Origin of the sequence: Cupriavidus sp. UBA2010 (genome assembly GCF_002335265.1) — a bacterium.
Lineage (GTDB): Bacteria > Pseudomonadota > Gammaproteobacteria > Burkholderiales > Burkholderiaceae > Cupriavidus > Cupriavidus metallidurans.
On sequence record NZ_DDCI01000032.1, the window covers coordinates 57672 to 113197 of the forward strand.

At 62.8% G+C, this 55526-nt stretch carries 57 protein-coding genes (1 of these 57 only partly in view); 35 read left to right on the forward strand and 22 right to left on the reverse strand.

Annotation, left to right across the window (positions count from 1 at the left end; all coding sequences use genetic code 11):
- The first annotated feature begins 92 nt into the window (after positions 1–92).
- Both B2246_RS22725 and B2246_RS22730 read left to right on the forward strand, forming a co-directional pair.
- Complete coding sequence (locus B2246_RS22725; protein WP_008641079.1) at positions 93–809, forward strand: RNA polymerase sigma factor FliA; 717 nt, start codon at positions 93–95, stop codon at positions 807–809.
- On the forward strand, positions 809–1255 hold the full coding sequence (locus tag B2246_RS22730; RefSeq protein WP_008641080.1) for a flagellar protein FlhE: 447 nt from the start codon (positions 809–811) through the stop codon (positions 1253–1255). Before B2246_RS22725 ends, B2246_RS22730 begins: the two co-directional genes overlap by 1 nt.
- 179 nt (positions 1256–1434) lie before the next feature.
- On the opposite strand, the gene B2246_RS22735 is transcribed toward B2246_RS22730, so the two are convergent.
- The 3 genes from B2246_RS22735 to B2246_RS22745 all read right to left on the reverse strand — a co-directional run bounded on the left by B2246_RS22735 (position 1435) and on the right by B2246_RS22745 (position 4760).
- On the reverse strand, positions 1435–2526 hold the full coding sequence (locus B2246_RS22735; RefSeq protein WP_008641081.1) for a porin: 1092 nt from the start codon (positions 2524–2526) through the stop codon (positions 1435–1437).
- Positions 2527–2589: 63 nt separating this feature from the next.
- Positions 2590–3615 (reverse strand): amidohydrolase family protein, encoded by a 1026-nt coding sequence (locus B2246_RS22740; RefSeq protein WP_008641082.1) that lies wholly within the window; start codon positions 3613–3615, stop codon positions 2590–2592.
- A complete protein-coding gene (locus B2246_RS22745) occupies positions 3612–4760 on the reverse strand; it encodes a 4-oxalomesaconate tautomerase (RefSeq protein ID WP_040010809.1) in 1149 nt (382 codons plus the stop codon). Before B2246_RS22745 ends, B2246_RS22740 begins: the two co-directional genes overlap by 4 nt.
- Positions 4761–4931: 171 nt before the next feature.
- On the opposite strand from B2246_RS22745, the gene B2246_RS22750 reads away from it, so the two are divergent.
- The 5 genes from B2246_RS22750 (at position 4932) to B2246_RS22770 (ending at position 10348) form a co-directional block, all read left to right on the forward strand.
- The gene (locus B2246_RS22750) at positions 4932–6152 is read left to right on the forward strand and encodes a LysR family transcriptional regulator (protein ID WP_008641100.1); all 1221 of its coding nucleotides are present in this window, start codon (positions 4932–4934) and stop codon (positions 6150–6152) included.
- Between the two features lie 169 nt (positions 6153–6321).
- Positions 6322–7647 (forward strand): MFS transporter, encoded by a 1326-nt coding sequence (locus tag B2246_RS22755; RefSeq protein WP_035880732.1) that lies wholly within the window; start codon positions 6322–6324, stop codon positions 7645–7647.
- Positions 7648–7656: 9 nt separating this feature from the next.
- Entirely contained in the window at positions 7657–8949 is a 1293-nt protein-coding gene (locus B2246_RS22760; RefSeq protein ID WP_286881208.1) for a gallate dioxygenase, read from the forward strand.
- Positions 8950–9038: 89 nt separating this feature from the next.
- On the forward strand, positions 9039–9470 hold the full coding sequence (locus tag B2246_RS22765) for a rubredoxin (protein WP_008641105.1): 432 nt from the start codon (positions 9039–9041) through the stop codon (positions 9468–9470).
- Between the two features lie 290 nt (positions 9471–9760).
- Entirely contained in the window at positions 9761–10348 is a 588-nt protein-coding gene (locus B2246_RS22770) for a GNAT family N-acetyltransferase (protein WP_008641107.1), read from the forward strand.
- A gap of 34 nt (positions 10349–10382) precedes the next feature.
- Here the strand turns inward: B2246_RS22770 and B2246_RS22775 are convergent, their stop codons facing one another.
- The gene (locus B2246_RS22775; protein WP_008641108.1) at positions 10383–10859 is read right to left on the reverse strand and encodes an aromatic-ring-hydroxylating dioxygenase subunit beta; all 477 of its coding nucleotides are present in this window, start codon (positions 10857–10859) and stop codon (positions 10383–10385) included.
- A 336-nt stretch (positions 10860–11195) separates the two neighbouring features.
- On the opposite strand from B2246_RS22775, the gene B2246_RS22780 reads away from it, so the two are divergent.
- Entirely contained in the window at positions 11196–12158 is a 963-nt protein-coding gene (locus tag B2246_RS22780; RefSeq protein WP_008641110.1) for a LysR family transcriptional regulator, read from the forward strand.
- Here the strand turns inward: B2246_RS22780 and B2246_RS22785 are convergent.
- Both B2246_RS22785 and B2246_RS22790 read right to left on the reverse strand, forming a co-directional pair.
- Positions 12139–12339 carry a YgaP family membrane protein gene (locus B2246_RS22785; protein WP_008641111.1) on the reverse strand — a complete coding sequence of 67 codons (201 nt, stop codon included), beginning with the start codon at positions 12337–12339 and terminating at the stop codon, positions 12139–12141. The two genes, B2246_RS22780 and B2246_RS22785, sit on opposite strands and share 20 nt — an antisense overlap.
- A gap of 53 nt (positions 12340–12392) precedes the next feature.
- Positions 12393–12710, reverse strand: a complete 318-nt coding sequence (locus tag B2246_RS22790) for a hypothetical protein (RefSeq protein ID WP_286881203.1) — start codon at positions 12708–12710, stop codon at positions 12393–12395.
- Positions 12711–12864: 154 nt separating this feature from the next.
- Between B2246_RS22790 and B2246_RS22795 the strand changes: the two genes are divergently transcribed.
- Positions 12865–13395, forward strand: coding sequence for a flavodoxin family protein (locus B2246_RS22795; protein ID WP_008641113.1), 531 nt, complete (start codon positions 12865–12867; stop codon positions 13393–13395).
- A 102-nt stretch (positions 13396–13497) separates the two neighbouring features.
- On the opposite strand, the gene nfsB is transcribed toward B2246_RS22795, so the two are convergent.
- Positions 13498–14151 (reverse strand): oxygen-insensitive NAD(P)H nitroreductase, encoded by a 654-nt coding sequence (gene nfsB / locus B2246_RS22800; RefSeq protein ID WP_008641114.1) that lies wholly within the window; start codon positions 14149–14151, stop codon positions 13498–13500.
- Positions 14152–14211: 60 nt separating this feature from the next.
- A complete protein-coding gene (locus tag B2246_RS22805) occupies positions 14212–14676 on the reverse strand; it encodes a hypothetical protein (RefSeq protein ID WP_008641115.1) in 465 nt (154 codons plus the stop codon).
- A 134-nt stretch (positions 14677–14810) separates the two neighbouring features.
- Between B2246_RS22805 and B2246_RS22810 the strand changes: the two genes are divergently transcribed.
- Both B2246_RS22810 and B2246_RS22815 read left to right on the forward strand, forming a co-directional pair.
- Entirely contained in the window at positions 14811–15719 is a 909-nt protein-coding gene (locus B2246_RS22810; protein ID WP_008641118.1) for a LysR family transcriptional regulator, read from the forward strand.
- A gap of 82 nt (positions 15720–15801) precedes the next feature.
- The gene (locus tag B2246_RS22815) at positions 15802–17562 is read left to right on the forward strand and encodes a SulP family inorganic anion transporter (protein WP_286881200.1); all 1761 of its coding nucleotides are present in this window, start codon (positions 15802–15804) and stop codon (positions 17560–17562) included.
- A 108-nt stretch (positions 17563–17670) separates the two neighbouring features.
- Here the strand turns inward: B2246_RS22815 and B2246_RS22820 are convergent, their stop codons facing one another.
- On the reverse strand, positions 17671–18657 hold the full coding sequence (locus B2246_RS22820; RefSeq protein ID WP_008641121.1) for a Bug family tripartite tricarboxylate transporter substrate binding protein: 987 nt from the start codon (positions 18655–18657) through the stop codon (positions 17671–17673).
- A 237-nt stretch (positions 18658–18894) separates the two neighbouring features.
- On the opposite strand from B2246_RS22820, the gene B2246_RS22825 reads away from it, so the two are divergent.
- A complete protein-coding gene (locus B2246_RS22825; RefSeq protein WP_008641123.1) occupies positions 18895–19365 on the forward strand; it encodes a nucleoside deaminase in 471 nt (156 codons plus the stop codon).
- Here B2246_RS22825 and B2246_RS22830 read toward each other — a convergent pair whose 3' ends face one another.
- Positions 19366–21252: a methyl-accepting chemotaxis protein gene (locus B2246_RS22830; RefSeq protein ID WP_286881199.1), complete on the reverse strand. Its 1887-nt coding sequence runs from the start codon at positions 21250–21252 to the stop codon at positions 19366–19368.
- 317 nt (positions 21253–21569) lie between these two features.
- On the opposite strand from B2246_RS22830, the gene B2246_RS22835 reads away from it, so the two are divergent.
- Together B2246_RS22835 and B2246_RS22840 are read left to right on the forward strand one after the other, a co-directional pair.
- Entirely contained in the window at positions 21570–23108 is a 1539-nt protein-coding gene (locus B2246_RS22835) for an EAL domain-containing protein (RefSeq protein ID WP_286881198.1), read from the forward strand.
- Positions 23109–23176: 68 nt separating this feature from the next.
- Positions 23177–24514: a nucleobase:cation symporter-2 family protein gene (locus tag B2246_RS22840; RefSeq protein ID WP_008641134.1), complete on the forward strand. Its 1338-nt coding sequence runs from the start codon at positions 23177–23179 to the stop codon at positions 24512–24514.
- A gap of 81 nt (positions 24515–24595) precedes the next feature.
- On the opposite strand, the gene B2246_RS22845 is transcribed toward B2246_RS22840, so the two are convergent.
- Positions 24596–25081 (reverse strand): LEA type 2 family protein, encoded by a 486-nt coding sequence (locus B2246_RS22845; protein ID WP_008641139.1) that lies wholly within the window; start codon positions 25079–25081, stop codon positions 24596–24598.
- Positions 25082–25274: 193 nt separating this feature from the next.
- Here B2246_RS22845 and B2246_RS22850 point away from each other — a divergent pair, with 193 nt between their 5' ends.
- Positions 25275–26474, forward strand: coding sequence for an acyl-CoA dehydrogenase (locus B2246_RS22850; protein ID WP_008641140.1), 1200 nt, complete (start codon positions 25275–25277; stop codon positions 26472–26474).
- Between the two features lie 23 nt (positions 26475–26497).
- The gene (locus B2246_RS22855) at positions 26498–27643 is read left to right on the forward strand and encodes an acyl-CoA dehydrogenase family protein (RefSeq protein WP_186426737.1); all 1146 of its coding nucleotides are present in this window, start codon (positions 26498–26500) and stop codon (positions 27641–27643) included.
- 267 nt (positions 27644–27910) lie between these two features.
- Here B2246_RS22855 and B2246_RS22860 read toward each other — a convergent pair whose 3' ends face one another.
- From B2246_RS22860 to flgA, 5 genes are all read right to left on the reverse strand, one after another.
- Positions 27911–30154, reverse strand: a complete 2244-nt coding sequence (locus B2246_RS22860) for an NADP-dependent isocitrate dehydrogenase (RefSeq protein WP_008641142.1) — start codon at positions 30152–30154, stop codon at positions 27911–27913.
- A 367-nt stretch (positions 30155–30521) separates the two neighbouring features.
- Positions 30522–31553: an FUSC family protein gene (locus tag B2246_RS22865; protein ID WP_035880743.1), complete on the reverse strand. Its 1032-nt coding sequence runs from the start codon at positions 31551–31553 to the stop codon at positions 30522–30524.
- A 121-nt stretch (positions 31554–31674) separates the two neighbouring features.
- Positions 31675–32139 carry a flagellar protein FlgN gene (locus B2246_RS22870; protein WP_008641151.1) on the reverse strand — a complete coding sequence of 155 codons (465 nt, stop codon included), beginning with the start codon at positions 32137–32139 and terminating at the stop codon, positions 31675–31677.
- 7 nt (positions 32140–32146) lie between these two features.
- Complete coding sequence (gene flgM / locus B2246_RS22875; RefSeq protein WP_029309689.1) at positions 32147–32467, reverse strand: flagellar biosynthesis anti-sigma factor FlgM; 321 nt, start codon at positions 32465–32467, stop codon at positions 32147–32149.
- A 238-nt stretch (positions 32468–32705) separates the two neighbouring features.
- On the reverse strand, positions 32706–33443 hold the full coding sequence (gene flgA / locus B2246_RS22880) for a flagellar basal body P-ring formation chaperone FlgA (RefSeq protein ID WP_186426738.1): 738 nt from the start codon (positions 33441–33443) through the stop codon (positions 32706–32708).
- 274 nt (positions 33444–33717) lie between these two features.
- Here flgA and flgB point away from each other — a divergent pair, with 274 nt between their 5' ends.
- The 11 genes from flgB (at position 33718) to flgL (ending at position 44564) form a co-directional block, all read left to right on the forward strand.
- Entirely contained in the window at positions 33718–34125 is a 408-nt protein-coding gene (gene flgB / locus B2246_RS22885; RefSeq protein WP_035880745.1) for a flagellar basal body rod protein FlgB, read from the forward strand.
- An 11-nt stretch (positions 34126–34136) separates the two neighbouring features.
- A complete protein-coding gene (gene flgC, locus B2246_RS22890) occupies positions 34137–34544 on the forward strand; it encodes a flagellar basal body rod protein FlgC (RefSeq protein WP_008641155.1) in 408 nt (135 codons plus the stop codon).
- Between the two features lie 41 nt (positions 34545–34585).
- A complete protein-coding gene (locus tag B2246_RS22895; RefSeq protein WP_008641156.1) occupies positions 34586–35254 on the forward strand; it encodes a flagellar hook assembly protein FlgD in 669 nt (222 codons plus the stop codon).
- Positions 35255–35327: 73 nt separating this feature from the next.
- Complete coding sequence (gene flgE / locus B2246_RS22900; protein ID WP_008641157.1) at positions 35328–36575, forward strand: flagellar hook protein FlgE; 1248 nt, start codon at positions 35328–35330, stop codon at positions 36573–36575.
- A gap of 26 nt (positions 36576–36601) precedes the next feature.
- On the forward strand, positions 36602–37345 hold the full coding sequence (flgF, locus tag B2246_RS22905; protein WP_008641158.1) for a flagellar basal-body rod protein FlgF: 744 nt from the start codon (positions 36602–36604) through the stop codon (positions 37343–37345).
- A 48-nt stretch (positions 37346–37393) separates the two neighbouring features.
- Positions 37394–38179, forward strand: coding sequence for a flagellar basal-body rod protein FlgG (gene flgG / locus B2246_RS22910; protein WP_008641159.1), 786 nt, complete (start codon positions 37394–37396; stop codon positions 38177–38179).
- A 6-nt stretch (positions 38180–38185) separates the two neighbouring features.
- Positions 38186–38899 (forward strand): flagellar basal body L-ring protein FlgH, encoded by a 714-nt coding sequence (flgH, locus tag B2246_RS22915; RefSeq protein ID WP_008641166.1) that lies wholly within the window; start codon positions 38186–38188, stop codon positions 38897–38899.
- A gap of 7 nt (positions 38900–38906) precedes the next feature.
- Positions 38907–40091 (forward strand): flagellar basal body P-ring protein FlgI, encoded by a 1185-nt coding sequence (locus B2246_RS22920; protein WP_008641168.1) that lies wholly within the window; start codon positions 38907–38909, stop codon positions 40089–40091.
- The gene (gene flgJ, locus B2246_RS22925; RefSeq protein WP_008641169.1) at positions 40091–41113 is read left to right on the forward strand and encodes a flagellar assembly peptidoglycan hydrolase FlgJ; all 1023 of its coding nucleotides are present in this window, start codon (positions 40091–40093) and stop codon (positions 41111–41113) included. Before B2246_RS22920 ends, flgJ begins: the two co-directional genes overlap by 1 nt.
- Before the next feature lie 265 nt (positions 41114–41378).
- Positions 41379–43274 carry a flagellar hook-associated protein FlgK gene (gene flgK, locus B2246_RS22930; protein ID WP_008641171.1) on the forward strand — a complete coding sequence of 632 codons (1896 nt, stop codon included), beginning with the start codon at positions 41379–41381 and terminating at the stop codon, positions 43272–43274.
- 51 nt (positions 43275–43325) lie between these two features.
- On the forward strand, positions 43326–44564 hold the full coding sequence (flgL, locus tag B2246_RS22935) for a flagellar hook-associated protein FlgL (RefSeq protein ID WP_008641172.1): 1239 nt from the start codon (positions 43326–43328) through the stop codon (positions 44562–44564).
- Between the two features lie 313 nt (positions 44565–44877).
- On the opposite strand, the gene B2246_RS22940 is transcribed toward flgL, so the two are convergent.
- From B2246_RS22940 to B2246_RS22955, 4 genes are all read right to left on the reverse strand, one after another.
- Entirely contained in the window at positions 44878–45552 is a 675-nt protein-coding gene (locus B2246_RS22940) for a GGDEF domain-containing protein (RefSeq protein ID WP_234706902.1), read from the reverse strand.
- A 711-nt stretch (positions 45553–46263) separates the two neighbouring features.
- The gene (locus B2246_RS22945; RefSeq protein WP_234706903.1) at positions 46264–46593 is read right to left on the reverse strand and encodes a hypothetical protein; all 330 of its coding nucleotides are present in this window, start codon (positions 46591–46593) and stop codon (positions 46264–46266) included.
- A gap of 44 nt (positions 46594–46637) precedes the next feature.
- A complete protein-coding gene (locus B2246_RS22950) occupies positions 46638–46844 on the reverse strand; it encodes a hypothetical protein (protein WP_286881196.1) in 207 nt (68 codons plus the stop codon).
- Positions 46845–46882: 38 nt separating this feature from the next.
- Positions 46883–47962, reverse strand: coding sequence for a helix-turn-helix transcriptional regulator (locus B2246_RS22955; protein WP_008641180.1), 1080 nt, complete (start codon positions 47960–47962; stop codon positions 46883–46885).
- A gap of 324 nt (positions 47963–48286) precedes the next feature.
- On the opposite strand from B2246_RS22955, the gene B2246_RS22960 reads away from it, so the two are divergent.
- From B2246_RS22960 to B2246_RS22990, 7 genes are all read left to right on the forward strand, one after another.
- Positions 48287–48640 (forward strand): SHOCT domain-containing protein, encoded by a 354-nt coding sequence (locus tag B2246_RS22960; protein WP_234706908.1) that lies wholly within the window; start codon positions 48287–48289, stop codon positions 48638–48640.
- A 19-nt stretch (positions 48641–48659) separates the two neighbouring features.
- Positions 48660–49766, forward strand: coding sequence for a chemotaxis protein (locus B2246_RS22965; protein WP_286881195.1), 1107 nt, complete (start codon positions 48660–48662; stop codon positions 49764–49766).
- A gap of 58 nt (positions 49767–49824) precedes the next feature.
- Entirely contained in the window at positions 49825–51450 is a 1626-nt protein-coding gene (locus B2246_RS22970; protein ID WP_286881193.1) for a hypothetical protein, read from the forward strand.
- Positions 51426–51728, forward strand: a complete 303-nt coding sequence (locus tag B2246_RS22975; protein WP_080709612.1) for a YkgJ family cysteine cluster protein — start codon at positions 51426–51428, stop codon at positions 51726–51728. The genes B2246_RS22970 and B2246_RS22975 overlap by 25 nt, the downstream gene beginning before the upstream one ends.
- Before the next feature lie 589 nt (positions 51729–52317).
- Positions 52318–52620 carry a hypothetical protein gene (locus tag B2246_RS22980; RefSeq protein WP_035880780.1) on the forward strand — a complete coding sequence of 101 codons (303 nt, stop codon included), beginning with the start codon at positions 52318–52320 and terminating at the stop codon, positions 52618–52620.
- Positions 52621–52955: 335 nt separating this feature from the next.
- Complete coding sequence (locus tag B2246_RS22985) at positions 52956–53273, forward strand: hypothetical protein (protein WP_008641189.1); 318 nt, start codon at positions 52956–52958, stop codon at positions 53271–53273.
- A 69-nt stretch (positions 53274–53342) separates the two neighbouring features.
- Positions 53343–53594 carry a DUF1488 domain-containing protein gene (locus tag B2246_RS22990; RefSeq protein ID WP_008641190.1) on the forward strand — a complete coding sequence of 84 codons (252 nt, stop codon included), beginning with the start codon at positions 53343–53345 and terminating at the stop codon, positions 53592–53594.
- Between the two features lie 83 nt (positions 53595–53677).
- Here B2246_RS22990 and B2246_RS22995 read toward each other — a convergent pair whose 3' ends face one another.
- On the reverse strand, positions 53678–54094 hold the full coding sequence (locus B2246_RS22995) for a RidA family protein (protein WP_008641192.1): 417 nt from the start codon (positions 54092–54094) through the stop codon (positions 53678–53680).
- A gap of 3 nt (positions 54095–54097) precedes the next feature.
- Here B2246_RS22995 and B2246_RS23000 point away from each other — a divergent pair, with 3 nt between their 5' ends.
- The gene (locus tag B2246_RS23000) at positions 54098–54283 is read left to right on the forward strand and encodes a hypothetical protein (protein ID WP_286881190.1); all 186 of its coding nucleotides are present in this window, start codon (positions 54098–54100) and stop codon (positions 54281–54283) included.
- Between the two features lie 408 nt (positions 54284–54691).
- Here B2246_RS23000 and B2246_RS23005 read toward each other — a convergent pair whose 3' ends face one another.
- Positions 54692–55526, reverse strand: the 3' portion of a protein-coding gene (locus B2246_RS23005; RefSeq protein WP_035880785.1) for an acyl-CoA dehydrogenase family protein. It continues 164 nt past the right edge of the window; 835 of the gene's 999 nt are visible here — the last part of the coding sequence; its start codon lies beyond the right edge, outside the window; it ends in the stop codon at positions 54692–54694.

Below are 55526 nucleotides of genomic sequence, written 5' to 3' on the forward strand. Positions count from 1 at the left end.
TCGACAAGACCGGACACCGAGCCAGACAGTCAGCCGCGGCCATGCTTGCGCGGCGCTGGCACCGATAGAAAGCATTTACCGAGAGTTCCACCATGTACACGATTCAGGGAAAGCTCGAACAGGCAGACGTGGTCAAGTCGCACGCGCCGCTGGTGCGACGCATCGCGTTGCAGCTGGCGGCGAAGCTGCCGGCCAGCGTGCAGATCGACGACCTGATCCAGGCCGGCATGATCGGCCTGCTCGACGCCGCCAAGCGCTACGAGGACAACCATGGCGCGCGATTCGAGACCTATGCGAGCCAGCGCATTCGCGGCGCCATGCTCGACGAGGTGCGCGCCAACGATTGGCAATCGCGCAGTCTGCGCCAGTTCACACGCAAGATCGAACGCACGCAGCGCCAGCTCGAGCAGAAACTCGGCCGGAGCCCCATCGACTCGGAAGTGGCGAAGGAACTCGAAATGGGGCTGGAGGAGTATCAAGAACTGCTCAACGAAGTCCATGGCTGCCAGTTGCTGCACTATGAGGACTTCGAACGTTCCGGGGAAGAAGACTTCCTGGATCGGCACCTTGGGGTGACCGACGAAGCGAATCCGCTCACGGTGCTGATGGAATCCGGAATGCGTGATGCGCTGATCCGTGCCATCGAGAAGCTGCCCGAGCGCGAGAAGCTCGTGCTCTCGCTTTGCTACGACCAGGAGTTGAACCTGCGTGAGATCGGGGCCGTGCTGGAAGTGACCGAATCGCGCGTCTGCCAGATCCGCAGCCAGGCCATTACGCGGCTGCGCAACCAGCTTCGCGGCATGTTGTGATGCGTCATCTTCTGGCGTTCGCGTTGTGTCTTTGTCTGGCCCCCACATGGGTCGATGCGCAGACATACGTGCGCGCCACCTACGAGCTCAGTGGGTCGCGTTATGCCTGGACCAGCTCCGCGCAGGGACCGCTGATTGCCAGTCGCGGTCAGCGCACGATGTCGTCGCCGGTGTTGCCCCCAGGCACGATGCCTCAGGCAAGCGGCATCGTTACGTCGGTACGCTGGCGCTACAGCTTCGTCAGTACCCCGCCGATCGATCTGGAAGCATATCTGTGCAACGCGCGACGCTGCGTGCTGCTGTCTGGCGCGCAGGGCAAGACCGATGCGTTCGCGGGCGACGATGCGACTGGAGGGTTCGTGTTTGCCTACCGGGTTGCTGGCCGTGGGGGGCTGTCTCCCACCCTGCAAGGCCGCAGTAACGAGGTGACGGTGAGCTACCGATAGCGAGCCGGCCCGGCATTGAAACGGCCCGGGGACGGGTTCAATTTGCACGTATCTGCACGTCACCGACACTTCGGGTTGCTCGGTATAGGACTGCAGTCGCAAAAAAAGCCCGCTCCCAGCCAGTCATGACCAGAAGCGGGCAGGTGGAGCCCAGTCTCAAGCCGACGAATGAAGTGCCGTCAGAAGACGTGCTTCATGCCAAGCATTGCGCCGAACTGCGAGCCGCCAGGCGCGGGCGATGCGCCGGTGGAAGCGCTGTCCACGGACAGTGCCAGCTTGCCGCCGTTGTCGATATAGCCAAGCGTGGTGTAGACGGACGTGCGCTTAGAGAAGGCGTAGCTGGCACGTAACGCGCCCAGCCATGCCTTGTCGGCGCTGTTGTGGTACTTGAGGTAGAACGCCTCGCCGGAGAGCGTCACCGCAGGAGTGATGTCGTAGGCGACACCGGCATAGAACATGTCGCTGCGCGGCGTGGCGATGGCGCCGTTGCGACGCCCGATCCAGCCGGCGCCGATCTTGGCGCGGTCCACAAGCATGTAGCCACCGAGGGTGGCGCGATCATCCTTGAGCGAACTCGAAGTCAGGCCGCCGAATGCGCCGGGCCCGCCGCGCTGCGAGTCATAGGCGCCCAGGATGCCCCACCAGTTGGTTTCATACCCGAGCATGGCCGACCATTCGCGGCAGGCGGTCTTGTCGGCGGGGTTCTCGCCGCCGCAGTTGGTGCCGGAGGGGCTGGGACCGGCGTTGACGGTGTCGCGCCCGAAGCTGTAGGTAGCGCCAACGGTGAAGCCGCCGAACTTGCCCTTGTAGGCGATGGCGTTGTCGGCGCGGGCGTTGGGCAGGTAGTTGTCGAGCGAGCTCGAGCCGTAGGCGTTGGGGCCGAGGATGTCGGAGTCGAGCGTGGCCCAGAACAGCATGGTGTACTGGCGGCCGAGGCTGACCTGGCCCCAGTTGCCGGAGAGGCCGACCCATGCCTGGCGGCCGAAGAGGCGGCCGCCCTGGTTGGAGACGCCGCTGTCGGGGGCGAATCCGGATTCGAGCACGAAGTTGGCCTTCATGCCGCTGCCGAGGTCTTCGGTGCCGCGCAGGCCCCAGCGGGAGGGTACGGTGCCGCTGAGGTTGGCCATCTTGACGACGGAGTTGCTGGCGGTGCCGACGTGGTTGAGGTACTCGATGCCGGTGTCGATGACGCCGTAGAGCGTCACGGATTGGGCGTTGGCGATGGCGGGCAGGCCGAGCGCGGCCGCCAGCGCCAGGTGGCGCAGTTTCATCTTCTTCTCCTCCGTTAGATATTTTTCTGGAACAACGTTGATGCCTGGCTTCGATGGCGCTGCCTAGTGGCCACGTGCCTTGAGTCGCGCGTCAAGTCGGCTGTAGACGCGCCGCGCGTTGCCCTCGTAAATCTGGTGACGTTCCTCGTCCGAGAGCGCGGCCTGATCGATGTAGCGCCGCGTATCGTCGTAGTAGTGGCCGGTCTCGGGGTCTATGCCACGTACCGCGCCGATCATCTCCGAGGCGAACAGCACGTTCTTGACCGGTATCACGCGCGTCAGCAGGTCGATGCCAGGCTGGTGATAGACGCATGTATCGAAGAAGACGTTATTGAGCAGGTGTTCGCCAAGCGGCGGCAGCTTCATCTCCTGCGCCAGCCCACGGAACCGGCCCCAGTGGTAGGGCACCGCGCCGCCACCGTGCGGAATCACGAATTTCAGCGTCGGAAAGCGCTGAAACAGGTCGCTGGTCAGCACCTGCATGAATGCGGTGGTGTCGGCGTTCAGGTAGTGCGCGCCAGTGGTGTGGAAGCACGCGTTGCAACTCGTGCTGACGTGAATCATGGCCGGCACGTCGAGTTCGACAAGCTTCTCGTAGATCGGATACCAGTACGGATCGGATAGCGGTGGCGATGTCCAGTGTCCGCCAGACGGATCCGGATTCAGGTTCACGCCGACAAAGCCATACTCGCGCACGCAACGTTCGAGTTCGTCGATGCAGCTCTTGGTATCGACACCCGGCGATTGCGGCAGCATGGCGGCGCCGACGAACTGGTCGGGGAACAACTCGCTGACACGGTGGCAGAGCGTGTTGCAGATGGCGGCCCACGTGGCGCTGGTTTCAAAGCTGCCGATGTGGTGCGCCATGAACGACGCGCGCGGCGAGAAGATCGTCAGGTCCATCCCACGCTCGCGCATCAGGCGAAGCTGATTGCTGGCGATGGCGTCACGCAGTTCGTCGTCACTGATGCGCAGTTCACTGACGGAAGGCGCGAGCGCAGGGGTGTTCAGGCTGGCGATCTGGCGTTGGCGCCAGTCTTCCAGGGCCTTGGGGGCGGTGGTGAAGTGCCCGTGGCAATCGATGATCATGGGAGTTCGTCAGACAGAGGCCATGCGCTGGTCGGCACCAGTACCTCGCCGCGCATGATGGGACGCGCGGTGCGGATCAGCGCGCTACGTACGATCGATCCCGGCTTGGCAGGATCGGTTTCCAGTTCAACGGTGAACTCGCCGGTCGGGTGCTCGACGCTAATGGCATGGAGCGGCCCGACGCTGGTGGCTGCGATGCCGCTTGCCACGGTGCCCGGCAGCACGCAGGCGGTGCCCACCGTGATGGCGGCCAGTACGCCGATCGCATCGTGGCAGACGCGCGGGATGAAGCAACGCGTGGCGATGCTGCCGCCCTGGCGTGGCCGGGCCAGCAGGCACATCTTCGGATAGCTTTTGTCGGAGACGTCGCCCAGCCCCATGAGCTTGCCGGCGGCGAGCCGCGCGGCTTCGATGCGTTGCTTGAGCTCGTGATCGGCATTGAGCGCCGCCACGCTTTCGTAGCCGGTGCGGTCGAGATCCTCCGCGCGCATCAGCACCATCGGCATGCCGTTATCGATCAGAGTGGCAGCGATCATGCGTGAGCCGCCATGCACCGGATCGTTGATCGTCAAGACGTCGATGACGTTGCCGGTGGGCAGCATTGCATGGCAGACGGAGCCTGCGGTGTCGAGAAAATCGATCACGATCGGGGCCGCGGTGCCGGGGACGCCGTCGATGCGCGCGTTGCCCGAGAACCGTGGCACGCCGCCGGGCGTCTGGATCGTGATGTCGCAAAGCATCCCGGTGTTGCGCGTCAGCACACGTGCCCGGGTGATGTCGCCCTGCGGCGCAATCAGTCCGCGTTCGATGGCAAAGGGAAGCACTGCCGCCAGCATGTTGCCGCAGTTCGGGGTGGTATCGACGGTGTCGGCGTTCGGCTGTAGTTGCGCGAACGTGAAGTCCAGGTCGGCATGACCCGGCGTGCCGCGCGACACGATGCCGGCCTTGCTGGTCAGTGGATGGGCTCCGCCCAGGCCGTCGATCTGGCGCGGGTCTGGGCTGCCCATCGCGGCCAGCAGCACGCGATCGCGTGCTGGCACGTCCTCCGGCAGATCGCTCGCGAGGAAAAACGGTCCGCGTGACGTGCCGCCGCGCATCAGCGTGCAAGGTATCGCGCGGAGATCGGAGGCGAGGCAGGGCGTCATGGCGGGTGCGAAGCCGGACCCGATCGGGGGTCCGATCGGTGGTCCATCAGGTTGTCCATCAGGTGGCCGAAGTATCGGCGTACCGTGGAATCCCTTGGTTGCCATGTCGCAGGACAGTTGTTCTAATCTGCTTATCGACAGCACAAATACAACATCGGGTCGGACAACGCCATGGAGACCATCAGCCTGCATCACCTTCACGTTTTTGCCGGTGTCGCCGCTGCCGGAGGGGTACGGCGATCCTCGGAGTCGCTGCATCGGGCGTCGTCCGCGATTGCCCGTTCGGTGGCCGCGCTCGAGGAGACGCTTGGGGTGGTGCTGTTCGAGCGCAAGGGCAGGGGGATGCTGCTGACACGCGCCGGCGAGATCGTGCTCGAGCGCGCGCGGCATATCGAAGCCGCCTTGCGCGAGGTGCGGGAGGAAGCGGTACGGATGCGGGCGCATTCGGGTGCCGCCGTCGCCAGTATCGACGCGCTGCACAACGAACGGCGGCTCGAAGTGGCGGCGATGCTGGCCGAGGTGCATCACATGCCCAGCGTGGCGGCGTCGATCGGCGTGTCGCAGCCGGCGGTCAGTCAGGCAATCGCCCGGCTGGAGGACGCACTGGGCCAGCCCATCTTCGCGCGCACGGCGCGGGGCATGGTGCCCACCGACGCAGGCAGCCGCTGGGTGGTACGTTTCGAGCGCGTTCTGGCCGAACTGCGCAACATCCGCGCCGATATCGCCGCGTTGAAGGGGGTGCTGGAAGGTGTGGTGACGGTTGGCGCGCTGCCGCTGGGCCGCACGCTGCTGTTGCCGATGGCGATTGCCGACGTGCACCGACGCCATCCGCATCTGCGTTTCCGGACGCTCGAAAGCCCGTATGAGGAGCTGACCGCGGGCCTGCTGGCCGGGCGGATCGATTTCATTCTTGGCGCGGTACGTCCGCTGGCTTCGCAAGGGCTTGCCACCGAGAGGCTCTTCCAGGACCGGATCTCGCTGATCGTTCGCGCCGCGCATCCGCTGGCGGTCAGAAAGCGCGTGACGTTGGCCGATCTCGAACCGTATCCGTGGGTGCTGTCTCGCGCCGCGTCGCCGTCGCGCCAGGCGCTGGACGGCGTGTTTGCGTCACGTGGCCTGCCGTTGCCGCAGCCGCTGGTTGAAACCGGAGACCTCGCGCTGGTGCGCGGCATGTTGCTGCAGGGGGATATGGTGACCGCCTTGTCTGCCCATCAGCTTCGCCACGAGATCGACGCGGGATGGCTGCGCGAACTGGGGCTCCCGCTGCCCGACACGGCGCGCAGCATTGGCATCACCACTCGCGTGGGCGCGCGTCTCTCGCCCGGCGCCGATGCGCTGATCGCCGCGCTGCGGCACGCCAGCGGGTCAATGGAACAGGCCGTCGATAAGTAGATGGCAACGCAGCCCGCGCCACAAAGCAATACTGCTATCCCCTGCTGAACGTAGACTGCCGTTGCCGTGCATGGGGGATGCGCGGCCGGCCGCTTCCGCGGCGATTAGCCATGTCGATAACTAGAATCCGCTGACTCCCGCACGGCGGATCACGCCAGGAGACGGCAACATGACAACGCAACGGCTCGACATTCGGGCCCATATCAACGAACGCAAGATGTCCGGCTACCAGTGGCTGCTGCTGGTGCTGTGTTTCCTGATCGTCGCCACGGACGGGATGGATGTGGCCATCATGGGCTTCCTCGCGCCGGACATCACACGCGAATGGGGCATCTCGAAGGCCGCCTTTGGCGTGGTGATGAGCGCCGCGCCGATCGGTCTGGCTATCGGCGCGCTGGTGGTCGGGCCGCTGTCCGACCGCTTCGGCCGCAAGAAGCTGCTGGTCGGTTCCATCGCGCTGTTCGGCGTATTCAATCTACTGAGCGCATTCGCCGATGGCACGGCAACCTTGTCGCTGCTGCGCTTCCTGACCGGCCTTGGTCTGGGCGCGGCCATGCCGAGCACGACCACGCTGCTCTCCGAGTATGTGCCGGAACGTTCGCGCAGCATGTTGCTGGCGACGATGTTTACGGGCTTCAACCTCGGCTCCGCATTGGTGGGCTTCGGTGCCGCCGCGCTTCTGCCGCATCATGGCTGGCGCGCGGTGCTGATCGCCGGTGGCGCGATTCCGCTGATCTGCCTGCCGTTCTACATCATGCTGATTCCAGAATCGGCGCGCTTCATGGTGGTCCGCAATGTCTCGCCGGCGCGAATCGCCCGCACGCTGCGCCGCGTGATCGGCAGCGCGGTGGCCGATGACACCGTGTTCACGATTAGCGAGCCGCCGGTCTCCGGCAAGCAGCCCGTGCGCACGCTGTTGTCGCCGGGTTATCGCGGCATGACGCTGGCGCTGTGGATCACCTATTTCATGGGGCTGCTCGTGATCTACCTGCTGAGCGGCTGGCTGCCCACGCTGATCAAGGACGCTGGCCTGCCGATCGAGCGCGCCGCCAACCTGACGGCACTGTTCCAGCTCGGCGGCACCGTCGGCGCGCTGGTGGTGGGCTACTGCATGGACCGCTTCGCGCCCCATCGTGTGATCGGCGTGTCGTATGTGCTGGGCGCGGTGTTCATCCTGATGCTGGCTTCTGGCAGCGTCACGTCGTCGATGTTTGCACTCTACGTGCTGCTGGCCGGCTTCTGCATGAGCGGCGCGCAGACCGGGCTCAACGCTTTCGCGCCGCAGTGCTATCCCACGCCGGTGCGTGCCACTGGCGTAAGCTGGATGCTCGGCATCGGCCGCTTCGGCAGCATCACCGGCTCCATGGCGGGCGGTGTGCTGCTGTCGATGGGCTGGAGTTTCAGCGCGGTGATTGCCATCCTGGCCGTTCCGGCGACCATGGCGGCGATCTCCATTGTTTCCACGAAGGCGCAGCCTCGCGCCGTAACCGCTTGACGTATTGCCATGGCCACCATCATCGGCGCAATCGCCTCTTCCCATACGCCAACCATCGGATTCGCGCTCGACGCGGGCAAGCAGCAGGACCCCGCCTGGGCGCCGATCTTCGCGGCCTATGCGCCGGTGAGCGAGTGGCTCGCCAGGAAAAAGCCCGACGTGCTGCTCGTTGTCTACAACGATCACGTCACGTCGTTCTTCTTCGATCACTACTCGGCCTTCGCGCTGGGTATCGGCGATACCTACCACGCTGCCGATGAGGGCGGTGGCCCACGCAACCTGCCACCGGCGCGCGGCCACGTCGAACTGGCGCGGCACGTCGGCGCATCGCTGGTGGCCGACGAGTTCGACATGTCGTTCTTCCAGGACAAGCCGCTCGATCATGGTTGCTTCTCGCCGATGTCGGTCATGCTGCCGCACGAGGGCGAGTGGCCTGTGAAGATCCTGCCGCTGCAGGTGGGCGTGCTGCAGTTCCCGGCACCGTCGGCGCGTCGTTGCTACAAGCTCGGAGAGGCGATCCGCCGCGCGGTGGAGAGCTACCCGGAAGACCTCAAGGTGGCGATCGTCGCCACCGGTGGCCTGTCGCACCAGGTGCATGGCGAGCGTGCGGGCTTCAACAATACCGCGTGGGATCACCAGTTCCTCGACCTGTTCGAATCCGATCCCGAGGCGCTGCTAGACATCACCCATGCCGAGTACGCGAAGCGAGGCGGCTTCGAGAGCGCGGAAGTGGTCATGTGGATGGTGATGCGTGGCGCGATGTCGAGCCGCGTCCGCTGCCTGCATCGTGACTACTATCTGCCATCGATGACCGGCATCGCCGTGGCGGTCTACGAGAACGAATCCGCCGACGACCCCGCGCTGCGAGAGGCGCGTGCCGAACGCCAGCGCGAGCACATCGGTCATCAGTTGCGCGGGATCGAGCAACTGGAAGGGACATATCCGTTCACCCTGGAAACCAGCGTGCGCGCATACCGGATCAACCGCTATCTGCACCAGCTTATCGATCCGGCATTCCGCGAGCGATTCCGCGCCGATCCGCTGGCAACCTACGACGAAGCGGGACTGACGCAGGAAGAGCGCGACATGATCACGCGCCGCGACTGGCGCGGCATGATCCATTACGGCGTGATTTTCTTCATGCTGGAGAAGCTCGGCGCGGTCTGCGGAGTCTCGAACCTGCATATCTACGCGGCGATGCGTGGCCAGTCCCTTGAAGACTTCCAGAAGACGCGCAATGCGCCGGGCGCGCTGTACTCGGTGGCCGGTAGCGGCAGCGCTTCATGGAGTGCGAAGTCCTGACCGGACGATGTCGGGGGCTTGAATTCCGGTGCAATGCCGCCATGTGCGAGGTTATTTTTGACTTGCACCAGCCCCCGCTCGGTTTCCGTATGTACAAGAAAGGCACTTCTGTCGAACTCCAGTTCTCTCCGCAACGCCTGAACGACGCCGCAGGCGATCCGTACTGGGTGGATCTGACCATCGACGAGGCCCAGGCACTACTGGCGCAGCTTCAGGCACATCTAGCGCAGGCCGCGTCGGGTACCACCGCGCCGCTTGTGTTCAGTCTCGAAGGGCCGCCCGCACAGGCTGACGCCGCGCCCGCCCGCACGGAGGCAAAGGCCGAAGAAAAGCCTGCCACAAACGCCGAGAGCGAATTCAAGCAGTGGGTCTGCATCATCTGCGGCTGGGTCTATGACGAAGCGGCCGGGTTGCCCGAGGACGGCATCGCGCCCGGCACGCGCTGGGAAGACATTCCTGCCGACTGGCGCTGCCCCGAGTGCGACGTCGGCAAGGAAGACTTTGCCATGGTGGAGTTCTAGGCGGCGCCATCAGGATCATTCGGGAAGATCCTCAGGACGGGGCATCCTTGTTTCAGTGGCGGATTCATGTGCGCTACTCTGCGCTGCCCATTCGTTGCCACCGGGTTACGTGGATAACAGTTTCACGCGGCCTGACAATGGTGGCATGATCGACTTGCACGTCGTGCCGTGCTGCAAGGCGGTTCGAGAGACTTGACGCTGGGTGACTGGGCATCGGTGAGTGGTCGACTGGTCGTGTGACCGTGAACCCTCTGGAACCCGAAGATCCGAAGAGACGGAGCCTGCTGAACATGGAACCTGTGCCCACCGCTCGCCTGCGCCTGCGTCAGTGGCGCGAGGAAGACCGCATACCGTTTCGCGCCATCAATGCGGACGAAGAGATCATGGCGTTCTTTCCGTCGACGCTGTCCGATGCCCAGAGCGATGCGCTCATGGATCGTATCCGTCAGCATCACGCGCAGCATGGCTTCGGGTTGTGGGCCCTCGAATTGCGCGAAACGTCGACGTTCATCGGCTTCACCGGACTGGCGATACCGTCATGGGTGCCCCCATTTGGGCCATGCGTGGAGATTGGCTGGCGTCTGGCGCGAGAGCACTGGGGGCGCGGCTATGCCACGGAGGCGGCTCGCGCGGCGCTGGATCTCGGATTCGGCGCATTGCGGCTTGCCGAGATCGTGTCCTTCACCGCGGCGATCAACCAGCGCTCGGAACAGGTAATGCAGCGGCTTGGCATGCATCACGCGGCCAGCGACGATTTCGATCATCCGGCACTGCCTTCGGGGGATCGTCTCGCCAGGCATGTGCTCTACCGCCTGTCCGGCGCCCAATGGGATGGAATCACTGGCAAGGGCAGCAGGACCACTGGCCCGGACAAATGATTGGATCCGTATTTCGCGCGGCTGATGCCCTGGCTCAACGGCTCATGCATCGGCCTGTCAGCAAGTCCGGGATCGCCCTTCTTTCAAGAATGCAGACGCGCGACGCGAACTTCAAGCCTGCGTCGGTGCGCGCAATGGTGTCCAGATAGCGTCCGACGCTGTGGATGGCCGACGTGTCGTCGGACGTGGTGTGGAAGATCGCGTAGCTGGTCTCGATGCGGATCTCGCTACCGCTGTCCTCCAGAATGCGCGGGAGGCCGACCTGCTGCCTGTAATGAAAATCCTGGGCGTCCATTCTGTTCGCACAAGCCTTTTCCGTGAGCAGTCCACAGCTCTCGAATGCGGGTGTTGCCATCGGCAAGCCGCATACATGCGTCTCGTGCGACTGCATCTTGCAGACACATTGCTCTAAGAAGAAATCGGGCCATTTCTCCCATTGCTTGTTATCGAGCGCGGCAGTGTAATCGGCGTAAAGCAACAGTACTTGCTGCCAGGTTTCGACGGTAGTCATCCTCAATCTCCATGTCGTGGCACACCCTGATGGTGGGGAGTTGCCACGGACGTTTTCTTCAGGTTCTGCGAGACTGGCGTTGCCAGTTTGCGCTTGCCGGGTTCGGCGGGTGATGCGGTCTGGGGCCTGACGTATCGCCTTGCGTCGGTCGTGTGCCGGCGTCGCGAAATACGGTGATTGGATCTAACGTCCACGGCACAGTATTCGCTGGCTTTTTGTCCGGGCACCATAGTGCCGTTTACGGCAGCGTTGACAATAGCGGTCTGGTTGATTTGCACTATCACCGCTAGTGATAATGCCGCGGTAGTGCCTGATAAATCGGGTGGAGACGTAGTAATGGAACTGCAGGACATCGATCTGAACCTGCTTGTCGTATTCAACGAATTATTGCGTCAACGCAAAATGTCCGCCGTGGCGCGGACGCTTGGGATCTCGCAGCCAGCTGTCAGCAATGCGCTGAATCGCCTGCGCAAGTTGCTGGACGATGACCTGTTTCTGCGGACGTCGAAGGGCATGGTCCCCACACAGCTTGCCGGCATGCTAGCCGGGCCGATCACCGAGGCGCTCGATGTCATCCACCACTCGCTCAATGCACGCGCCACGTTCGATCCTTTGACGAGCACGCGAGCGTTCACCGTGGCGATGACCGATATCGGCGAGATCTATCTCTTGCCAGGCCTGATGGAGCAGCTTGGCAAACTGGCGCCAGGCGTGAGAATCAGCACCGTGTGCATACACGGCGATTCACTCAAGGGCGCGATGGAAAGTGGTTGTATCGATCTGGCGATCGGTTTCCTGCCGGGCCTGACGGCGGGCTTCTTCCAGCGTCGGCTGTTGTTACAGCAGTACGTGTGCATCTTTCGGAAAGGGCACCCGCTTGGACGAAGGGATTTGACGCTGGCAGCGTTTGCCACGGCGGATCGTGTGTCGATCAGTGCGGAAGGCACGGGCCACACCAGGGTGGATGCGGCAATCCAGCAGGCGGGGGTGACGCGACGCTCGCGGCTGAGCGTGCCGCATTTCGCGGCGCTGGGTCATATCCTTCAATCGACCGATCTGATCGCAGTGGTGCCACAGGCCTATGCGGAGCGCGCGCTGGCGTTGTTCAACCTGGTTTCCGCGCCGTGTCCGGTGAAGATATCCGAGATCAGTGTCAACGTGTTCTGGCACGCTACCCGTCACCGGGAGGTGGGCAACCAGTGGCTGCGGAACGTGATATCCGACAGGTTCGCGGTTTGCCCGATTCCTGAGGCGACGATGTCGCCTCAGGGTTTGGTGGTCAACTGCCGCGGCGAGTGATGGGGCAGGTGTTGAAGCCGAACACGCGATATAGCGGGCAGTATCCAAGTAGACCGGTCACGAGCGGCACCGCGCCGATCCATCCCCAGACGCCGATCTGATCCGTCAGGGTCAAGGCAATCAGCACGACTCCGATGGCGACGCGCACGAGGCGGTCAAGGGTTCCAGCGTTTTTTTGCATGAGCGTTCCAGTCAGGTGGGAGGGATGACGGATATGCGTGGCTTTGGCGCGGGTTACTGCTTGGCAGCCTGGCCTTCGGTGTATGGGTCGAATTTCGCGGCGTGTGCCGCGTCGTCAGCGCCCTTTTTCTGCGGAGTCAGATTGGACTTCGTCTGCGCACCTTCCGAATAGGGATCGAACTTGCCGCTGCGGGAAGCACTATGCTTGTGTTTGCCAGACTTGGCGGGTGCCTGTGCGTCTTTTGTCACCGGCGCGTGCGCGCCGCCGTAGAGGTCGCCGCCATCGGTGTAGTTCTTCTGCGCGCTGGCTGGAAGCGAGGTCAATGCCACGGCTGCGGCGGCAATGGCCAGGAAGTATGTGTTGCGATGCATGACGGCCTCTTGGGTCTGAACTGCAAGATTGTGTCTCGAGTCTAGACACTAGGCCCGATCGCAGATTGACGTACGTCAAACACGTGGCAACGTCTGCCGCTAGGCTGACAGATGAAATCTGTCAGCGCCATCCATTCGGCAATCAGGAGACAACATGGCTGAAAACCTCGTGATCTTTTACTCCCGCACCGGCACCACGCGACAAGCCGCCGAAATGCTCGGCTCGCGCCTGGGCTGGCGCGTGGTCGAACTGCGCGACGCGGTCAGCCGGGCGGGCTGGTGGGGAGATTTGCGTTGTGTCCTGGATAATCGGCTGGGCCGCAAGGTTGGCTATCGCTACGACGGTCCGCCGCTCGATACCTGCGGCAGCGTGGTGGTGATGGCGCCGGTCTGGGTGGAGCATCTGGCGGCACCGATGCGGAGCTTCCTGCAGGACCAGCGCAGCTACAAGGGGCCGCTGGCGGCGATCGCGGTGATGGCCGCGCGCGGCGGGTTCCGTGCGGCCGAGGAGGTGGCTACGGCGATGGGCCGTCCGCCGCATCCGGTCATGGTGCTGCTGCAACAGCAGGTGACCACCGGCGAGGCCAAGGTGGATCTCGACGAATTTGCTCGCATCCTGCAGCGCGACCCGCGCGCCGGAGACGCCGCGCCGCGCTCGGCGTGGCTGTCGCCGAACGAGGCATGAGCAGGAACCCACCGGCGCGCGTATCCCCACGCAAGGACGCCAGCATCGTCGTGCTGGCGTCCCTCAATGGCGTCCCTTAATGACGTCCCTTAATGACGTCCGTCACAGGAACGTGAAGACCTCTTCCTTGCCGAGCCGCGACTTGGGGAGGTCGGCGTTGAAGTCCTGCTCGCTGCCGTAGCCGAGTGACACCAGCACGAGACTGGTATAGCCACGCTCGCGCAGGCCGAGTTCTGCATCGAGGATGTTGCGGTCGAAGCCTTCCATCGGCGTGGCATCCACGCCAAGTACCGCCGCGCCCGTCAGCAGGCTGCCGAGTGCCAGGTAGACCTGGTTCGCCATCCACTGCTGGACGTCGCGAAACGCGAAGCGGTGCAGGTCGACGAAATAACGACGTCCCTTGTTCTGCCCTGCCTTCGCACCTTCCGCGGTAAAGCGGCCATCGCGCTCCTCGGCTTCCAGCAGCTTGTTCAGGTGGGCGTCGTCCATGTCGGCGCGCACGGCCAGTGCGATCACGTGCGAGGCATTCTCGATCCTCGGCGCATTGGCGCTGTAGCCACCGCTGGCGGCACGCGCCACGCGTGCCCGGGCCTCCGGCGTGGACGCCACCACGAAGTGCCACGGTTGCGAATTCACGGATGACGGGCTCTTGTGCAGCACGGCCAGCAGTTCGTCGATGACGTCCTGCGGAATGGTGCGGCCGGGCTCGTACGCTTTCACGGTATGGCGGGTGGCGATCATCTCCGACAGCTTCATGGCTTTCATGGTGTTTCCTTGTTCAGGTGGATGCGATGTTGGGGAAGGGTGAGTACGAATTCAGATGTCGCCCGCGTCCGGCGCGCGCCGAGCGGCGCTGTATTGGTGACTGGTGGCGATGTCCGGATCGCCCGGCACATCGAGCTCGACCACCAGTCCGCCGGGCAGTGGCACAAAAATCTGGATGGTGTCGTCGGCGGGAACATGGGCCACCCGGAAACGCAGGCCGGCTGCCTGCAGGCGGGCGATGACGTCTGTCGCGCTGGCCTGGCTCCGGAATGCGATATGGCCCATGCGGACTTCGCCGCTGCTGGCCGACAGCGAGTCGTCGTCCACCGCGTGCACCATGGCCTGGTCGCCCTCATAGAGCCACAAGCCAGGGAAAGGGAATGGCGGCCGATACCCGGGATGCATGTCCATCACGCCTTCGAACAGGGCGCGCAACGCATGATCAGCACCGATCGACACGTTGAGGTGGTCAAACTGCCAGGCTTCGCGCGGGCTGGCGGGATGTGCGGAATCCATGGCGCGTCCTTCGAAGTGATGGGGATGGTGGATGATCCCACTACGCAGTCGATTGAAAAACGGGGCTTCACTTGTACCCGTATTCAAATAAAATTTGAAAATCGCTCCAGATCGGCCCTGTGCCTTCGACGCCCATGAGATTGCTTCAGGAACTCGATATTTTCGTGCGAACCGCCGATAACGGCAGCTTGTCCGCCACCGCGCGGGCGCTGGACCTGACGCCGGCGGCCACCAGCGCGGCGCTCAAGCGGCTGGAAGGCGAACTGGGCGTCCAGTTGTTCGTGCGCTCCACGCGCACGATGCGGCTGACCCGCGAGGGCGAGCAGTACCTGGCGCAATGCCGGCCCGCGCTCGAGGTGCTGCAGCAGGCAAGCCGGGATCTGGTCACCGGCAACCAGGCGTTCCAGGGCGTGGTCAGGCTGTCTGCCCCGTCTGACTTCGGACGCAACCTGCTGCTGCCCTGGCTCGATGCGTTCCAGGACCGCCATCCCCTGGTCGAATTCCGGCTGCAGTTGACGGACCGCGTGGCGAATATCTACAGCGATCCCGTCGACGTGGCCTTCCGCTATGGTGAGCCACCGGATTCGAATCTCGTGGCGGTGCCGGTGGCAACGGGCATCCACAGGGTGCTATGCGCTTCGCCGGGCTATCTCGCCAGTCACGACATGCCGCAAACGCCATATGACCTGTCCGCGCATCGCTGTCTCTGCTACATGTTTGGCGATGACGTGCATGATCGTTGGCGCTTCGCGCGCGAAGACGGCGAGACACTGACCGTGCGCGTCAAGCCGGCCAATGTTTCGAACGATGGGGACGCCGTGCGCCGCTGGGCGCTGGCCGGCAAGGGCATCGCCTACAAGGCCTGGTTCGATGTGGCCGACGATCTCGCGGCGGGTCGCCTGCGTGCGTTGTGCACCGAATGGACGGCCGAAGCGTCGCCGCTGTATATGGTCGTGGCGGGGCGTTCGCAACTGACGCCGCTGCTGCGCGGCTTGCGCGATTTCGTGGCCGAACGGGTGGAGCGACTAGTCGCGCGGGTTTGATGATCCACATCTATGCTTAGGGATGTATGGCCATGTCTTGCCGAATCCCCACGGCGCATCGCAACTAGAAAAAGGACCGACCATGCTATCCGACGGCCGCAACCCAGGCGCCTCGCGTAAAGCGCGGATCCCCAATGCCTGGCTGCGATGGCTGCCGGGTGTGGCGATGGCCCGGGACTACCAGGCAAGCTGGCTGCCCCGGGACCTGACGGCGGGGCTGGTCCTGACGACGATGCTCGTGCCGGTTGGCATTGCCTATGCGGAAGCGTCAGGCGTGCCAGGCGTCTACGGCCTCTACGCGACCATCGTGCCACTGCTTGCCTATGCGATATTCGGCCCCAGCAGGATTCTCGTGCTCGGTCCCGATTCGGCGCTGGCGGCGCCGGTGCTTGCAGTGGTCGTCCAGATGTCCGGTGGCGATCCGGCGCGCGCGATCGCGGTGGCCAGCATGATGGCGATCGTCTCGGGGCTGTTCTGCATCGTCATGGGTCTGTTGCGGCTGGGCTTTATCACCGAGCTGCTGTCCAAGCCGATCCGCTACGGCTACATGAACGGGATTGCGTTCACGGTGCTGGTCAGCCAGTTGCCGAAGATCTTCGCCATCCGCGTGGAGGACACCGGGCCGCTGCGGGAACTGGTGCTGTTGGGCCAGGCGCTGGTTGCCGGCCAGGTCAACTGGTATAGCGCCGCGGTTGGGGCCGGTAGCCTGGTGCTGATCCTCGCGCTCAAGCGTTTCGAACGCGTGCCGGGCATCCTGATAGCGGTGATCGTGGCAACGCTGTGCGTGATCATGTTCGACCTGGACCAGATGGGTGTGAAGGTGCTGGGTTCGATCCCGCAGGGTTTGCCGGCCTTCGCGGTGCCCTGGGCCAGTGGTCTCGACTTCGTCAAGATCGTGGCGGGTGGCTGCGCGGTGGCAATGATCGCCTTCGCGGATACCAGTGTGCTGTCCCGCAGCTTCGCGGCACGGCACCATCACCGCGTGGACCCGAACCAGGAGATGGTTGGCCTTGGCGCCGCCAACCTCGCCGCGGGCTTTTTTCAGGGCTTCCCGATCAGCAGCAGCGCGTCACGCACGCCAGTGGCCGAGGCGGCCGGCGCGCGGACCCAGTTGACTGGCGTGGTGGGCGCGCTGGCTGTCGCGGCGCTGCTGGTGGTGGCGCCTGACCTGATGCGCTATTTGCCGAACAGCGCGCTCGCGGCAGTGGTGATTGCCGCCGCGCTAGGGTTGTTCGAGTTCGCGGATCTGAAGCGGATCTATCGCATCCAGCAATGGGAGTTCTGGCTCTCGATGGTCTGCTTCGTGGCGGTTGCCGTGTTCGGCGCGATTCCCGGTATCGGCCTTGCGGTGGTGCTCGCCATTATTGAATTCCTTTGGGACGGCTGGCGACCCCACTACGCGATACTCGGACAAGTCGAGGGCCTGCGCGGCTACCATGACCTGGAGCGCTATCCGCACGGCAAGCGGATTCCCGGGCTTGTGCTGTTCCGTTGGGATGCCCCGTTGTTCTTCGCCAATGCCGAGCTGTTCCAGGAACGCCTGCAGGAAGCGATCGACGAGTCTCCGGCCCCCGTGTACCGCGTGGTGGTGGCCGCGGAGCCGGTGACCAGCGTGGATGTGACGTCCGCTGACATGCTGCGCGAGCTGAGTCGCACACTGGGCGAGCACGGTATCGCCCTGCATTTTGCGGAGATGAAGGACCCGGTCCGTGACAAGCTGCGGCGCTTCGAACTGATGGACGTGATCGGCGAGGATCGCTTTCACCCGACGGTGGGCAGCGCGGTGGATGCCTATGTCGGCCGGCAGGGAGACTGGCCGGACGCGTGGGGCCGGAACGAGTAGGCTGGGGCGATTGAAGCAACGCGCGACGCGGAGAGACTTCCCGCGCCGCGCGGATACAGGCATAAGCAGAGGTACAGGCACCATGGTGTCGCCCGTACCTGTCAGTCGTCAGTCCAGCGTGATCTTGCCAGCCTTCACGATTTGCCCGTAGCGCGACGTATCGCGTTCGATCAGCTTGCGGAACTCCTCGGGCGTGCCGCCGACTGGGATAAAGCCCAGCTCCGTCAGCTTCTTCGTCACGTCTGGGTTACGCGTGGCGGCGGCGATCTCCTTCGCCATCCGGTCGATGATGGGCTGCGGCGTGCCTGCCGGTGCCAGCAGGCCCGTCCAGGAGCTCATCACGAAGCCCGGGAAACCGGACTCTTCCATCGTCGGGATGTTCGGTTCGCTCGGCCAGCGCTTGGCCGATGCCACGGCCAGCACGTTGATCTTGCCCGACTTCACGTGGGGCATCGGCACCAGCAGCGGATCGAACGCCATCGAGATTTCGCCCGAGACCAGCGCGGGCAGGATCGGGGCGCTGCCGTTGTACGGAATGTGGGTCATCTTGACCTTCGATTCCATCGCCAGCCGCTCGCCGGTCAGGTGCGCCGAACTGCCGATGCCGCTGGAGCCGAACGTCAGCGTATCCGGATGCTTCTTGCCGTAGTCGACCAGTTCGGCCACGGTCTTGACCGGCAGCTTCTTGCTGGAGAACAGGAACAGCGGCAGCTCGGCCATCTCGGCGACCGGCGCCAGGTCGGTGGGCTTGTAGCTCAGCTTCGAATACAGCGACATGTTCGCGCTGTAGGCGGCCAGCACGGACACAAAGGTGTAGCCATCGGGCGCCGAACGGGCCACCACGCCGACACCCAGCGTGCTGTTGGCGCCCGGCTTGTTCTCGATCACGATCGGCTGGCCAAGGCTTTGTGAAACCTTTTCGAACACCACGCGCGCAACGGTATCGGTGGAGCCACCCGGGGTATAGGGCACGATCACCTTGATCGGCTTGGCCGGCCATGCGTCGGCGGCGATGGCGCCGTGGTGGATGGAAAGGCCGGCAACGGCAATAGCTACAACGCGCGCAATGCGCGATGCTTGATGCTTGATACGCAAGACGTCATCTCCTACTTTGATTCTCTTTATTACGTCCGCATGGCGGAACATATGCAGCCGATGGGATCGGCGCGGTTCATTATCGGGGACACGTCCACGCAATGGCGTGTCAACGCCGGTCAAAAATGGATGCGCCGCGATGCAAATGTGCGATAAGCGAACGATGCGAGGATGCGCCGTCCACGGTTACCATTGGCCTGCCGCCAGAGCGGCAATCCATAAAGAGCAGGAAGCAACATGAACACGAATCTCGCGGAACGATATCTGGGTGAAGCCATCGAGCTGGCTCGTGCCAACCTGGAGCAGGGTGGCCGGCCGTTCGGGGCTGTCATCGTGAAGGACGGTGAAGTGATCGCCACCGGCGTCAACCAGATCCTGAGCACCAACGACCCCACCGCTCATGCGGAACTGACGGCCATTCGCGCCGCCAGCCAGAAGCTCGGCAGCCCCAGCCTGGATGGCTGTGCCGTCTATGCCAGCGGACATCCTTGCCCGATGTGCATGGCGGCGATGCGGATGGCGGGCGTGAAGGAAGTGACCTACGCCTATTCGAACGACGATGGCGAGCCATACGGTCTTTCCACCGCGACCATCTATGCCGACCTGGCGAAGCCGTTCGCCGAGCAGTCGATGAAGATCCGGTACATGCCAGTGCGGCCGGCATCGTGCCCGGATCTTTACGCGGAATGGAAGCGCAAGGCCGGCTGATCAGGCCTGCAGCAGGCGTTCGTCCAGCTTGAACACGGCGACCACGCGATTGAGCACGGTCGCCTGATCCTCGAGCGATTTCGCGGCGGCGGCCGCCTGCTCCACCAGCGAGGCATTCTGCTGGTTGGTGCTGTCCATCTCGGTAATCGCAAGATTGATTTCGCCCAGGCCGCGGCTCTGTTCGCCGCTGGCCTCCGCGATCTCTTCCACCAGCGTGCTGACCTGCTGCATCGCCGGCACGATCTGCTGCATGGCATTGCCGGCTTCATTGACGAGCGAACGTCCGGTACGAACGGCTTCCTCGGTGCCGACGATCAGCGTCTTGATGTCCTTGGCGGCGTTTGCCGAGCGCTGCGCCAGACCCCGTACTTCTCCCGCCACCACGGCAAAGCCGCGACCATGCTCGCCGGCACGCGCGGCCTCCACGGCTGCATTGAGCGCCAGGATGTTCGTCTGGAACGCGATGCCCTCGATAGCGTCGATGATGCTCGACATCTGGCCAGCGCTATGCGTGATCGTTTCCATGGTCGATACGGCGTTGGTCATCATCTCGCCGCTGCGGCGCACGTCCGTGGATACCGAGGCCGCCAGCGCGCTCGCGCGGCGCGCGGTTTCCGCGTTGGTGGCCACGGTGGCCGTGAGCTGTTCGGTGGCGGAGGCCGTTTCCTCCACGCCCGCCGCCTGATTCTCCGTGCGGGTGGACAGATCGTGATTGCCTTGCGCGATCTCGCGCGTCGCATCCGCGATGGCCACCACGCCTTGCCGGACATCTCCGATCGTGCGATTCAGCGATGCGACGAAACGGTTGAAAGCATCCGCAAGCCGGCCAACTTCATCCTGCGAGTCCACCGGCAGGCGCTGGGTCAGGTCACCGTTGCCCGTGGCGATCGCGTCGAGCGCGCTGGCCACGCGGCCGATCGGCGCCATCAGCGCGCGAATCACGAAGTAGAGCACGATGACGCCGAGCAGGCTGCCCGACAGGCCCGCGGTCACGGCCGCGATGATCGACGAGTGGCGAATCTCTTCGAGAACTTCGGACTTGGGCACCTGCGCCACCACGTACAAGTCCAGCTCGGGCACATAGGATGCCGCAACGATTCGCTTGCCTTCCGGGGCATCAACCTCCGTGTGCGCGAACGGCTGCCGCGCCAGCAGCGCCTGCGCGGCATCGGCGGTGAAGCCTGGCACGTCCGCCAACGGCGTGCCGGCCTCCGCCAGTTTCGCATCGCGATGCATCAGTACCTTGCCATCGGCGCGAGCCAGGAAGATCGAGCCGGTCTTTCCCAGGCGATATCCGTTGATCGTCTCGGCCAGATGATTGATGGACAGCCCCAGACCCGCCACGGCAAGCTTGCCATTACCGGCTTCCGCGCGCGCGTTGATGAACAGCATGTAGCTGTCCGAATCCCGATCCTTGTCCAGCGACAGCTCGTAGGGTTTGCCGCGTGAGAGAAAGTCGAAGAGCCATTTGTCGCCGGCGGAATCCGCCTGCACGGTGCGGTCCACGCCTTTCTCCGTGAGGTACTTGCCCTGGCTGGCCGATACCCAAAAGACCGCGTCCGCCTGATTGCGTGACTTGACCTCCGCAGCGTAGCGGCGCCACGTCGGCACGTAGTCCTCCGCGAGTCCGTTGCTCTCCCAGTCACGCAGCATCGTGTTGCCGGCCATTGCCTGGGCGGCGGCCAACGGGCGTGCGATCTGATGGAGCATGTCATTGCGAATCTCGCCGACGATCGCCGGCAATTCCAGATCGACCACGCGCTCCTGCAGCCCCTTGCTGATCTGCCACAGGATGAGCATCGCGGTCATTGTCACAACGAGCAGGAGGCAGGTGATTGTGCTCAGGATGAGCTTGCGTTGAATTGTCATACCGCGAAGCAGGCGCATGAATTGTTGTCCTCCTGTGTGGCCTTCGATTGTTGTCATTGACGGTCGGGAGCGGGCGAGAAAACAGCCCCAGGGGGAACACCCCATATCCCGATCCGAAGCGCTAACGGATGCCGGGCGGAATTTATTGAGCATCAATATGTCATTTCTCAAATGCAGCGGTGTCATGTCCCGAGCCGTCAAGCTATTGTCCCCAGTGGTTAAGCGTCGAACCGCCGTAGTGCATAGATTGATCGGCTCAAAAAAAACGAATCGAGGTGCGGATGAGGGGGCTGATAACGAGGATCGTGACCTATGCGGCGCTTGCTCTAGCCTTCATGCTCCCCGTCTGTGCCTCGGTCTGGATGAGCTACCGCCTCGCGTTGAGCGAGCAGCAACTGCACACCGGCATCCTTGCTGCGGAGGTCCTGTACCGGGCCCACGTCTTCAGCGAGCAGAACTTGCGTATCAATGCGGCCTTGAGGCGGCATGGCGCCACATCTCCATGTTCTCCGGACAACGTTGCGCTGATGCGCAACCTCGCCGTCGGCGCAAGCTATCTGCAGGTGGTGGGCTACGTCGAAGGCAACGTGCTGCAATGCTCGTCCTACGGTTACGGGGATGCGGGTATCCCGATCGGTCCGCCGGCCTACCAAAGCCGTCTTGGCAAATGGGTGCGAACGGCCGTGAAGTTGCCGTTCGATGAGAGTCGGCGATACATCGCGCTGACTGACTCGGTCACCGGCTATTCGAGCCTGGCGCTGCCGGACATGATTCTCGACACCGGCGGCGACAGTCGCGGCTTCGCGATCGCGCTCGTTGCCATTTCCAACAGACAGATCATCGTGCAACGCGACCCGATCGATCTTGACGGCATGCCGCCACTGATTCGCGAACGCGGCGCAATCACGTGGCAGCACCGTGGCGCCACGGGGTCGGTCAGCCTCTCCCCCTCGCGTGACTATGCAGCGGTCGTGATGTCTCCGGACAGCGCGCTCCATGCCAACTGGCGCAATGTCGCGATATGGCTGGTACCGTTTGGCGCGTTGCTCGGCGGTGCGCTCGTGGCGCTCGCGCGGCTGGGGCTGCGTCGGCGACACGGGTTGCTGCGGCAGCTCGATCGCGCGCTACGTGACGATGAACTGTCCCTCGCGTACATGCCGATCGTCGAACTGGAAAGCGGGAAATGGATCGGCGCCGAAGCACTGATGCGCTGGTGCCACGATGGGCAATGGATCGCGCCCGACAAGTTCATCCCGCTGGCCGAGCGGCATCACCGCATCAGGAAGCTCACGAACAGAATGCTCGATCTGCTTGTTGCCGACGCACAGGCGTTGCCGCGGGACCTTGCCAGTGCGATGTACTTCTCGGTCAATCTGTCCGCCGAGGATCTGGCCGCTTGCGCGATCGCGCAACGCATTGCCGACGTCAGGCAAGCGTGTGGCGTTGACGGCGTGATGGTCGAAGCTACTGAAGGTGTGCTGCTCGAAGCCAGCCGCGTCATCCCTAACTTCGAGCGGTTACGCAAGCTTGGCATTCGCGTGGCGATCGATGATTTCGGCACGGGCTACTCGTCACTCTCGTACCTTGGCTCGCTGGACGTGGACTACATCAAGATCGACAAATCGTTCGTGTCGGCCATCGGCACGAACTCGGTCAGGGGGCACGTCGTGGCGCACATCATCGACATGGCGAAGGACGTCGGCGTCGCGGTGATTGCCGAAGGCGTGGAGACCCAGGAACAGGCGGACTATCTCATGGCGCGCGGTGTGCGATACGCGCAAGGGTGGCTGTTTGGCAAGGCGATGCCGATGCAGGATTTCGTTTCCGCCATTAGGATGCATAATTTGTATTACAAAAATTGTATGCAAAAGTGACAGGTTCTGTGATAAAAACCCGAGGACAAATTCGGCTATGACCGGATCAACCGAGGAGACCCTGAAGCATGGAGACGTTGCTTTATAAGGTCGAGGATCGTCCACCGATCCTGACGACCGTGCTGCTTGCCGCACAACATCTGCTCGCCGCGCTTGGCGGCATCATCGCCGTACCGCTCGTTCTGGGCGGCGCGCTCAAACTTCCCCCAGATCAGATCGTCGCGCTTGTGAATGCTGCGCTGCTTGGCTCCGGCATCGTCACGATCATCCAGTGCAAGGGTGTCGGTCCCGTCGGCATTCGACTGCCCTGCGTCATGGGCACCAGCTTCACGTTTGTGGGCGCCGGCATCAGTGTTGGCCTCGAGCACGGTGTGCCAGGCATTCTCGGCGCATCGCTGGCCGGATCGTTGGTGATGATTGTGGGCAGCTTCTTCATGCCGACAATTCGCAAGCTGTTTCCGCACACGGTGACAGGTGTCGTCGTCACGATGATCGGCCTGTCGTTGACACCGGTTGCAATAGATTGGGCAGCGGGTGGCGCAGGTAGCGCCAACTACGCGGCGCCCGGCTCACTGGCGATTGCAGGCATCGTGCTGTTGCTCGTGATCGGCTTCGTTCAGTGGGGCAAGGGCATCGTGTCGGCGTCGGCCGTGGTGCTCGGCATCATGATCGGCTACCTCATCTGTCTGGCGCTTGGCATGGTGGACTTCTCGCAGCTTCACGATGCGCCGGTCTTCGCGCTGCCGCAGCCCGCGAGCTTCGGCATGAAGTTCCCGATCTCCGGTATCGCCGCGATGTCCCTGGCGTTCCTGGTCACCATCGTTGAAACGACCGGCACGTTCATGGCGCTAGGTTCGGCGACGCGCACGCCTATGCCTGGCAAGACGCTGGCGCGCGGCATTCTTTGCGATGGTGTTGGTTCCGCGTTCGCGGCGCTGCTGTCTAGCCCCCCTGTCTCGACGTTCGCGCAGAACGTGGGCGTGGTCTCGCTGACCGGTGTCGCCAGCCGCCATGTGGTGGCGTTGACCGGCGGGATGCTGGTGCTTGCGGGACTGTTCCCGGTGCTCGGCGCGCTGGTGGTGACGATTCCGCAGCCCGTGCTTGGTGGCGCGGGCCTGATGATGTTCGCGATGATCGTGTCGGCTGGCATCCGAATGCTGGGTCATTCGGCACCGACCAAGCGCAACAGCCTGATCATTGCGGTGTCGATCGGATGCGGCCTGGCCGTGACGATCCGTCCGGATCTGCTCGGCAAGCTGCCTGCGTTCGTGAAGGAAGTATTCGGTTCCGGGATCACCGTCGGCGCGCTGGTGGCCGTGGTACTCAACCTGTGCCTGCCGGGCCGCGAGGTCGATGCGATAGACGAGGAAGTCGAAGGCGAGACGCTGGTGCAGGAGCTTGCCTGAGTTGATCGGCGGAAGATAATCGTGCTTGAAAGGCGCCCCGGAGCAGAGATGCTTCGGGGCGTTTGACTTATGGGATCAGCCTTAAGTACCCCCCGTCGGCAGCGACAGCTTTCCATGATCGGTGAAGCGCGTGCCGCCAGCAAAGCCGCCAGCCAGTCGTCCGCGCACTTCATATGGAATGTTGCCCGAACTCACGCCGCCGGCGAAGGCGAACGCCTGACGCACGGCGGAGAACGCGGGGACGGTCAATGGCACGTCGATCACTGTTTCGCCAAACCGGGGCACGGTCCCGCTTTGGTCACTGACGCCGCTGGCGAAGGATTGGCCGTTCAGGTCCAGCTCCAGTGACACCCCGCTGTACTCGATCGGCGCATCGTTGGGATTCTGAATGCGCAGTTTGACGTTGAAGCGCATCTCCAGCCCTTCGCCCGGAATCGGTTCGACACCAGCCACGGCAACCCGCAGCGGTTCCTGACCCGTCAGCGCCGCGCAGCCGCCGAGCCAGGCAAGGATGCAAAGGCAGAGGACGTAGAGGCGAATGGAACGCCATGTGTCGGGAGCCTGCATGGTGGGCCTCGTCTGGAGAGTCTGCGGGTGTGGATTAGTGTAGTGCTTCCGGCGAGACCTGGCATATGGAATAGCGAAGTCATGCGGCGACCGGGCCAGGCGCATATTGGCCCCCCCACCAGTAGCGGGGGGCTGTCTTTCAACGTCTGGCCGCTTACTGTGAAGTCCATTGGCTTGATCAGGAGAGCTTCAGATGGATTTCCGACCCGACCCCAGCCTGCAGGCATTCCGGCAGGAGGTGCGCGAGTTCCTGCGCGAGAGTCTTCCCCCCGACCTGCCGCGCCGCAAGGGTGGCTTTCGCTCCCCACGCGCGGATCTGGCCCGCTGGCAGGGCATCCTGCATGCCAAGGGCTGGGGCGCGCCGTACTGGGCCAGCGAGCACGGCGGTACTGGCTGGACCGTGCCGCAGCGGCTGATCTTCGACGAGGAGTGCAGCGCGGCAGGCGCGCCGACGCAGGATGGCTTCGCGCAGAAGCTGGTGGGGCCCGTGCTGAACTATTTCGCCACACCGGAGCAGCGGGCCGCCCACGTGCCGGCGATTCTCGCTGGAAAGCGGATGTGGTGTCAGGGCTTCTCCGAGCCGGGCTCCGGGTCGGATCTCGCTTCGCTGCGGACCCGCGCCGAGCGCGACGGCGATCACTACGTCGTCAATGGTCAGAAGATCTGGACCAGCTATGGGCATGAGGCCGACTGGATCTTTCTGCTGGTGCGTACCGATACGCAGGTGAAGAAGCAGGCCGGCATCAGCTTCCTGCTGGTGGACATGAAGACGCCAGGCATCACCGTACGGCCGATCATCAGCATCGACGGCGCGCATCATCTGAACGAGACGTTCTTCGAGGACGTGCGGGTACCTGTGGGCAACCTCGTCGGCGCCGAGGGCGAGGGGTGGAAGCTCACCAAGTTCCTGCTCAACAACGAGCACGCGTCGACGGCGGACCTGCCGACGCTGCAGCGCTTCCAGCGGCAATTGCGTGCGTTGGCTGCCACGCGGGGGGTGGGCGGCGGAACCTTGATCGGCCGGCACGAGTTTGCCTTGCGCCTGGCACGCCTGGAGGCCGAGTTGCAGGCGATCACGGTGATGGTGCAGCGTGTGGCGGCCATGGAGGCGGACCATAGTCCAGCGGCTCACGCGATGGGTTCGATCCTCAAGGTGCGAGGTACCGAGTTGCAGCAGAAGATGAGCGAGTTCCTTGTCGAGGCGCTGGGCGACCATGGCGCGGTGGCGTATCCGGGATCGCACGCGGCCACGGCAGGTGCCCGGTCGCTGCCGATGCAGGAGGTGGCGCAGTCCATCGCGGCCGACATGCTCTTCCGGCGGGCCACCACGATCTACGGTGGTACCAGCGAAGTGCAGCGCGGCATCATCGCCAAGTCGCTGTTCCAGTTCTGACCCGGCACGAGTGTTCCATATCCATGCATTTCAAGCTGAATGATGCGCAGCAAATGCTGCAGGACAGCGCCCGCCGCTTCGTCGAGAAGGCATATGCATTCGAAGCCCGCACCGCGTTGATCCAGGCGGGCCAGACTGGCGGTACCTGTCACTGGCAGACCTTTGCCGAGAACGGCTGGCTGGCCGCCGCGCTGCCGGAGACTTGCGGCGGCCTGGGCGGTTCGGTGATCGACACCGCCCTGATCGCGCAGGAACTCGGGCGTGGCCTGGTGCTGGAGCCATTTCTGGGTAGCGGCGTGCTGGCCACGCAGACCCTGATGGCCGCAGCCACACCGAACCAGAGAGAGGCACTGTTGCCACCATTGGCCGAAGGGGCGCGACGCTACGCGCTTGCGTACAGCGAAGCCGATGCGCGTGGAGTGCCGGAGATCGTTTCGACGTCAGCCGAGGCTGGCCCGGACGGCTATACGTTGCGTGGCACCAAGACGCTGGTGCTGGGCGGTGTGGATGCCGATGCCTTCATCGTGTCGGCGCGCCTTGCCGATAGTGGGGAGCCGTCCGCGATCACGCTCTTTCTCGTCGACACCGGCACGCCGGGTCTGACGTGCCACGCGCTGCCACTACATGACGGCACATGGGCGGCGGAGCTGGAAATCGATGGCGCGCGCGTGCCGCCTTCGGCCATGCTCGGCGAGCCGGGCGAAGGCTTGCGCGCACTGCGCCACGGGTTGGCGCACGCAACGGCGGCGCTGTGCGCGGAGCTTGTCGGCGGCATGGAGAAAGCCGTCGAGGTCACGGCGGATTACCTCAAGGTGCGCAAGCAGTTCGGCGTGCCCATCGGCAGCTTCCAGGCGCTGCAACATCGCATGTCCGACATGGCCGCGGAGATGGAGCTGGCGCGTTCCATGCTGTTCTCGCTGCTGGCAGCCATCGACCATGAGGACGAAGCCACGCTGTTGCACCGGGTTTCGCAGGCCAAGGCGTTTGTCGGCCGTGCTGCCCGGTATGTCTGCGGGCAGGCCATTCAGTTGCACGGCGGCATCGGCATGACCGACGAGTACGTGATCGGCCATTACTACAAGCGTGCCATTGTTGCGGATTTGATCTTCGGCTCGGCGGATCGGCACGAGGCAATCTGCGCCGAGGCCGTTCAGGCGGCGATGGCGTGATCGTGAGGTGGGGACCGACGGCGCGTTAGTCCTCCCCCGATCGGCAAGAACCTCAAAGAAAAAGCCCCGGAGCATTCCTGCTCCGGGGCTTTCCGGTTTTCAACCACCACCGCCAGCCGCAACTACCGGGCAAGCGGCGAGGCGAGCGCGACTTGGAAGCCGTTTCAAAACGATTCTGGCGTCGTTGCGGGGCCTTGCCGTACGACTTGTACTGTCTGCGGCCCCGCGCCTAGCCATAACCGCTTCGCTTCATTCTGAAACAGCTTCTTAGGCCTTCACTGCTGCCAGCGCCGAGTTCAGCGTCTGGCTCGGGCGCATCACGGCTTCCAGCATGGCGGCGTCCGGCATGTAGTAGCCGCCGATGTCCACCGGCTTGCCCTGCACAGCGCCGAGTTCGCCGATGATGGTCGACTCGTTGTCCGTCAGCGTCTTGGCCAGCGGCGCGAAGATCTTCGCCAGCTCGGCGTCGCCCTTCTGCGCGGCCAGTTCCTGGGCCCAGTACATGGCCAGGTAGAACTGGCTGCCACGGTTGTCGAGCTGGCCGGTCTTCGGCGACGGGCTCTTGGCGTTGTCCAGCAGCTTGCCGGTGGCGGCGTCCAGCGTCGTGGCCAGGATCTTGGCGCGTTCGTTGCCGGACTTGATGCCCAGCTCTTCCAGCGACACGGCCAGGGCCAGGAATTCACCCAGCGAGTCCCAACGCAGGTGGTTTTCTTCCACGAGCTGCGCGACGTGCTTCGGTGCCGAACCGCCCGCGCCGGTTTCGTACATGCCGCCACCTGCCATCAGCGGCACGATCGACAGCATCTTGGCGCTGGTGCCCAGTTCCATGATCGGGAACAGGTCGGTCAGGTAGTCACGCAGGATGTTGCCGGTCACCGAGATGGTGTCCAGGCCGCGGATCACGCGCTCCAGCGTGTAACGCATGGCGCGAACCTGCGACATGATCTGGATCTCCAGACCGTTGGTGTCGTAATCCTTCAGGTACGTTTCCACCTTCTTGATCAGCTCGGCCTCGTGCGGACGGTACGGGTCCAGCCAGAACACGGCAGGCATGCCCGAATTGCGGGCGCGCGTGACGGCCAGCTTCACCCAGTCGCGGATCGGGGCGTCCTTGACCTGGCACATGCGCCAGATGTCGCCTGCTTCAACCTGCTGCGTCAGGGCGGTCAGCACTTCGCCGGTGGCGTTGTCGACGATGCGGGCTTCGCCGTCTTCGGGAATTTCGAACGTCTTGTCGTGCGAACCGTACTCTTCGGCCTTCTGGGCCATCAGGCCGACGTTCGGCACCGTGCCCATCGTTACCGGATCAAACGCGCCGTTGGTCTTGCAGAAGTTGATGATTTCCTGATAGATGCGGGCGAACGTCGATTCCGGAATCAGGCACTTGGTGTCCTTTGTGCGGCCGTCCGCGCCCCACATCTTGCCGCCGATACGGATCATGGCCGGCATCGATGCGTCGACGATCACGTCGTTCGGCGCGTGCAGGTTCGAGATGCCCTTGGCCGAATCCACCATCGCCATTTCCGGGCGATGTTCGTGGCAGGCGTGCATGTCGCGGATGACTTCCTCGCGCTTCGATTCCGGCAGCGTTTCGATCTTGGTGTACAGGTCGACCAGGCCGTTGTTGACGTTCACGCCCAGTTCATCGAACAGCTTCTGGTGCTTGGCGAACGCATCCTTGTAGAAGACCTTGACGGCGTGGCCGAACACGATCGGGTGCGACACCTTCATCATCGTCGCCTTCACGTGCAGGCTCAGCATGACGCCGGTCTTGCGCGCGTCTTCCATCTGGTCTTCATAGAAGTCCAGCAGGGCCTTCTTGCTCATGAACATGCTGTCGATGACTTCGCCGTCCAGCAGCGCGACCTTCGGCTTCAGCACGATGGTCTTGCCGCTCTTGGTCAGCAGTTCCATGCGGACTTCGCGTGCGCCGTCCAGCGTGATCGACTTTTCGCCATGGTAGAAGTCGCCGTGCTTCATGTGGGCGACGTGCGTGCGCGAGGCCATGCTCCACTCGCCCATGCTGTGCGGGTGCTTGCGGGCGTAGTTCTTGACGGCGGCAGGCGCGCGGCGGTCCGAGTTGCCTTCGCGCAGGACCGGGTTCACGGCGCTGCCCAGGCACTTCGAGTAGCGCTTCTGGATGGCCTTCTCTTCTTCGGTCTTCGGATCTTCGGGGAAGTCGGGGATCTTGTAGCCCTTCGACTGCAGTTCCTTGATCGCGCTGACGAGCTGGAACACCGAGGCGCTGATGTTCGGCAGCTTGATGATGTTGGTGTCCGGGTCTTGCGTGAGCTTGCCCAGTTCGGCCAGGTTGTCCGGCACACGCTGTGCTTCGGTCAGGAATTCGGGGAATTCGCCCAGGATACGGCCAGCGACCGAGATGTCGCTGGTCACGACGTTCACGCCGGCCGGGCCAGCGAACGTGCGGATGATGGGCAGGAAGGCACTGGTGGCCAGCAGCGGAGCTTCGTCGGTTAGGGTGTAAATGATGGTTGGCTGCTGGTTGCTCATCGCTTATCTCGCATCAGATTCAGGTTGGGAAATGCCTCTTCCGGGTCGCGGTTCGAGGCAAGACTCGAATTTTGCCTGATTTTGCATGGCGGAGGTGCAATCCTTCATGTGAAATTTACGCAATGTATGCAGCCGCATTCACCATCGGTCTGGCTATCACCCCGTCTTCATGCTGCCATTTGCGTTCAAAATCATCGATTTAGCCAATGACAGGAATCGATGAAAAACCATCATTCTTATATCTTATAGAAGAGTCCCACTGGCGAACTCGGGAATAACGGCTTATCTATGTGCCTCAAGGGCCATTTTTGTGATTTGGATGGGCGGCCAGACCCATTCATGGGAATCGGCATCACGGACCGGTCGCTCAGTGCGTACCGTTGTACGGGAAGCGGCTCTGCCGGGCCATCTGCGCAAGGTGATCGCGCAGATGGCCGATCTCGGCGGCCAGGTGCAGCGTCAGGAAGGTATGGGAGCTGTGGCCGATCGAGGGGTCATCCGGATGCGGCTCGGGCAGCGGCAGGTTCAGTTGCACCATGGATTCGTCGCCGGACTCGAGCGCGCTGGCCATTTCCAGCAACAGATCGCGGATGTGGCGTTCCTCGTCCGTCGGCTCGGCCGCCACGGGGTCGATGGCCGCGAGCATTTCCAGCGCGCTGATGCAGACCCGCGCGCTGTGTTGCACCTCCTCGAGATCGGTCGTCGGCACGCCGGTTTCCTTCGCGACGGATGGGATCAGGCTGCGCAACTGCACCATCGACGCCGAGAGCTTCATCATGTCCTGCTGCCGCTCTTTCTCGTCCCGCATCCCGCGCGCGATCTTCGCGTGGACGGCCGCGCAGCTCCGCAGCATGCCGGCCAGCTTAAAGCGCCAGGAGTAGGAAGCATAGGCAGGCAGCGCGAACGAGAAGGCCAGCGCGATCACCGTGCCGATCAGTACATCGAGCGTGCGCCACAGGGCATCCTCGACATGCTGGTTGCCATGGCCTGCCGTGATGACGACGGTAATGGCCGCCAGCAGCGCGATGTACCCGCCTTTGCCCACGGCGTGGTAAGCGCAGTAGCCGCAGATCAGGGCCAGCAGCAGCCAGGTGAGTACAGGGATATGGAAATAGGCTTCCTGCAGGATCAGAAGCAGTCCGAGGAATGCGCCGATCACCGTGCCGACGCCGCGCTCGGCGGCGCGCCGGCGGATGTTGCCGTGGTGCTGCAGGCCGCCGATGACGACCAGAACGGTAATGGTGGCCCACTCACCGTGCGGGATGTGAATGCCGGTGGTGAGCGCAATCGAGACCAGCAGGGCCAGCGCCACGCGCACGGCGTGAAAGATGCGGGCCTGACGGAATCGTCGGTCGGGGTCGAACAGCGCGCTGGTTGTCTTTCGCAGGGCCTCGAACATGGCGATCACCGAAAAGTGAACGCTTCGAGTGTATAGAGCGGAACCCGGGTTCCGCAATGTTTACATCCCGGCGCAGGAATACCCGGGTGCGGGGCCGCACCCGTCGCGGTCGGGGTGTGTGTCAGCCAGCGGCCAGACTGACGCCGCCCGCGGTGGCGCTTGCCTTGCCGTTGCGGCCGTACATTTCGTTCGGGCCGGCACCGCCCTGGCGCAGTACCTGGATCGCTTCCTGCGTGAATTCCAGATGCGCGTTGACGATGGCGCCGTTGAGTTCGTTGGCGTCGCGGGCCTTGTGGGCAAAGAACACCACCTTGCGCCACGCTTCGGCCACGCCCGGTTCGAGCGGGCCGCCGATCAGCAGTCCGCCGGCGCCCACGCGCAGCTTCAGCGCGATCATCTGCGCCTCGCGCGCGGCGGTGGCGCGGGTCAGCGCCTGAGCCAGTTCCATCTTCTTGCCGAGCAGATCGGTCAATGCCTGGAAGTCCTGTCGCTTGATGGCCTCGCGTTCATCCGCAAGGGCGCGGCCAAAGGCCGCAATGGCGCCGGCTTCAATCGAAAGGGTCTGGATCAGGGCTGCCTGGGTCATGTGAAGTTCAGGGTTTGCTGCCGCCCTGGCTCAGCTCATGGAGCGATGCGAGCAGGCCGTCGGCAATCTTGCTGGGATCGATCTGGATCCGGCCCTCCGCAATCGCCTTGCGCACTTCCGCAACCTTGGCGACATCGATATCACTGTCGCTGTCCTGCAGCAGGCGCGTGCCGATTTCCCGAACCTGCGCGGCCAGCGGGCTGACACGCACGCCGGTCAGGGCGGTGGGATCCGACGACGCGGCGGCACCGCTGGCGGCCGGACGGGCGCCGCCTTCGGATGCCGACGGCTCGGTGGGCCGGGACGAGGGGGAATTGTTGATCTTCACGGTGAAATCCTTGCTGGGTTCCTCTGGCTTATCGGATGCGCTGCCGGAAACTTTAGGATTTTCCGGTGTGGTGCGGCGCGATCGCCTGACAGTTCCGCGGCATTTTCGCACGCCCGGCCCGTGCCGGTTGTGACGTTGCCATTTTCCTGTTGTGCCAAGGCCTCCAGCCCGTGTGACGACTAACTTCCAATGATTTCAGGCCACGGCGAAAAGTGCCGCGGCCGCAATTTTCATCGACTTACTGCTGCAGCACGACCGTATCGCCGCTGCGAACCAGCCCGCTGACAACCTGGCCGTTGCGCAGCCGCACCTGGACCATATTGCCGGTGGCGGCGTCGGTCAGCACCTTGCCTTCGCTGCTGAGCTGGAACGAATCGCCTTCCACGGTCACGTTGACGGTCTGGCCCGATTTCACCGCAATCGGCTTCCGGACCAGGTCGGTGCGCATCGGCGAGCCGGCGGCGATGCGATTGGCGGAGACGGAGCCGTCCACCTGCGACGGGTCGGTCACCACGGCGCGCGGCAGCATGGCCAGATCGCCCTGGCGGACCTCGAGATCGGCGGCGGTAATGGTTTCTCCCGGGCCCATCGCGCGCGCGGCCACATAGTAGTCAGTGAGCACCGACACGCGCGCCTGCATGTAGCGTGTCCACGGCCGGTCACCACCGCAGCGCAATCCTACGTTGACGCGGCCGTAAGGCGCTGCGCCGGGCGGCAGGAACGGTTGGGGATCGACGCACTCCGGCGCGCGGCCGCCCGAGGGCGTTCCCACCTGAACGCTGACCTTGCCGGGCAGCCCGCTGGCCTGGCGCAGCAGGAACTGCTCCACGGCCACGCGCGCCGGGTCATCGACAAACGGCGTGGATGGGGTTTGTGCAGTCACAGGCGTGGCAGCGGAGGGCGCGGCCAGCACTGGCTGGCTCATGGCAATGCCGGCCAGCGCCAACAGCGCGGCGGCCTGGCGATAGAGATTCATGGCGTTCATCCCAGCAAGGATGTATGGGTGGCGCGCCGCCCGTGCGCGATGCGCCGTTGTCATTCAGTGGGGCTCATTGTAGGCAGCGTGGCGCGAGAGACCGCAGCGGAAATGCGCGGGTTTCCCGTCCCTATTCCAGCGATTGGCGTGACAACCCGGCCCCTAAGATGGCAACCCTGAAGAAGCCCGACCGCGGCGCCGGACACGTATACCTGGCCACGCGACGGCGTTCTCCCGCAATGCAGCCATTTGAAGCCACGCAGGAAAGGCAGACATCATGGACAAACTCGACGCAGCGTTCCGCTTCCAGCAGGAAGCCCTGAGCCTGAGGACACAGCGGCAATCGGTGATTGCCTCGAACATCGCGCACGCCGACACGCCAGGCTACAAGGCCCGCGACTTCGACTTCGCCAGCACGCTGGCCCAGTCGGTGGAACGCGGCCAGCGCAGCCAGGGCACGTCGTTGTCCACCACGTCCGCGCGTCACCTGCCGGGGCAGGCACCCACGTCCACCGGCAATGAACTCGACTACCGCATTCCGCTGCAGTCGAGCATCGACGGCAACACGGTCGAAATGGATACCGAGCGCGTGGCCTTTGCCGACAACACCGTCCATTACGAAGCGGGCCTCACGGTGATGAGTTCCAAGATCAAGACGATGCTGGCTGCGATCCAGAGCTGACGGAGACTGCCGTGGGAACGATGAGCATTTTCGATGTGGCGGGCTCGGCGATGGCCGCGCAGTCGCAACGCATGAACGTGACGGCTTCGAACCTGGCCAACGCGGACAGCGCGGTGGCCCCGAACGGGCAGCCGTATCGCGCCAAGCAGGTGATCTTCGAGATGGCGCCCACGCCCGGCCAGAGCGATGTTGGCGGCGTGCAGGTGGCTGGGGTGATGGAAGACACCGCGCCGGCGCGCATGGTGCTCAACCCGAGCCATCCGCTCGCGGACGCCAACGGCTACGTGACGATGCCCAACGTGAATCCGGTGGAAGAGATGGTCAACATGATCTCCGCATCGCGTTCGTACCAGGCCAACGTGGAGGTGCTCAACACCGCCAAGAGCATGATGCTGAAGACGCTGACCATCGGTCAGTGAAGCCCAACCTTCCGAAACTCCAGGACTAGCCGGAACCCACCATGACCACCACTTCCAACGTTGGCAGCAGCACCACTTCGGCTGTGAACCAGGCACTGCAGAACGGCAGCGCCAGCGCCGCCGACCTGCAGAACCAGTTCCTGACGATGCTGGTGACGCAGATGAACAACCAGGACCCGCTCAATCCGCTCGACAACTCGCAGCTTACTTCGCAGCTCGCGCAGATCAGCACCGTGAGCGGCCTGCAGACAATGAACACCACGCTGACCCAGTTGCTGCAGCAGACTGCCGCGAGCCGCGCGATGGACTCGGCCAGCCTGATCGGCAAGACCGTGATGGTGCCCGGCTCTGCCGTGAGCGTGTCCGGCGGCGTGCCGGGCCAGATCGGCGTGGACATTCCTTCGACCGCCGACAGCGTGACCGTGCAGGTGCTAGATGCCAGCGGCAACGTGGTGCGCACGATCGACATGAAAGGCCAGACCGCCGGTGTCAAGGATGTTGCCTGGGACGGCAAGAACGACCAGGGCAACGCCGTCGCGGATGGCGACTACAGCTTCAAGGTGGCCGCGACGGCCAACGGCAAGGACGTGTTGCCGGTGGCGCTGGTCTACGGCAAGGTGCAAGCGATCAGCGGCGACAGTTCGGGCGTGCTGGTCGACCTCGGCAACGGCCAGACCGCCAGCGTCGACGACGTACGCCGCATTTCCTGAACGCATTTACATATCACCCGGTCCGGCATACGCGCGGGCATTTCACGAACGACAGCCTACATAGGGGTTAATCATGGGTTTTGGTCAAGGGGTAAGCGGCCTGAACGCCGCGGCGTCCAACCTGGACGTGATCGGCAACAACATCGCCAACGCGAACACGGTTGGCTTCAAGCAATCGACCGCGCAGTTCGCGGATGTCTACGCAGGTTCGAAGATCGGCCTGGGCACGCGTGTGAATTCGGTGGTGCAGTCGTTCACCAACGGCAATATCTCGTCGACCGGGCGCAACCTCGACGTGGCCATCAGTAACGGCAACGGTTTCTTCCGCCTGGCCAGCACGGACGGCGGGGTGTACTACTCGCGCAATGGCCAGTTCCAGCGCCTGGACGATGGCCGTCTGGTCAACGCGTCGGGCCTGCAGGTCACCGGTTACCCGGCTGGCACCACGGCAGGCGGTGTGGCACCGCAACCGATCGTGATCAGCAACGCGCAGATGCCGCCGCAGGCCACCACGAACATCAAGGCCCAGTTCCAGCTCGATTCGCGCAGCACGGTACCGACCAACGCGTTTGTCAGCACGCCGGGCGCCAACCCCCCCGCGCTGCCGAACTCGACCATGTTCAACTACAGCACGGCGATGACGGTGTATGACTCGCTGGGCAACAAGCAGCAGCTCACCGCGTACTTCGGCAAGAGCATCCCGGCGACGAACCCGGCACCGCCCAACGCATTCGGCGGCACGGACTGGGACATGAACGTGACCGACGCGTCCGGCAACGTGCTGCAGACGGTCACGCTGTCGTTCGATGCAAACGGCATGCTCAAGGCGCCGAGCGCCACCACGATGCCGACGGTCACGCTGCCGGCCGCCAATGGCGCCGCGGCGATGACGGCTACGCTGGATCTGTCGGGCACCACCCAGTTCGGCGCGGACAACGACCCGAAGAGCATCGTGCAGAACGGTTTCACGTCGGGCTCGCTGCTGGGCTTCTCGGTGCAGTCAGACGGCACGATCCTCGGTTCGTTCTCGAACGAGCAGACGAAGTCGCTGGGCCAGATCGCCATGGCCGCGTTCGGCAATGCCGAAGGCCTGAAGCCGGAAGGCAACAACGTGTGGTCCGCCACCGGCGCCTCGGGCCAGGAACTGCTCGGCGTGGCCGGCGGTTCGATGGGCACGCTGCAGTCGGGCTCGGTGGAAGAGTCGAACGTGGACCTGTCCGGCCAGCTCGTGAACCTGATCGTCGCCCAGCGCAACTACCAAGCCAACGCGCAGACCATCAAGGCGCAGGACACGGTCATGCAGACGCTGGTGAACCTCTGATCTCAGCCTGAACTTCAAGCAGCGTCATGGACCGCATGATCTACACCGCCCTGTCGGGCGCCAAGCAGATACTCGACCAGCAGGCCGCGGTATCGAACAACCTGGCCAATGCATCCACAACGGCCTTCAAGGCGCAGGTCAACATGTACCGCGCCGTGCCGGTGGTGGGGCAGGAGGCGCAGACACGCGCCTTCACGCTGGCCTCGACGCCAGGCGCCGACATGAAAGCCGGTCCGCTCAGCTACACGGGCCGCAATCTGGACGTGGCGCTGCAGGGCAACGGCTGGCTGGCGGTGCAGATGCCGGACGGCTCCGAGGCATATACCCGAGCAGGATCGCTACAGGTGTCGCCGGACGGGCAGCTCCAGACCTCGCTGGGCCTGCCGGTCATGGGCGACGGTGGTCCGATCGGGATTCCGCCCGGTTCCACGGTGTCGATCGGCACCGATGGAACCGTGACCGCGCGTGGCCCGGGCGAGGCCGCGAACGGCCTGGCCCAGGTAGGAAAGCTGCGCGTCGTCACACCGCCGCCCGAAGGGCTGGCGCGTGGTGACGACGGCTATTTCCGTCTGCGTCCGGGCGTGGACCCGCTTCAGCAGGACCCCAACGTCCGCGTGATCTCCGGCGCGCTGGAAGGCAGCAATGTCAACCCGGTCGACTCCATGGTGGAAATGATCGCCAATGCGCGCCGCTTCGAGATGCAGATGAAGATGATCACGGGCGCCGACAGCAACGACCAGCGGGCTAACGCGCTGCTCTCCAACAATTGAAGCGCGCGGCCTTGAAGCCGGCGCGGAAAAGCTAAGACAAGGAACACCATGATCCGCTCTCTCTGGATTGCCAAGACCGGTCTTGATGCGCAGCAGACGCAGATGGACGTGATCTCGAACAACCTGGCCAACGTGTCCACCACGGGCTTCAAGCGCAGCCGTGCCGTGTTCGAGGAAATGATGTACCAGACGATCCGCCAGCCGGGCGCGATGTCGTCGGACCAGACGGTGCTGCCGTCCGGCATGCAGATCGGTACTGGTGTGCGTCCGGTGGCAACCGAGCGTATCCACACGCAAGGCAACCCGCAGCAAACGGGCAACGCCAAGGACGTGGCCATCATCGGCAACGGCTTCTTCCAGGTGACGATGCCCGACGGCACCACCTCCTACACGCGCGACGGTTCGTTCCAGGTGGACCAGAACGGTCAGCTGGTCACGTCGAGCGGTTTCGTGATCAACCCGGCCATTACGCTACCGGCCAACTACACCTCGGTGAACATCGCGCGTGACGGCACGGTGACCGTGATGCAGCCGGGCTCGACCAACGCAGCCACGGTGGGCCAGCTTCAACTCGCCACGTTCCCGAACCCGACCGGGCTGGAAAGCATGGGCGAGAACCTGTACGTGCAGACCGATGCCTCGGGCGCGCCGAACACCACGGTGCCGGGCCTGAACGGCGCGGGCACGCTGCAGAACAACTACGTCGAAGCGTCGAACGTGAACGTGGTGGAAGAACTGGTGAGCATGATCCAGACACAGCGTGCGTACGAAATCAACAGCAAGGCGGTGCAGACGTCGGATCAGATGCTGCAGCGTCTGACCCAGATGGGATAAATGGCAATGACCATGGCCGCCACTCGCTCTGGCTCTCGCATCGTCGCATTCGTCGCGCACGCCATCGTCGGCCTGGCCGCGCTGGCCAGCGGCGGCTGCGCGATGATGCCCAAGGAGCCGCTCGTGCAACTGCCCACCACAGCGCGCGCCGAATCGCGCCCGGTGAGCGCGCCCACGGGCTCGATCTTTGCGTCTTCCTATGCGGCGGGCAATCCGCTGTTCGAGGACAGGCGGCCACGCAACGTTGGTGACATCCTGACCATCGTGATCACGGAGAACATCAACGCCAGCAAGAACTCGGGCTCCAATGCCAGCCGCGCCGGCAACAGCACGCTGAGCTTCAACGCGGTGCCGCGCGCGCTGGCTGGGCTGTTCAGCTCCGCTTCGAACGCCGACATCGGCGGTACCAACACGCTGAAAGCCAGCGGCGGGTCCTCCGCGACCAATACGTTCAACGGCACCATCACGGTGACTGTGCTGGAGGTGCTGCCCAACGGCAACCTGGTGGTGTCCGGCGAAAAGCAGATGGCCATCAACCAGGGCGCGGAGTTCATTCGTTTCTCGGGCGTGGTCAATCCGCGCACGATCACTGGCGACAATGGGGTGCTCTCCACCCAGGTGGCGGACGCGCGTATCGAGTACACCGCCAAGGGGTATATCGACGAAGCACAGAACATGGGCTGGCTGCAGCGCTTCTTCCTCAATGTCCTTCCGTTCTGATTCCGCCATGTTTTTGCCTCCGATGCCTTTCCACAAGCCAGGCTCGCTTTTGGGCACCCCGCCCGGCCTTCATTCCCGCTCAGGTCGCGCGGTCTTTCTTGCTGGCCTGCTGCTCGCGCTCTTCCTGGGCCTGGGCTTTGGCCACGCACATGCGGAACGCCTGAAGAACCTGGCGACGTTCCAGGGCGTGCGCGACAACCCGCTGGTGGGCTATGGCCTGGTCGTGGGGCTGGACAACACCGGCGACCAGACCATGCAGACGCCGTTCACCACGCAGAGCTTGCAGAACATGTTGTCGCAGCTTGGCATCACGCTGCCAGCAGGCAAGAACATGCAGCTCAAGAACGTGGCGGCGGTGATGGTGACCGCAGCGCTGCCGGCGTTCGCGCAGCCTGGCAGTCAGCTCGACGTGGTGGTGTCGTCGATGGGTAACGCCAAGAGCCTGCGTGGCGGTACGCTGCTGATGACGCCGCTCAAGGGTATCGACGGGCAGGTGTACGCCGTGGCGCAGGGCAACATGCTGGTGGGCGGCGCGGGCGCGTCGGCCAACGGCAGCAAGGTGCAGATCAACCAGCTCGCCGTGGGCCGCATCGCCAACGGCGCCATCGTAGAGCGCGCCGTGCCTTCCTTCCAGCCGGAAGGCGGCTTCATGAACCTCGAACTCAAGGACACCGACTTCGGCACCGTCGAGCGCGTGGTCGAGGCGATCAACCGCAATCTGGGCGCGGGAACTGCCACCGCCATGGATGGCCGCGTGGTGCAGGTGCGCACGCCGCAGGCGTCATCGGCGCGCGTGGGATTCATGGCCCGGATCGAGAACCTCGACGTGACGCCGGCCAAGGCCGCCGCCAAGGTCATCCTGAATGCCCGCACGGGCTCGATCGTGATGAACCAGGCCGTGACCGTGGAAGACTGCGCGATCGCGCACGGCAACCTGTCGGTCGTGATCAATACGCAGCCGGTCATCAGCCAGCCGGGGCCGTTCAGCCAGGGTCAGACCGTGGTGGCGCCGGTGTCGCAGATCGACATGAAGCAGGGCGGTGGATCACTCCAGATCGTGAAGGCCGGCGCATCGCTGGCGGCAGTGGTGAAGGGCCTGAACGCGCTTGGCGCGACCCCGGCCGACTTGCAGACGATCCTGGAAGCCATGCGTGCTGCGGGCGCCCTGCGCGCCGAGCTGGAGATCATCTGATGACGGGCTCGACGCTCTCCGGACAGTCCGACATCTCGCAGCGCTTCGCGCTCGACACGCAAGGGTTCGAGGCGCTCAAGAACCAGGCGCGTGCCGGCAACAACAGCAGTTCGCTGCAGGCCGCCGCCAGGCAGTTCGAAGCCGTGTTCACGAACATGGTGCTGAAGAGCATGCGCGATGCGACGCCGTCGGACGGCCTCTTCGACAACGAGCAGACCAAGCTCTATATGTCGATGATGGACCAGCAGCTGTCGCAACAGCTCTCCACACGTGGTATCGGTTTGGCCGACGTCATGATCCGCCAGCTTGCGCGCGCCACGGGCCAGCAACTGCCGCCGAACATGGCAACGGCCGGCGGGGTCACCGCCGCAAGCATCCAGGACGCCCAGATGGCCGGCCTGCTCGATGGCCGTGGTGCGACCGATGCCGATGGTCCGGCAGTGCCGGTGGGCACGACGCTGCCCGGCCCGGCGTGGAACCCGACCGCCGGCGTGCGCCAGTACCAGAATCAGTCGGACTGGCAGGGCAACGGCCAGTCTCAACTGGGACAACTGCCCAACGACACGCCCGAACACATCAGCAGCTTCGTCAACCGCATGGCAGGCCCGGCAATGGTCGCGTCGCGCGCATCGGGCGTGCCGGCCAAGCTGATCGTTGGTCAGGCCGCGCTCGAATCGGGATGGGGACGCCGCGAGATCCTCAATGCGGATGGCTCGACGTCGTTCAACGTCTTCGGCATCAAGGCCGGTGCGAACTGGAAGGGGCCGACGACCGAGGTGCTGACCACCGAATACGTCGATGGCCAGCCGCAGAAGGTGCGTGCCCGCTTCCGAGCCTATGGCTCATACGAAGAGGCTTGCAATGACTATGCGCGGCTGCTGACCTCCAACCCCCGTTACGCGGGCGTGGTGGCGGCAAACAGCGCCGATGAGGCCGCCCACGGCTTGCAGCGCGCGGGCTATGCCACCGATCCGGCCTACGGCGAGAAGCTCGTCCGGATCATGAAGAAGGTTTCGACCTGAAGCATTGCGATAGAGGGTGGGTCCCCTATGCCGCGTTGTGGACGAGGGGAGGGAACAATCGGTGAACCTGCATGGCGCGGCGCTTTTCAGCCGCGCTATTGGCATTTGTGGAAGCAGTTCTTCATGAGAGTACGCGCTCACAACTACTCCGCATTTTCACGATTTGCAGCGCTAAAGTTGAGCGACGTTCCGGCCGTTATTCAGCACATCCACCGCCGTCGGCCGTGTGCCGCCGGCTTGCCATTCGATCCGGAGTCAGACAAACATGTCTCTGTTTAATATCGGTCTGTCGGGCCTGAACGTGGCGCAGAACGCGCTGACGACCACTGGCCACAACTTCAGCAACGCCGCGACTCCGGGCTACACGCGCCAGAGCACGATCGTCGCGTCGGCCGGCGGCCAGTTCACGGGCTCCGGATTCTTCGGCCAGGGCTCCACCACTGTTACCGTGCAACGCGTCTACGACGGCTTCCTGACCGGCCAGCTTCGCACGGCCACATCGGCCAGCAGCGAGCTGTCCACGTTCTCGAGCCAGATTTCGCAGATCGACAACCTGCTGGCTGACCAGAACGCGGGTCTGGCCCCGCTGATGCAGAAGTTCTTTGCCGCCGTGCAGACGGTATCGGACACGCCGGGCGACACCGCGGCGCGGCAAGGCATGTTGTCCGCCGCCCAGGCGCTGACCGGCCAGGTCAAGGCGTCGAGCGACTACTTCAAGCAGCTTCAGGACGGCATCAACACGCAGCTCACGTCGTCGGTGCGTCAGGTCAACGACTACACCAAGCAGATCGCCAGCCTGAACAAGCAGATCTCGCAACTGACCGCCGCATCGGGCGGCCAGCCACCCAACGACCTGCTGGACCAGCGCGATCAGGCCGTGTCCGAGCTGACCAAGCTGGTGGGCGCGAAGGTCGTGGTGCAGGATGGCAATACGTATAACGTCTTCGTCGGTAACGGCCAGCCGCTGGTGATGGGCTCCGAATCGTACGATATGACCGCGGTGCCGTCGGCCGCGGACCCGAGCCGCATCACGATCGGCTACACGCTGCCCAACGGCAACACGGTGCAGTCGGAAGATGGTTCGGTGACCGGTGGCTCGATTGGCGGGCTGCTGCGCTTCCGCAGCCAGTCGCTCGACCAGGCGCAGAACGCCATCGGCCGCCTGTCGCTGGCGATTGGCCAGGTGTTCAACAACCAGCACAAGCTCGGTATCGACCTGAACGGCGCAACGGGCACCGATCTTTTCTCGCTGGGCCAGCCGACGACCTACGCGAACGCGAACAATAAGTCGAACGCGGTTGCCACGGCCACGATCACCAACGCCGGCAGCCTGACTACCAGTGACTACTCATTGAAGTTCGACGGCACGAACTACTCGCTGACGCGTCTGTCGGACAACACCGTCGTGTCGACGTCAACCTCGTTGAACGGCATTGCTGCGGACGGCATTTCCGTCAGTCTCAACGGACCGATGAGCGCCAACGATTCGTTCCTGATCCAGCCGACACGCAATGCCGCGGCAGGCTTTGGCACGCTGATCACGGACCCGGCCAAGGTGGCCGCCGCTTCGCCGGCACGCGCCGACGCCAGCACGCAGAACACCGGATCCGGCACGGCCCAGCTCAGTGGCGTGGCGCAGGGGTTCACGCAACTGTCGGGCAAGATCACGGCCACCTACACAGGCGCTGGCTATACGTTCACCGATGCCCTGGGCAACGTAGTGACCCCGACCAGCACCGCCGCCAACGGTACCGGTACCGACTACACCTTCAGTGGTCTGACCTTCCATTTCGACGGCACGCCGAAGGCGGGCGACACGTTCACGCTGTCGAGCAACTCCGGCGCGACGGCGGACAACGGCAATGCCCTGGCGCTGGCCAAGCTGCAGACCGCCAAGACCATCAACGGCACGTCCAGCTTCAACGACGCCTATGCGTCGCTGGTCAACCAGGTGGGCAGCGATGCCAAGTCGGCAAGCATTGCCTCGGAGTCGCAGGACAGCATCACCACACAGGTAACGTCGGCACAGCAGTCGGTGTCCGGCGTGAACATGGACGAAGAAACGGTGAACCTGCTCAAGTTCCAGCAGCTTTATCAGGCGAATGCGAAGGTCATCCAGACCGCCAGCACGATCATCGACACGCTCCTCAGCATCGGCTGACCGGGCCACGTCCTCCACTGACAGTTCAAACGGATACGAAGGAATCACGCCATGCGCGTCGCTACCTCCACCCTGTACCAGCAAGGCCTGGCTTCGATGAACAACCAGCAGTCCAAGCTGCTGTACGTGCAACAGCAACTTGGCACTGGCCGCCGCATCCTGACACCGTCTGATGACCCCGTGGCCGCCACGCGTGCGCTCGGCGTCGCCCAGGCCCAGTCCGTGAACGGGCAGTACGCCACGACCCGCAAGCAGGCCAATGCATCGCTGGGCCTGGAGGAGAATACGCTCCAGTCGGTCACGACCACGATCCAGAATATCCAGTCGCTGCTGGTGAACGCCGGTAACGGCACGATGAGCGACACAGACCGCGCGTCGCTGGCCACGGCGTTGCAGGGGCAGTACGATCAGCTTATGGGTCTGGCCAACGCCGACGACGGCAATGGCAACTACCTGTTCGCGGGCTTGCAGGCCAACACGGTACCGTTTGCGAAGAACGCCGCCGGCGCGGCTGTGTACCAGGGCGACAACAGCCATCAGCTGCTGCAGGTGGACGTCGCGCGCCAGATGGAATCGGGCAATACAGGCGCCGAAGTGTTCATGAGCGTGACGACCAACGCCGGCTACGTGCTCAATGGCAATGCCGGCAACGCCGGTACCGCCACGTATGGGCCGATCTCTGTTTCGGATCCGACCAACCCGCTCTATGGCACGCCGCTGAAGCTGACCTTCCAGCCCAACGGCACGACAGGGGCAATGGAGTACCAGGTATCGAACGCCACTACGGGAGCGGCGATTGGCACGGTCCAGCCCTACACTGATGGCACGCCCATCAACGTGGGCGGCGTATCGTTCACGGTCAAGGGCACGCCGGCCGCTGGCGATTCGCTAACGGCCGTGCCAGCGCAACAGGCCGGCGCGGACATCTTCGCGAACCTGCAGAACGTCATCAGCGCGCTGAAGAAGCCGATCGACACCGGCACGAACACGGATGCGGCCAGCGCCAACCTGCAGAACGTGCTGGCCACCGGCATCCGCCAGATGGGCAACTCACTTGACAACGTGCTGACGGTCCGCTCGTCGGTGGGCTCGCGCATGCAGGAACTCGACGCGCTGGACACGATCGGCCAGAACCGCGATCTGAACAGCAAGTCCACGCTGTCCGACCTGCAGGATCTGAACTACGCGTCGGCCATCACCGAGTACTACCAGCGCCAGACTGCGCTCCAGGGCGCCCAGCAGTCGTTCATGCAGATCCAGGGGATGAACCTGTTTCAGTACCTGAGGTGATCGGGGCTCCGTTCGCCATTTGCGGGTTGGAGCAATGAAGAAAACATAAGTGCAAACAGCACAAGCTACAGCTGTTGAGCACACCAAAAAAAGGCTGTAACCCTTGTCCAGCAAGGCTTGCAGCCTTTTTTTTACGAGACGCAGTGCTCGTCTCAGACAGCAACGGGCTGTATCGCGTCGGTTGACAGGGTCTCGAGCCACGCGTTGCCAGCAAGCCTCCGACCCGACTGAGTACATCGAATTGGTTGAGGCTAGCGGAAATGCCGCGAATTCGTACGGACAATCAACAAGCAGCACTGCATCCGAAGACCGACTAAACCGCCTCCGAAAAATGGAAGCATCCCTTGCCGCGCGCCTTTGCGACATACAGTGCGCGGTCGGCGACATTAAGGACTGCATCGGCGCTTTGTCCGTTGGGAGAAATATGGGTAATGCCGATGCTTACGCCAATCGCCACCTTCTCTCCATTGGCCAGCAGATACGGTACAGCTATGTCTCGTAGCAGCCGTTGCGCGAGCGCTTGCACGTCATCACTCTCATGGTGGTGCAGCAAGATGACAAACTCATCTCCTCCAATTCGAGAGACGTGAGTGCCTTCGGGCACCGTCGCTCGCATTCGGCCTGCCACTTGCTGGAGCAGTTCGTCTCCGCAGCCGTGGCCATGTACGTCGTTGACTCGTTTGAAGCCGTCCAGGTCAAGATAGAGGAGCGCGGAGCGCAGTGGGGAACTGGCATTGCACTCCATTGCCGCTCTGATTTCAGCCAGCAAGCTGCCTCGATTCAGAAGTCCAGTCATCGAATCGTGGCGCGCGCGGTGTGCGTTCTCGCGCTCCGACTGCATCGTTGCAACCAGCATTGCATGCATGCGAAAGGATGCACTCGTCATGCTGGCCACGTAGACGGGCAATTGAATCAGTGTCAGAAGGAACAGCGGTTCACGTGCGACGATTGCACCAAGGCAGCATGGACCCAGAGCCAGTAGAATCATTAGCCCGCTCATCCTGGGTGCCCCGAAGTTCCGGAAGCAAATGCCACCAATCATTGCAGCGGAAGAAAGGCATGCCAGGGCGGCAGCGAGCCAGTTTCCGCTTGTAATGCTCAGGTAGGCTCCCAATCCTACGCTAAAGGCCCACGCCAGACTAAACACCAGGTGCAAGTCGGTATGGGTCGACCGCGCCGTACGCGCTCGTCTCCGCGCCGAAACCAAGATGCTGATTCGAGCGATGCAAATCAGGCACTCCAATCCGAACCATGCAAAGAATGCTGGGCGTTGGATATGCCAGGCTATCAACGCAGCGACTAACAGCGTGTTGATGACCCCGCCAACGAAGATGGACAACGTCCCGAACAAGCTTCCGATAAGCGCACGCTTGATGTCAGTAGGGACGTCTCTGTCTGTGTCCGTAAGCCATCTTGTTATCTTCCAGCGCGGCAGCGTGAAGACCTCGGTCGATTGTGGCATTGGCTTGTGGGTTGGGGCATACGATTTGATATTGTGCCAGACGGCTCCCTGTTCGCCTTGCACTGTCCGACTCGCCGAGCCAGGTTTTGAACGCGTAGCGCGATGCGCGCCAGACAGCGATCTTCAGCGTAAGTCCCTGGATTCGAGGGAATCAAATGAACATGGGATGCGAAGGGAAGCAGCGACCTTACTCGTTTCCCCGGTGTCCGTGTGCCTTATGGCTTCGCGTTCCGGTCGCTACTTGTGACCTTGCCACGCGATGTCATCGTCTTCGTCATACGCGGGGGCGAATATGGCGTGCGCCCATTGAGGGGTAGATCGCTCCAGCGCACTACCACGGCGCGGACGCTGAATGCCATAGACAAAGAAATGCTCCCTCGCATCAATCAACTGCCGTTCGATCTGACGAAACTGGCCCATAGATAGCGCAGGCGTGTTCGCAAAAAAGGCGGTTCCATCCCACGGCGATGCACGGGTCCAGATCCACCAAACGTACTTGTACATGCGAGGGTCGGGGTGAATCGGCGGCGCAAAATAGTGGCCGGTACCGGGCTTGTCCGCCCACATGAGGTTGAACTCATCATGGCAAGGCATCCACATGGTGAAAGGCCTCAGTCGGCGCTGCGGTGAACCAACGCGAGCAACCTATTGCCGCGGGCGAACGGGCAACCCCGTGAATCATATGTGAAGTTTCGTTCGACGCTGTATGTGCCCAGCACCTTCATATAGGCGTCGTGGGCAACGCCATTCCCATGCTCTTCCGTGGCGATGAAGCCCATGAGCAGGCTACGTGGATCGCGGATCGTTTCGAGGCGCATTGCATGCTCCGTAGTGAGAACGATCCAAATGGTAGGGACTAATGTGGGCCGGTGGTGTCCAGATTCTCGACGGGCGCCGAGCCATGCTCATAGCGCGACAACGCGCGCTTTAAATGAGCAATCATGCCTTCACGCATATCTGGCGGCGCGACGATTTCCACGGTAGTGCTCTTCTCCAACAGCAGATTGGTTAGCGGCACCGAAGGCACCACCGTCGCCACCAGCAGGAAGCCGCCATCCTCTTCGACAATGGTCTGATCATCACTCAGACGCAATGAACGGAAGGCGTGTTCAATCCGCTTGGCATCAATCATTTCGTTGACTCGGAGAACAAGCTGGACCGGCTTGCCTGCGAAAAACTCCATGCTCTTATCCTTCCGGATATAGGCGTCGAGGTTGAATGCTCGGTCGCGGGTCAGATCGATGCCAGCGGGCGTGGCCTCGATGATGCGGTCCATTCGCAGTGAGAAGATCGAACCCTCGGCCGTGCGGCGCTTGTTCTTGACGATCAGATACCAAAGCGGCCCTTTTTCGATCAAGGCATGGGGGAGGGCGCGATATTGCTTGGGTGCGGACTCGCGCGATGTTCGATAGGTGATATCAAGCGACTCATCGTTGTAGAGCGCGTGACCGACGATTTGAAATAACTCATCCTTGATCGCGGGCGCGACGAGTGGATAGCCCGCATGAAGCCGAGCGGTCTTGTCCAGCCAGAGGCGCGCGGCCGCGAGGTTCGACGCGGTGGGATGCTCTTCGAGGACGTGCGCTGCTGCGATGAAGTCGGCCTCCAATGCTCCGACGACGCTGGCGGGAAGATGACGGTAGGCGAGGTCCCGCAGTGTCAGGAGCGCGATGGCCTCGTTGACAGACGGTCGACGCCCGCCCGGCGTTGGCGACAACGCCTTCCAGACGCGTCCCTTCGTTGCACCGTCCGGCTTCGCGAGACCGCCGTTCTCTAGTTCAGAAAGGGCGCGTCGGATCGTTCTTCTGTCTGCATGTCCTTCGAGCGCGCTTTGCAACTCGCCAGAAGGATATCCGTCGGGGCGGCTCGCCATCAGCTCGAGGGTAGCGATCGCGAGATCGCTGAGTGGCTGCGCGTGGGTGTTGTTCCTCTTCATGACGGGGCGTTCGCTGAATGTGGATGCAATGCTAGCAATATGGACACCATCTGACCAGATTCACGAATAGCATCAGGGCAACTCGATCTTTGACGCCCCGTTAGCCCAGCTATCCCGCCATTCCAAAGAGGGGTATCGAGTATCGGGCAATGGGTCGATATGCCTCTGGACAGGGACCATTCCCAAAGTCGGCTGGATGAAGGAAAGGAAGGTGCTTTCTTTCGCTTCAAGGACAAGGCTGACGACCAGAGGCCCGAATCACTACTTATCAAGAACAGAAAGTAGGACGATTTCTTCTCTGGCAAGGGATTGCGCGTGATGCGAATGATCATGTTTCTGCTAGGCCTGTTTGCGATTGTCTGCGTGCTGTATGGCATTTCAGCGGGCGTGCAGACCATCCAACGTGGGCTTACGCGGTTGCTCAACAATGGGCGCAACGATGAGGCAACGGCGGCATTGCCTGCGCCCGTTACGTTGGAGACCACCGAGTCCGTGAACGCGAAGGAGGCTGCTCCATCGTGTCAGGGCTATATCGGCGAGCTGCGCGAGCTCTATGAACTGCACAAGCAAGGCGCGCTTACCAAGGAGGAGTTTCAAGACTGGAAGCGCCATCTGCTGTCCGCCATGCATTCAATGTCAAGTGTCCGCAGAAGCGGACACTTCCGTGATATCCCCTAAACCTGAAAGGTTCCAAATCATGCCTCTGCCATTCATCATCGGTGCCGCCGCACTTGTCACCGCTGCTTATGGTGCCAAGAAAGGCTATGACGGCTATCAAAAGCACTCAGAAGCTGACGAGATCGTCAAGGATGCTCAGGCCCGTTACGAACGCAGGAAATCTGCGGTCGACACCCAGGAAGAGAAAACGACTGTCGCGCTCGACCTGTTGGGCAAGAAAGAGTTGGAGATCGGCAAGAGCATTGGCGAATTCAAAACCTTGGCCGACAAACTCCTGCAGCAACTCAATGCCGGGCGGGATAACAAGCTGAACATCAGCATTCCCAAGCATGAGCTGCAAAAGATCGAGAACTACAGCATCACAGCTATCAGTGTTCTGGGCACAGCGGTTGGGGCGGGTGCTGCAGGTGCTGCGGTGGGATTCGCTGTTTATGGCGGCGTCATGGCGCTAGGTGCGGCTTCCACCGGCACTGCCATCTCAGCGCTATCTGGTGTGGCTGCCACCAATGCCACCCTGGCGGCCTTGGGCGGCGGCGCGCTGTCGGCGGGCGGCCTGGGTATGGCCGGCGGCACGGTCATTCTGGGCGCTGCAGTGGCAGCGCCTGTGCTCGCCATTGCTGGCTGGGCTTACGATAGTCACGGCGAGGAAGCCCTTATAAACGCCCGCAAGGCCAACGACGAAGTCAGCCGCGCCGTTGAAAAGCTGATGAAAGCCAGCGAGCAGCTTGCGAAGACTGAAGTCTACGCTCGTAAGATCAAGGTCGAATTGACCACGATTTCCGGGCAGTTCCAGCACTATTTCGACACGCTCAAGGACATCAACCGCTTTGTTGATGACATCAAGGGCAGGAACGTCGACGTAGGCGCCGAGATCGAAAAACTTGGCGACGATGTTCTCCGGGTCATCGAGAACGGTTATGCGCTGGCGGCAATCCTGGTGAACCTCATCATCGTTCCAATTTTCAGACCTGCAAAGATCAACGGCAAGGTCGTGCATAACAAGGACGGTGTGCCAGAAATGGAGAAGGATGCCGATGGTTCCATGATCCTCAACGATGCCGAACTGGATCTGGCCTTGCGCCAGGCCGAGTCTCAGGCAGGAAACATCGAGGCGGCTCGTTCCTGAATTGCGTGCGCCGCGATTGGCGCGGCACACGATTCGCTCATCTCAATCACAAGAAAACATGTCCACCGCAGTCGCCAACTACCCTTGGGCCGAAGAGCTCGAGAAAACCGTGGTCAACAGTCTGGTCACCACGTTTGGCCTGGATTTCCTTCTGTTCAAGGACAAGGTTGGCGGCGACGTGGACACAGTCCATAACGTACGTCAGGGCATCTGGGGCACGGAAAAGGAACAGCAAGCCTTCGAGCAGCGCGGCGCTTACGATGGCACGGCGTATCACACGCATCAGAATTACATAGCGACCGGCAAAAAAGACAAGGCCCTGCATCAAGCTGGGCAACTGAACGATGCCTATCGCGGTCAAGTCATGGCGATGGACGAGCAACGCAATCTCGACCATATTATTGCCGCCAAGGAAATCCACGACGACGCTGGCCGGGTGTTGGCAGAGCTCGACGGCGTGGAGTTGGCCAACCAGGGCAGCAACCTGCAAACGACGCTGGAAACGATTAACAAGTCCAAGAAACAATCCCCCATCGATGACTATCTGAAGAATCTTTCCAGGCTCGTCGAAGGTCATGAGAAAGACTTGGCCAGAAAGCAGGAGAAATTGAGCAACCTGCCACGCGAGACCCCCGAGCAGCGGCACAAGGCGGACGTTCTCGAAGAGAAAATCAGAAAGGCACAGAAGAAGATAGAAGGCCTCAAGTCTATCGATGCTGATGCAATGCGAAAGAAAGATCAGCAGGCTCGAAAGAAGTACGACGGAGCAATCGATCGTGCTTATTACGGTGGCAGCAAGTTCATGCAGCAAACTGGCGTTGCTGCGGGTCTTTCCGGCTTCAAGATGGGCACTCGTCAAATGCTTGGGTTGGTCATGGCGGAGGTCTGGTTCGAGCTACGCACGCAAGTTCCGACTATTCTGGACACCCTTAAAAAACAGTTCAGCTTCGAGAAGTTCGTCGAAGACATCCAGAGCACTTTTCGGGGTATCTGGCGTCGTATTCGATTGCGCTTCAAGGACTTCCTGACCAGCTTCAAGGACGGTGTTTTTGGTGGCATCGTATCTAGCCTGACGACCACGGTTTTCAACATCTTTGCCACCACACAGAAGGCAACGATCAAGATCATTCGGGAGATCTGGGGCCAGTTGTGCAAGGCGTTCAAGCTGGTCTTCTTCAACCCTGAAAAGCTGGGTTTTACTGATTTGTGCAAGGCCGTCATGGGCATGCTGTCAGCGGCCGCGGGCGTGACGGTGGGCTCGATCGCCCATGCGCAATTACTGCCGTTGTGCAACTTTCCGTTCGGCGCTGAACTGGCGTCGTTTGTGGGCGCTTTGGTAACCGGCTTGGCAACGCTTGGGTTCACATATGTCTTGCTGCACAGCAGCGTGGCGCAACGGGCTTGGGCCCGTCTCGAATCCATCATGCCGCATGCGGATACGGTGAAGAAGTACCAAGCCATCAATGCCGAGCTGGATGACTATCTGACCGAGTTGGCGCGTCAGGAATTCAACATGGACACGGAGGAGTTGGCGGCGTTTTCTCGCGACTTGTCCGCTTGCAACGATGAAATGCAGCGCGGTCTCGTTCTGAAAGATGAAATCGCCAAGCAGGGCATTGAGTTGCCCTACGAAATGGGCAACGCGACGAGCACACGTAAATGGCTGGCGTCCCTGGCGAAGTGAACACGCCGATTTCGCGCGCATTTCCCTGTACGCAGTGCGGGCGTTGCTGTGAGAACGTTCATCTATCCGACGAAACACTCTTCCTGGATCGTGGTGACGGAACATGCAGGCACTACCACGCAGCGAGCAAAGCCTGTTCCATCTACAGCGAACGCCCGGACATTTGCCGGGTAGATCGGATGTATGTATTGCGATATGCGCGCCTGCATACTTGGGATGAATTCATTGCTTTGAATCTGCACGCGTGCGACCAGCTCCAATCGCTGGCCAGGCAATAGCTACTGCTCGGAGCGAGATTCGCACACGTTGTGCGGTGGTTTCGTACGCCTGCTTCTGGCGGGCAAGCACCTGTCGAACCCGAGTTCCGCTACGCCGGCGCCAGGAGGTCGGCGCCGCCCCTGAACTGCCAATCGACCCAGTGCAGACACAATGGCGGCTTTCAAGGCAGAACGGCATCCGGTTCACCACGGTTGTCGTGCGGTACGTTAAGGAGGGAGGAAGCTCAGGTTGCGGGTGCGATTGATTCGCTTCTTCGCCGGTCGCGCAGTTGTTCTCCCTGGTGGAATAAAAGCACTCCTTGCCTCACCAGTAGAGTACAGTGGCTAATGGAAGCCGTAACGGCAACGGAGCCTGCACGACGGGGGCACTGGCCAGACCGATTGTTAATGCCGCTGTGGTGATCTGTCGCGAAGGCGGACATCGCCGGAGGCGAGCACGTTGTGCTTCGCTATGCCGAGGACATCATCAACGGCGCAATTCTCGGCCAATCCCTTGTTTCACTCTGAGCGTTGTTGTCGTCAACAGGCATTCTCAACACAGCCCATGACGTAACTGGGCAACAGCGGCGCTACGCCGCATGGAGCAGTCGTGAGCATTGCCAGTATCAGTAACGCCCCACCCTTCGCCTTCTACAAGGGCTTCGACCTCTATCCTCTGGTCTACAAGAACCAGCCTGTTCAGACTTGGCCGCGAGTCAAGCCGGACGGCAGGTTCAATGCATCGATCGTCATCTGCCGGACGGGATATCGCCCCGGTAGCGAACATACCCGCGTTTTCCGGCTTGAGAATACGCTTTGGGAGAACATCGGTACCGCGCGCAGGGGAGCGGTGCAGTTTGGCGAGGACATCATCAACGGACTGGTCGCGGGCGAATCCGTTGTTTCGCTCTAGCGTCGAGAGAATCATCCTGCTGGCGTCTCCAAGCGCGTATGCTGGTACTGCCGCACCTTGGCAAGCAAGGTAATCAGGAGCAATACCATGGCTAAGAGTCAACTACGCAGCACTCGCGAAGCAAAAAAGCCCAAGCAGCCCAAGAAGCCAGCCGTGCCGGGAACCCCATTTGGCACGACGCATTCGCGCGTTGGAAACGAAGGTGTCGCCAAGAGGAAGACGTAAATCGGTGTGCCGCGGACACGCGGCACAGTGATCACGCGTAACTTGTAACGTACACCGCGGGGAGTCGAAATCTCTATATTGCGGGCGCATACCGCTTCGGGAGGCGCATCATGATCCATCACAACACTGACCCCACTTTCCGGGGGCTGCCGCTCACCGCCGAGCAAGACTCGGAGATCCGTCACTACCTGAACAGGAAGAGCAGGCTGGGCAAGCCATGGAATACGCCGGAGTTGCGAGGGATGCTTGAGGACATGCTGCTGCCGCCAAGTACCGAGGACGACAGCCAGACCGATATCCCGCGCGACGCATTGGCTGCAGCAGAGCGCGCAGCCGCGTTCGTCGATCAGGACATGGAGCCAGTCGAGGCATATGAGGAATTGCATGCCGCGATGGAAGCCGAGAGCATGAAACGCGATACGCATTAGTTGGGGCGCATCGCGGTGGTAGTGTGCGCGCAACGCGGTCAATCAAAGGCGTTGGACACAGGACGACACATGACACTTACCTTTCCCAATCCAAGCCGCACCTATGATGAGGCCAAGCGTGGCGTGTGGTTCTGGGGTTATGACAACACAGGCGAGATTACCTTCCTGGTGGAGGATCGCGTACTGATGAGTTTCGACCCCGCGCTCGGTTCCGGTGAAGCAAGGATGCTGGACTCCTTCGACCGGCATCGCGATGAGATCCTGCAGATCGCCATGGACCTCTATGCCAAGGGGCGACAGACTCTCTACACGCTGCACTGATGGAAGGGAGGGTGGCGCCATTCGTCGCCTCCACGGAGTGTGCAGTCGACTGGTTGAATCTCCGGCCCTCCACGGTTGACTGATCACACGGCGCGCGTCGCAGCCACAGCCTTGATCTCGATGAACAGCGTCGGCCTGGCCAATGCGGCCACACCCAGTATCGTCCAGGCCGGTGCATCCGCTTTGATGTATCGGTCCTTGATCTCACGGAACGCCGTGAGTTGCTTGTCGATATCGACGTGATAGCTGACCAGCTCAACCAGATCCTCAAATCCAAGGCCAGCCGCCTGCAGAATCGCGCCCAGCCTCTGGAATGCGAGATCGATCTGCTCCTCCACATCCACAGGCACGGTCCCGTCTGCGCGAATGCCGATCTGGCCAGCGATGAATAGCAGGCCGCCTGCCGCAACAGCCGGCGCGTAATTGAAAGTCTTGAAAACCTGGGTGCTGCCGAGAACGGGGTGCGGATCCGCAAGGGTGATTGTCGTCTTGGATTGCATGGTGTGTACCTTGAAGATGTGGGAACCGATGGGCGGGCCGCGCCGAACCTGATCCTGATCCTGATCCTGCTCCAGGAATTCGAACAGCGCCTTGAAATCGCCTTGAAATCGCCTTCGCCAAAGCCGTCCTCACTGCGCCGCTCGATGCGATGCGGCAGCGTGATCGCTGGCGTTATCAAGACCCGGTGATGGGCTTGTTACGCCTAACTCCTGCCGGACCTCGCACTCGATGATGGGGATGCCGTTGAATCAAATACCTCGGGCTTGAGGGCAGGCTTGTGCCGTCAGCGTCGAATGTTAGCGCGCTACAAGCTGCGCCTGTTGATATGTGATCGCATTGAAATGAGCCGAATGCGGCGCCTGGCTGCCGCTAGATGGGACTGAAGCGATCGCCATCGAGCCTGCTCGGCCGGTCTCAGGCGCATACGGCGCTGACGGCGACCCGGTACCGCGGACTTTGCATCCAGAAGTTGTGGGGGGTGCCACGATTGCCCTGTATTTATACCCAGATATAAATTTCATCCCTCGCCGCGCGCTGCTGATGTGCGTCGTTGGCGAACGAGGGATAGGGCGTCAGGTGGCCGTCCGTCCCGCGGATCAGCAGGTGTTCCCAGCCACCCCTCTGGCAAAGTCCACGATCGCAATCTGGTCCGCCAGCGATGCATCGCCGATCACGGCAGCCCAGCAAGCCTCCGACCCGTGTGTGGTTCGCCATTCGTGAAGCCGTCGCGTCAGCAACTGCAGATCAAACTCCTCCGTCACGCCGATCGCGCCGTGCAGCGCATGGGCCGTCGCGGCAATTAGTTGCACCGCTTCGCTGCTACGAGACTTTGCGACAGCCGCGGCCAGTCGCAAAGGTTGGGTCCCCGTGGTGGCGAAGGCGATCTCGGCCGCCACCGTGACGGCGGCTATGTGCTCGGTCATGACGGCGAGTTGATGCTGGACCGCCTGATATTTGCCAATGGCGCGCCCGAACTGGGAGCGATCCTGGCAGTACTGGAGTGTCATTTCCCCGACGCGTGCCGCGGCGCCAGCGATGAGCGCGGCGTGCAGGGCGGCTCCCCACGTCTGCACGTCCGCCGCGTCGACGCCGGGTAGCGGCGTGACCGGTTGGGCGGCGGGCCAGCGCAACATCGCGCACTGGCTGCCGCGAACACCCGAAGCCTCACGTTGCGCGCTGGCGCAATCGAGCAGCAGGAGGCCATCGGCGCTGCCCGCGATGACGTAATCGGCAATGGTGCCGAAGGGGGTATAGGCACAGACCAGCGAACCATCGTTGTCGAGCCGGCACGACTGGGCCAGCGTCACCATGCCCGTGGGCACTGTCGCCCCGGCGCGCGCGAGCAGGGCCCGGGCCACGATGCTCTGCGCCAGCGGCACCGGCACCGCGTGGCGGCCGATCGTCGTGAGGATGGGGAACAGGTCGGGCAGC

Excerpts from the sequence above, each read along its gene's own strand:
- B2246_RS22725 (WP_008641079.1), top strand. The coding sequence starts at position 93 with ATGTACACGATTCAGGGAAAGCTCGAACAGGCAGACGTGGTCAAGTCG.
- B2246_RS22730 (WP_008641080.1), top strand. The coding sequence starts at position 809 with ATGCGTCATCTTCTGGCGTTCGCGTTGTGTCTTTGTCTGGCCCCCACA.
- B2246_RS22735 (WP_008641081.1), bottom strand. The coding sequence starts at position 2,526 with ATGAAACTGCGCCACCTGGCGCTGGCGGCCGCGCTCGGCCTGCCCGCC.
- B2246_RS22740 (WP_008641082.1), bottom strand. The coding sequence starts at position 3,615 with ATGATCATCGATTGCCACGGGCACTTCACCACCGCCCCCAAGGCCCTG.
- B2246_RS22745 (WP_040010809.1), bottom strand. The coding sequence starts at position 4,760 with ATGACGCCCTGCCTCGCCTCCGATCTCCGCGCGATACCTTGCACGCTG.
- B2246_RS22750 (WP_008641100.1), top strand. The coding sequence starts at position 4,932 with ATGGAGACCATCAGCCTGCATCACCTTCACGTTTTTGCCGGTGTCGCC.
- B2246_RS22755 (WP_035880732.1), top strand. The coding sequence starts at position 6,322 with ATGACAACGCAACGGCTCGACATTCGGGCCCATATCAACGAACGCAAG.
- B2246_RS22760 (WP_286881208.1), top strand. The coding sequence starts at position 7,657 with ATGGCCACCATCATCGGCGCAATCGCCTCTTCCCATACGCCAACCATC.
- B2246_RS22765 (WP_008641105.1), top strand. The coding sequence starts at position 9,039 with ATGTACAAGAAAGGCACTTCTGTCGAACTCCAGTTCTCTCCGCAACGC.
- B2246_RS22770 (WP_008641107.1), top strand. The coding sequence starts at position 9,761 with ATGGAACCTGTGCCCACCGCTCGCCTGCGCCTGCGTCAGTGGCGCGAG.
- B2246_RS22775 (WP_008641108.1), bottom strand. The coding sequence starts at position 10,859 with ATGACTACCGTCGAAACCTGGCAGCAAGTACTGTTGCTTTACGCCGAT.
- B2246_RS22780 (WP_008641110.1), top strand. The coding sequence starts at position 11,196 with ATGGAACTGCAGGACATCGATCTGAACCTGCTTGTCGTATTCAACGAA.
- B2246_RS22785 (WP_008641111.1), bottom strand. The coding sequence starts at position 12,339 with ATGCAAAAAAACGCTGGAACCCTTGACCGCCTCGTGCGCGTCGCCATC.
- B2246_RS22790 (WP_286881203.1), bottom strand. The coding sequence starts at position 12,710 with ATGCATCGCAACACATACTTCCTGGCCATTGCCGCCGCAGCCGTGGCA.
- B2246_RS22795 (WP_008641113.1), top strand. The coding sequence starts at position 12,865 with ATGGCTGAAAACCTCGTGATCTTTTACTCCCGCACCGGCACCACGCGA.
- nfsB (WP_008641114.1), bottom strand. The coding sequence starts at position 14,151 with ATGAAGCTGTCGGAGATGATCGCCACCCGCCATACCGTGAAAGCGTAC.
- B2246_RS22805 (WP_008641115.1), bottom strand. The coding sequence starts at position 14,676 with ATGGATTCCGCACATCCCGCCAGCCCGCGCGAAGCCTGGCAGTTTGAC.
- B2246_RS22810 (WP_008641118.1), top strand. The coding sequence starts at position 14,811 with ATGAGATTGCTTCAGGAACTCGATATTTTCGTGCGAACCGCCGATAAC.
- B2246_RS22815 (WP_286881200.1), top strand. The coding sequence starts at position 15,802 with ATGCTATCCGACGGCCGCAACCCAGGCGCCTCGCGTAAAGCGCGGATC.
- B2246_RS22825 (WP_008641123.1), top strand. The coding sequence starts at position 18,895 with ATGAACACGAATCTCGCGGAACGATATCTGGGTGAAGCCATCGAGCTG.
- B2246_RS22830 (WP_286881199.1), bottom strand. The coding sequence starts at position 21,252 with ATGCGCCTGCTTCGCGGTATGACAATTCAACGCAAGCTCATCCTGAGC.
- B2246_RS22835 (WP_286881198.1), top strand. The coding sequence starts at position 21,570 with ATGCTCCCCGTCTGTGCCTCGGTCTGGATGAGCTACCGCCTCGCGTTG.
- B2246_RS22840 (WP_008641134.1), top strand. The coding sequence starts at position 23,177 with ATGGAGACGTTGCTTTATAAGGTCGAGGATCGTCCACCGATCCTGACG.
- B2246_RS22845 (WP_008641139.1), bottom strand. The coding sequence starts at position 25,081 with ATGCAGGCTCCCGACACATGGCGTTCCATTCGCCTCTACGTCCTCTGC.
- B2246_RS22850 (WP_008641140.1), top strand. The coding sequence starts at position 25,275 with ATGGATTTCCGACCCGACCCCAGCCTGCAGGCATTCCGGCAGGAGGTG.
- B2246_RS22855 (WP_186426737.1), top strand. The coding sequence starts at position 26,498 with ATGCATTTCAAGCTGAATGATGCGCAGCAAATGCTGCAGGACAGCGCC.
- B2246_RS22860 (WP_008641142.1), bottom strand. The coding sequence starts at position 30,154 with ATGAGCAACCAGCAGCCAACCATCATTTACACCCTAACCGACGAAGCT.
- B2246_RS22865 (WP_035880743.1), bottom strand. The coding sequence starts at position 31,553 with ATGTTCGAGGCCCTGCGAAAGACAACCAGCGCGCTGTTCGACCCCGAC.
- B2246_RS22870 (WP_008641151.1), bottom strand. The coding sequence starts at position 32,139 with ATGACCCAGGCAGCCCTGATCCAGACCCTTTCGATTGAAGCCGGCGCC.
- flgA (WP_186426738.1), bottom strand. The coding sequence starts at position 33,443 with ATGAATCTCTATCGCCAGGCCGCCGCGCTGTTGGCGCTGGCCGGCATT.
- B2246_RS22895 (WP_008641156.1), top strand. The coding sequence starts at position 34,586 with ATGACCACCACTTCCAACGTTGGCAGCAGCACCACTTCGGCTGTGAAC.
- flgE (WP_008641157.1), top strand. The coding sequence starts at position 35,328 with ATGGGTTTTGGTCAAGGGGTAAGCGGCCTGAACGCCGCGGCGTCCAAC.
- flgF (WP_008641158.1), top strand. The coding sequence starts at position 36,602 with ATGGACCGCATGATCTACACCGCCCTGTCGGGCGCCAAGCAGATACTC.
- flgG (WP_008641159.1), top strand. The coding sequence starts at position 37,394 with ATGATCCGCTCTCTCTGGATTGCCAAGACCGGTCTTGATGCGCAGCAG.
- flgH (WP_008641166.1), top strand. The coding sequence starts at position 38,186 with ATGACCATGGCCGCCACTCGCTCTGGCTCTCGCATCGTCGCATTCGTC.
- B2246_RS22920 (WP_008641168.1), top strand. The coding sequence starts at position 38,907 with ATGTTTTTGCCTCCGATGCCTTTCCACAAGCCAGGCTCGCTTTTGGGC.
- flgJ (WP_008641169.1), top strand. The coding sequence starts at position 40,091 with ATGACGGGCTCGACGCTCTCCGGACAGTCCGACATCTCGCAGCGCTTC.
- flgK (WP_008641171.1), top strand. The coding sequence starts at position 41,379 with ATGTCTCTGTTTAATATCGGTCTGTCGGGCCTGAACGTGGCGCAGAAC.
- flgL (WP_008641172.1), top strand. The coding sequence starts at position 43,326 with ATGCGCGTCGCTACCTCCACCCTGTACCAGCAAGGCCTGGCTTCGATG.
- B2246_RS22940 (WP_234706902.1), bottom strand. The coding sequence starts at position 45,552 with ATGATTCTACTGGCTCTGGGTCCATGCTGCCTTGGTGCAATCGTCGCA.
- B2246_RS22945 (WP_234706903.1), bottom strand. The coding sequence starts at position 46,593 with ATGTGGGCGGACAAGCCCGGTACCGGCCACTATTTTGCGCCGCCGATT.
- B2246_RS22950 (WP_286881196.1), bottom strand. The coding sequence starts at position 46,844 with ATGCGCCTCGAAACGATCCGCGATCCACGTAGCCTGCTCATGGGCTTC.
- B2246_RS22955 (WP_008641180.1), bottom strand. The coding sequence starts at position 47,962 with ATGAAGAGGAACAACACCCACGCGCAGCCACTCAGCGATCTCGCGATC.
- B2246_RS22960 (WP_234706908.1), top strand. The coding sequence starts at position 48,287 with ATGATCATGTTTCTGCTAGGCCTGTTTGCGATTGTCTGCGTGCTGTAT.
- B2246_RS22965 (WP_286881195.1), top strand. The coding sequence starts at position 48,660 with ATGCCTCTGCCATTCATCATCGGTGCCGCCGCACTTGTCACCGCTGCT.
- B2246_RS22970 (WP_286881193.1), top strand. The coding sequence starts at position 49,825 with ATGTCCACCGCAGTCGCCAACTACCCTTGGGCCGAAGAGCTCGAGAAA.
- B2246_RS22975 (WP_080709612.1), top strand. The coding sequence starts at position 51,426 with ATGGCTGGCGTCCCTGGCGAAGTGAACACGCCGATTTCGCGCGCATTT.
- B2246_RS22985 (WP_008641189.1), top strand. The coding sequence starts at position 52,956 with ATGATCCATCACAACACTGACCCCACTTTCCGGGGGCTGCCGCTCACC.
- B2246_RS22990 (WP_008641190.1), top strand. The coding sequence starts at position 53,343 with ATGACACTTACCTTTCCCAATCCAAGCCGCACCTATGATGAGGCCAAG.
- B2246_RS22995 (WP_008641192.1), bottom strand. The coding sequence starts at position 54,094 with ATGCAATCCAAGACGACAATCACCCTTGCGGATCCGCACCCCGTTCTC.